The sequence below is a fragment of the Streptomyces sp. NPDC094032 genome (assembly GCF_040303965.1).
Taxonomy (GTDB): domain Bacteria; phylum Actinomycetota; class Actinomycetes; order Streptomycetales; family Streptomycetaceae; genus Streptomyces.
The window spans coordinates 1-57,106 of sequence record NZ_JBEOUE010000020.1 but is presented as its reverse complement, the minus strand read 5'-3'; the positions used below and the strand labels follow the sequence as shown (position 1 = coordinate 57,106).

The 57,106-nt window shown below is 74.2% G+C and carries 48 protein-coding genes (1 of these 48 cut by a window edge); 27 read left to right on the top strand and 21 right to left on the bottom strand.

Annotated elements, in window-relative coordinates:
* A protein-coding gene (locus ABTZ54_RS25480; protein WP_351667257.1) for an acyl-CoA dehydrogenase family protein crosses the window boundary here: on the top strand, positions 1–831 show its 3' portion. Its footprint begins 342 nt before the window's first position; 831 of the gene's 1,173 nt are visible here — the last part of the coding sequence; its start codon lies off the left edge, out of view; it ends in the stop codon at positions 829–831.
* Here ABTZ54_RS25480 and ABTZ54_RS25475 read toward each other — a convergent pair.
* Positions 794–1,015, bottom strand: coding sequence for a hypothetical protein (locus tag ABTZ54_RS25475; protein ID WP_351667255.1), 222 nt, complete (start codon positions 1,013–1,015; stop codon positions 794–796). The two genes, ABTZ54_RS25480 and ABTZ54_RS25475, sit on opposite strands and share 38 nt — an antisense overlap.
* 288 nt (positions 1,016–1,303) lie before the next feature.
* Here ABTZ54_RS25475 and ABTZ54_RS25470 point away from each other — a divergent pair, with 288 nt between their 5' ends.
* Together ABTZ54_RS25470 and ABTZ54_RS25465 are read left to right on the top strand one after the other, a co-directional pair.
* Positions 1,304–2,425: an Rv3169 family protein gene (locus tag ABTZ54_RS25470; RefSeq protein ID WP_351667253.1), complete on the top strand. Its 1,122-nt coding sequence runs from the start codon at positions 1,304–1,306 to the stop codon at positions 2,423–2,425.
* Between the two features lie 14 nt (positions 2,426–2,439).
* Positions 2,440–3,540, top strand: coding sequence for a phosphotransferase family protein (locus tag ABTZ54_RS25465; protein WP_351667251.1), 1,101 nt, complete (start codon positions 2,440–2,442; stop codon positions 3,538–3,540).
* Between the two features lie 3 nt (positions 3,541–3,543).
* Here the strand turns inward: ABTZ54_RS25465 and ABTZ54_RS25460 are convergent, their stop codons facing one another.
* Positions 3,544–3,924, bottom strand: coding sequence for a hypothetical protein (locus ABTZ54_RS25460; protein ID WP_351667249.1), 381 nt, complete (start codon positions 3,922–3,924; stop codon positions 3,544–3,546).
* A 223-nt stretch (positions 3,925–4,147) separates the two neighbouring features.
* On the opposite strand from ABTZ54_RS25460, the gene ABTZ54_RS25455 reads away from it, so the two are divergent.
* From ABTZ54_RS25455 to fxsA, 4 genes are all read left to right on the top strand, one after another.
* Positions 4,148–4,588, top strand: coding sequence for an Lrp/AsnC family transcriptional regulator (locus tag ABTZ54_RS25455; protein WP_351667247.1), 441 nt, complete (start codon positions 4,148–4,150; stop codon positions 4,586–4,588).
* A 49-nt stretch (positions 4,589–4,637) separates the two neighbouring features.
* Positions 4,638–6,248 (top strand): amidohydrolase, encoded by a 1,611-nt coding sequence (locus ABTZ54_RS25450; protein WP_351667245.1) that lies wholly within the window; start codon positions 4,638–4,640, stop codon positions 6,246–6,248.
* 402 nt (positions 6,249–6,650) lie between these two features.
* Complete coding sequence (locus tag ABTZ54_RS25445; protein ID WP_351667243.1) at positions 6,651–7,430, top strand: polyprenol monophosphomannose synthase; 780 nt, start codon at positions 6,651–6,653, stop codon at positions 7,428–7,430.
* A 47-nt stretch (positions 7,431–7,477) separates the two neighbouring features.
* Positions 7,478–8,071, top strand: a complete 594-nt coding sequence (gene fxsA, locus ABTZ54_RS25440) for an FxsA family membrane protein (protein ID WP_351667241.1) — start codon at positions 7,478–7,480, stop codon at positions 8,069–8,071.
* Positions 8,072–8,212: 141 nt separating this feature from the next.
* On the opposite strand, the gene ABTZ54_RS25435 is transcribed toward fxsA, so the two are convergent.
* From ABTZ54_RS25435 to yczE, 4 genes are all read right to left on the bottom strand, one after another.
* The gene (locus tag ABTZ54_RS25435; protein ID WP_015032218.1) at positions 8,213–8,587 is read right to left on the bottom strand and encodes an RNA polymerase-binding protein RbpA; all 375 of its coding nucleotides are present in this window, start codon (positions 8,585–8,587) and stop codon (positions 8,213–8,215) included.
* Between the two features lie 255 nt (positions 8,588–8,842).
* On the bottom strand, positions 8,843–10,171 hold the full coding sequence (locus tag ABTZ54_RS25430; protein ID WP_351667430.1) for an MFS transporter: 1,329 nt from the start codon (positions 10,169–10,171) through the stop codon (positions 8,843–8,845).
* Between the two features lie 154 nt (positions 10,172–10,325).
* Positions 10,326–11,090: a glycerophosphodiester phosphodiesterase family protein gene (locus ABTZ54_RS25425; RefSeq protein WP_351667239.1), complete on the bottom strand. Its 765-nt coding sequence runs from the start codon at positions 11,088–11,090 to the stop codon at positions 10,326–10,328.
* A gap of 17 nt (positions 11,091–11,107) precedes the next feature.
* Complete coding sequence (yczE, locus tag ABTZ54_RS25420; RefSeq protein ID WP_502997312.1) at positions 11,108–11,887, bottom strand: membrane protein YczE; 780 nt, start codon at positions 11,885–11,887, stop codon at positions 11,108–11,110.
* 30 nt (positions 11,888–11,917) lie between these two features.
* On the opposite strand from yczE, the gene ABTZ54_RS25415 reads away from it, so the two are divergent.
* Positions 11,918–13,417: an SCO1417 family PLP biosynthesis transcription factor gene (locus ABTZ54_RS25415; RefSeq protein ID WP_351667235.1), complete on the top strand. Its 1,500-nt coding sequence runs from the start codon at positions 11,918–11,920 to the stop codon at positions 13,415–13,417.
* Positions 13,418–13,506: 89 nt separating this feature from the next.
* Here the strand turns inward: ABTZ54_RS25415 and ABTZ54_RS25410 are convergent, their stop codons facing one another.
* Together ABTZ54_RS25410 and ABTZ54_RS25405 are read right to left on the bottom strand one after the other, a co-directional pair.
* Positions 13,507–15,153, bottom strand: a complete 1,647-nt coding sequence (locus tag ABTZ54_RS25410; protein ID WP_351667233.1) for a hypothetical protein — start codon at positions 15,151–15,153, stop codon at positions 13,507–13,509.
* Positions 15,154–15,190: 37 nt separating this feature from the next.
* Positions 15,191–15,385 carry a hypothetical protein gene (locus ABTZ54_RS25405; RefSeq protein WP_046907412.1) on the bottom strand — a complete coding sequence of 65 codons (195 nt, stop codon included), beginning with the start codon at positions 15,383–15,385 and terminating at the stop codon, positions 15,191–15,193.
* 294 nt (positions 15,386–15,679) lie between these two features.
* Between ABTZ54_RS25405 and ABTZ54_RS25400 the strand changes: the two genes are divergently transcribed.
* From ABTZ54_RS25400 to ABTZ54_RS25375, 6 genes are all read left to right on the top strand, one after another.
* Positions 15,680–16,078, top strand: a complete 399-nt coding sequence (locus ABTZ54_RS25400) for an ankyrin repeat domain-containing protein (RefSeq protein ID WP_351667230.1) — start codon at positions 15,680–15,682, stop codon at positions 16,076–16,078.
* Positions 16,079–16,321: 243 nt separating this feature from the next.
* Positions 16,322–17,743, top strand: coding sequence for a HEAT repeat domain-containing protein (locus tag ABTZ54_RS25395; protein ID WP_351667228.1), 1,422 nt, complete (start codon positions 16,322–16,324; stop codon positions 17,741–17,743).
* A gap of 139 nt (positions 17,744–17,882) precedes the next feature.
* A complete protein-coding gene (locus ABTZ54_RS25390) occupies positions 17,883–19,016 on the top strand; it encodes a glycosyltransferase family 4 protein (protein ID WP_351667226.1) in 1,134 nt (377 codons plus the stop codon).
* A 101-nt stretch (positions 19,017–19,117) separates the two neighbouring features.
* The gene (locus ABTZ54_RS25385; RefSeq protein WP_351667428.1) at positions 19,118–20,251 is read left to right on the top strand and encodes a glycosyltransferase; all 1,134 of its coding nucleotides are present in this window, start codon (positions 19,118–19,120) and stop codon (positions 20,249–20,251) included.
* Complete coding sequence (locus ABTZ54_RS25380) at positions 20,248–21,192, top strand: SGNH/GDSL hydrolase family protein (RefSeq protein WP_351667224.1); 945 nt, start codon at positions 20,248–20,250, stop codon at positions 21,190–21,192. Before ABTZ54_RS25385 ends, ABTZ54_RS25380 begins: the two co-directional genes overlap by 4 nt.
* Positions 21,193–21,196: 4 nt before the next feature.
* Positions 21,197–24,790 (top strand): hydantoinase B/oxoprolinase family protein, encoded by a 3,594-nt coding sequence (locus ABTZ54_RS25375; RefSeq protein WP_351667222.1) that lies wholly within the window; start codon positions 21,197–21,199, stop codon positions 24,788–24,790.
* Between the two features lie 9 nt (positions 24,791–24,799).
* On the opposite strand, the gene ABTZ54_RS25370 is transcribed toward ABTZ54_RS25375, so the two are convergent.
* The 5 genes from ABTZ54_RS25370 to ABTZ54_RS25350 are packed head-to-tail and all read right to left on the bottom strand — an operon-like array spanning position 24,800 to position 29,168.
* Complete coding sequence (locus ABTZ54_RS25370; RefSeq protein WP_351667220.1) at positions 24,800–25,663, bottom strand: 5-oxoprolinase subunit C family protein; 864 nt, start codon at positions 25,661–25,663, stop codon at positions 24,800–24,802.
* Positions 25,660–26,286 (bottom strand): 5-oxoprolinase subunit B family protein, encoded by a 627-nt coding sequence (locus ABTZ54_RS25365; RefSeq protein ID WP_351667218.1) that lies wholly within the window; start codon positions 26,284–26,286, stop codon positions 25,660–25,662. Before ABTZ54_RS25365 ends, ABTZ54_RS25370 begins: the two co-directional genes overlap by 4 nt.
* On the bottom strand, positions 26,283–27,047 hold the full coding sequence (locus ABTZ54_RS25360) for a LamB/YcsF family protein (protein WP_351667216.1): 765 nt from the start codon (positions 27,045–27,047) through the stop codon (positions 26,283–26,285). Before ABTZ54_RS25360 ends, ABTZ54_RS25365 begins: the two co-directional genes overlap by 4 nt.
* A 55-nt stretch (positions 27,048–27,102) precedes the next feature.
* Entirely contained in the window at positions 27,103–27,891 is a 789-nt protein-coding gene (locus ABTZ54_RS25355) for a putative hydro-lyase (protein WP_351667214.1), read from the bottom strand.
* Entirely contained in the window at positions 27,888–29,168 is a 1,281-nt protein-coding gene (locus tag ABTZ54_RS25350; protein ID WP_351667212.1) for an MFS transporter, read from the bottom strand. The genes ABTZ54_RS25355 and ABTZ54_RS25350 overlap by 4 nt, the downstream gene beginning before the upstream one ends.
* Before the next feature lie 196 nt (positions 29,169–29,364).
* Here ABTZ54_RS25350 and ABTZ54_RS25345 point away from each other — a divergent pair, with 196 nt between their 5' ends.
* The 5 genes from ABTZ54_RS25345 (at position 29,365) to ABTZ54_RS25325 (ending at position 37,825) form a co-directional block, all read left to right on the top strand.
* Positions 29,365–30,060, top strand: a complete 696-nt coding sequence (locus ABTZ54_RS25345) for a GntR family transcriptional regulator (protein ID WP_351667426.1) — start codon at positions 29,365–29,367, stop codon at positions 30,058–30,060.
* A 75-nt stretch (positions 30,061–30,135) separates the two neighbouring features.
* Positions 30,136–31,662, top strand: coding sequence for a hypothetical protein (locus ABTZ54_RS25340; protein ID WP_351667210.1), 1,527 nt, complete (start codon positions 30,136–30,138; stop codon positions 31,660–31,662).
* Positions 31,659–32,168, top strand: coding sequence for a hypothetical protein (locus ABTZ54_RS25335; RefSeq protein WP_351667208.1), 510 nt, complete (start codon positions 31,659–31,661; stop codon positions 32,166–32,168). The genes ABTZ54_RS25340 and ABTZ54_RS25335 overlap by 4 nt, the downstream gene beginning before the upstream one ends.
* The gene (locus ABTZ54_RS25330; RefSeq protein WP_351667206.1) at positions 32,165–33,064 is read left to right on the top strand and encodes a hypothetical protein; all 900 of its coding nucleotides are present in this window, start codon (positions 32,165–32,167) and stop codon (positions 33,062–33,064) included. Before ABTZ54_RS25335 ends, ABTZ54_RS25330 begins: the two co-directional genes overlap by 4 nt.
* An 84-nt stretch (positions 33,065–33,148) precedes the next feature.
* Positions 33,149–37,825: a hypothetical protein gene (locus ABTZ54_RS25325; RefSeq protein WP_351667205.1), complete on the top strand. Its 4,677-nt coding sequence runs from the start codon at positions 33,149–33,151 to the stop codon at positions 37,823–37,825.
* Between the two features lie 69 nt (positions 37,826–37,894).
* Here ABTZ54_RS25325 and ABTZ54_RS25320 read toward each other — a convergent pair whose 3' ends face one another.
* Positions 37,895–38,248 (bottom strand): hypothetical protein, encoded by a 354-nt coding sequence (locus ABTZ54_RS25320; RefSeq protein ID WP_351667204.1) that lies wholly within the window; start codon positions 38,246–38,248, stop codon positions 37,895–37,897.
* Positions 38,249–38,680: 432 nt separating this feature from the next.
* Here ABTZ54_RS25320 and ABTZ54_RS25315 point away from each other — a divergent pair, with 432 nt between their 5' ends.
* Genes ABTZ54_RS25315 through ABTZ54_RS25300 form a run of 4 tightly spaced genes read left to right on the top strand, consistent with a single transcriptional unit; the run spans position 38,681 to position 42,827 of the window.
* A complete protein-coding gene (locus ABTZ54_RS25315; RefSeq protein ID WP_351667203.1) occupies positions 38,681–41,383 on the top strand; it encodes a nitrate- and nitrite sensing domain-containing protein in 2,703 nt (900 codons plus the stop codon).
* Complete coding sequence (locus ABTZ54_RS25310) at positions 41,380–41,820, top strand: roadblock/LC7 domain-containing protein (protein WP_351667202.1); 441 nt, start codon at positions 41,380–41,382, stop codon at positions 41,818–41,820. Before ABTZ54_RS25315 ends, ABTZ54_RS25310 begins: the two co-directional genes overlap by 4 nt.
* A gap of 16 nt (positions 41,821–41,836) precedes the next feature.
* On the top strand, positions 41,837–42,244 hold the full coding sequence (locus ABTZ54_RS25305; protein WP_351667200.1) for a DUF742 domain-containing protein: 408 nt from the start codon (positions 41,837–41,839) through the stop codon (positions 42,242–42,244).
* Positions 42,225–42,827, top strand: a complete 603-nt coding sequence (locus ABTZ54_RS25300; protein ID WP_351667198.1) for a GTP-binding protein — start codon at positions 42,225–42,227, stop codon at positions 42,825–42,827. Before ABTZ54_RS25305 ends, ABTZ54_RS25300 begins: the two co-directional genes overlap by 20 nt.
* Before the next feature lie 171 nt (positions 42,828–42,998).
* Here the strand turns inward: ABTZ54_RS25300 and ABTZ54_RS25295 are convergent, their stop codons facing one another.
* The 3 genes from ABTZ54_RS25295 to ABTZ54_RS25285 form a co-directional block, all read right to left on the bottom strand.
* Positions 42,999–44,186, bottom strand: a complete 1,188-nt coding sequence (locus tag ABTZ54_RS25295) for a lipid-transfer protein (RefSeq protein ID WP_351667196.1) — start codon at positions 44,184–44,186, stop codon at positions 42,999–43,001.
* Positions 44,183–44,677 (bottom strand): Zn-ribbon domain-containing OB-fold protein, encoded by a 495-nt coding sequence (locus ABTZ54_RS25290; RefSeq protein ID WP_351667194.1) that lies wholly within the window; start codon positions 44,675–44,677, stop codon positions 44,183–44,185. Before ABTZ54_RS25290 ends, ABTZ54_RS25295 begins: the two co-directional genes overlap by 4 nt.
* A gap of 69 nt (positions 44,678–44,746) precedes the next feature.
* Positions 44,747–45,556, bottom strand: a complete 810-nt coding sequence (locus tag ABTZ54_RS25285; protein WP_351667424.1) for a M15 family metallopeptidase — start codon at positions 45,554–45,556, stop codon at positions 44,747–44,749.
* 67 nt (positions 45,557–45,623) lie between these two features.
* On the opposite strand from ABTZ54_RS25285, the gene ABTZ54_RS25280 reads away from it, so the two are divergent.
* Entirely contained in the window at positions 45,624–46,136 is a 513-nt protein-coding gene (locus ABTZ54_RS25280) for an NUDIX domain-containing protein (RefSeq protein ID WP_351667192.1), read from the top strand.
* A gap of 101 nt (positions 46,137–46,237) precedes the next feature.
* On the opposite strand, the gene ABTZ54_RS25275 is transcribed toward ABTZ54_RS25280, so the two are convergent.
* Positions 46,238–48,592: a glycoside hydrolase family 31 protein gene (locus ABTZ54_RS25275; RefSeq protein WP_351667190.1), complete on the bottom strand. Its 2,355-nt coding sequence runs from the start codon at positions 48,590–48,592 to the stop codon at positions 46,238–46,240.
* A 215-nt stretch (positions 48,593–48,807) separates the two neighbouring features.
* On the opposite strand from ABTZ54_RS25275, the gene ABTZ54_RS25270 reads away from it, so the two are divergent.
* Positions 48,808–50,781, top strand: coding sequence for an acetoacetate--CoA ligase (locus tag ABTZ54_RS25270; protein ID WP_351667188.1), 1,974 nt, complete (start codon positions 48,808–48,810; stop codon positions 50,779–50,781).
* A 43-nt stretch (positions 50,782–50,824) separates the two neighbouring features.
* Here the strand turns inward: ABTZ54_RS25270 and ABTZ54_RS25265 are convergent, their stop codons facing one another.
* Positions 50,825–52,144 (bottom strand): aminotransferase class I/II-fold pyridoxal phosphate-dependent enzyme, encoded by a 1,320-nt coding sequence (locus ABTZ54_RS25265; RefSeq protein WP_351667186.1) that lies wholly within the window; start codon positions 52,142–52,144, stop codon positions 50,825–50,827.
* Between the two features lie 47 nt (positions 52,145–52,191).
* Between ABTZ54_RS25265 and ABTZ54_RS25260 the strand changes: the two genes are divergently transcribed.
* Both ABTZ54_RS25260 and ABTZ54_RS25255 read left to right on the top strand, forming a co-directional pair.
* Entirely contained in the window at positions 52,192–53,472 is a 1,281-nt protein-coding gene (locus ABTZ54_RS25260) for an MFS transporter (protein WP_351667184.1), read from the top strand.
* A 22-nt stretch (positions 53,473–53,494) separates the two neighbouring features.
* The gene (locus tag ABTZ54_RS25255; RefSeq protein ID WP_351667182.1) at positions 53,495–54,382 is read left to right on the top strand and encodes a DUF8829 domain-containing protein; all 888 of its coding nucleotides are present in this window, start codon (positions 53,495–53,497) and stop codon (positions 54,380–54,382) included.
* Positions 54,383–54,456: 74 nt separating this feature from the next.
* Here the strand turns inward: ABTZ54_RS25255 and ptsP are convergent, their stop codons facing one another.
* Together ptsP and ABTZ54_RS25245 are read right to left on the bottom strand one after the other, a co-directional pair.
* Positions 54,457–56,127: a phosphoenolpyruvate--protein phosphotransferase gene (ptsP, locus tag ABTZ54_RS25250; RefSeq protein WP_351667180.1), complete on the bottom strand. Its 1,671-nt coding sequence runs from the start codon at positions 56,125–56,127 to the stop codon at positions 54,457–54,459.
* Between the two features lie 82 nt (positions 56,128–56,209).
* The gene (locus ABTZ54_RS25245; RefSeq protein WP_351667178.1) at positions 56,210–56,659 is read right to left on the bottom strand and encodes a PTS sugar transporter subunit IIA; all 450 of its coding nucleotides are present in this window, start codon (positions 56,657–56,659) and stop codon (positions 56,210–56,212) included.
* Between the last annotated feature and the right edge of the window lie 447 nt (positions 56,660–57,106).

Here is a 57,106-nt window from a genome sequence, read left to right as displayed (position 1 = left end):
CGCGCGGCCCATCTGCCCGCGATGCTCGGCGGGGGACTGCTCGGCGCCTACTGCCTCTCCGAACCCGCCTCCGGCTCGGACGCGGCCTCCCTGCGTACCCGGGCCGTCAGGGACGGGGAGGTTTGGGTGCTGGACGGCACCAAGGCGTGGATCACCCACGGAGGGGTCGCCGACTTCTACACCGTCCTGGCCAGGACCGGCGGGGAGGGGCCGAAGGGGATCACCGCCTTCCTGGTGCCGGGGGACGCGGCGGGGCTCAGCGCCGCCGCGCCCGAGCGGAAGATGGGGATGAAGGGCTCGCCCACCGCCCAGGTGCACCTCGACGGCGTCCGCGTCCCCGACGCCCGGCGCATCGGCGCGGAGGGGCAGGGCTTCACGATCGCGCTGGCCGCCCTCGACTCGGGGCGGCTCGGCATCGCGGCCTGCGCGGTGGGCGTGGCGCAGGCCGCCCTGGACGCGGCCGTGGCGTACGCCCGCGAGCGGCGCCAGTTCGGGCACCCGATCGCCGACTTCCAGGGGCTGCGCTTCCTGCTCGCGGACATGGCCACCCGGGTCGAGGCGGGCCGCGCCCTCTATCTGGAGGCGGCGCGGCTGCGCGACGAGGGCCGGCCGTTCTCGCAGCGGGCGGCGATGGCGAAGCTGTTCTGCTCGGACGCGGCGATGCGGGTCACGACGGACGCGGTGCAGGTGCTCGGCGGCTACGGCTACACCGCGGACTTCCCCGTCGAGCGCTTCATGCGGGAGGCGAAGGTGCTCCAGATCGTCGAGGGCACCAACCAGGTCCAGCGCATGGTCATCGCCCGTCACCTCGCCGGACCAGAGTCCCGCTGACGCGCACGGTGCGGTCCGCCCAGACCGGTCCCGCGGCGAGCCGGGTCCACTCCTGGTCGCGGTGGCCGGGCAGGGTCCTGCCGTGGCTGGCCCAGAGATTGAGCACCGCCTGGTAGATGGGCGGGTCCGCCGGGTGGGGCACGGGCGCGGGCTGCGGCGCGGGGGAGGGTACGGGAGCGGGCACGGGGGCCGGGTGGGGCGCCGGGACCCGGTGCGGAACCGATTCTTCAAAGTGCGGCTCGGACTGGCGGTGCCGACCGTATCCGCTGGGTGTCGTATACAGCGTGGTCATGCCGGGGACAACGTCGCGGCCGTACCGGCGGTCACCGCCGGGGCCTGTCGAGCGGGAGTTCGGGAGGTCCCCGGGGTGCGGGGCGTGGCTCGCGCCGGTGTCCCGGGGGTGCACGGCTCTGGCCCCCGGCGCCGTTTCTGACGTACCGTCAATTCCCGCTCGCCGCCCAGGAGGTAACACGTGTCAGACGACCGGCCCGTCCCGCTCGACGAGTACCCCGTGCACCAGGCGCCGCTCTCCATGAAGCACCACGTCAGCGGTGACCGGAACGTCTACGACCGGTGCATCTTCCACGTCTTCGACCACGAGGGCCGCGCCCTGCTCATCGCCGGCCTCGGCGTCTACCCCAACACCGGCGTCGTCGACGCCTACGCGACCCTGCGCACCGGCGACCGGCTGCACGCCGTCCGCGCCTCCGACGCCCTCGGCGACGACCGCATGGACCTCTCCGTCGGCCCCCTGCGCATCACCGTCGACGAGCCGCTCCACCGCCTCACCCTGCACTGCGCGCCCGACCCCGCCGACCCCGAGGGCCTCTCCTTCGACCTCACCTGGACCGGGGACTTCCCCGCCGTCTGGGAGCCCCACCACACCCAGCGCCGAGGCGACCGGCTCACCCTGGAGGGCCGCCGCTTCGTCCAGGCCGGCCACGCCACCGGCACCCTCCGCGCGGGCGGCGAGGAGTTCACCGTCACCGAGGGGGAGTGGACCGGCACCCGCGACCGCAGCTGGGGAGTGCGCCCGCTGCCCGGCGAGGAGCCCGGCCGCGCCGACGAGTTCCGCCCCGAGGGCTTCCACTGGCTCTGGATACCCATGCGCTTCGAAGATCGCTTCCTGATGGTCGTCGCCCAGGAGGACGCCGACGGCTACCGCACCCTGAACGAGGCCCTGCTGGTACGGAACGGACGGCGCGACACCCAGCTCGGCTGGCCCCGCACCGACATCACCTACCGCCCGGGGACCCGCGACCCCGAACGGGCCGTCGTCCACGTCACCGACCCGGCGGGCAAGCCCCTGGAGATCGGCGTCGAGATCCTCGCCTCCTCACCCCTCGCCGTCGGCGCCGGCTACCCGCCCGCCACCGACTGGCAGCACGGCAGCTGGCAGGGCCGCGACTGGACCGACCGGCGCGTCTACGACCTGTCCGACCCGGCCGCCCACCCCATGGCCGCCTACGGCGTCACCGACCACGCCGCCCGCTTCACCCTCGACGGCCGCACCGGCTACGGCATCTTCGAGCACGGCTCCTTCGGCCGCCACGACCCCAGCGGCTTCGCCGACTTCACCTCCACCGCCCCGTGAGCCCGAGGAGCCCCATGGCCACCGCGCCCCGCCCCCGCACCACCACCAGGGACCCCGAGGAGCTGGGCCGGCGGCTGGCCGCCTGGCTCGACGAACGGCTCCCCGGCGCCCGCGTCCACGGACTGGCCGTGCCCGGCTCCAACGGCATGTCCAGCGAGACCCTGCTCTTCGACCTCGACCACCCCGACGCCCCGGTCCGCGGCTGCGCCCTCCGGCTCGCCGCCGACCCCGCCGCGTACACGGTCTTCCCCGTCTACGACATGGCCCGCCAGCACCGGGTGATGCGCCTGGTCGGCGAGCACACCGACGTCCCCGTGCCCCGGGTGCTCTGGCTGGAGGAGGACCCCGGGCCGCTCGGCGCGCCCTTCTTCGTGATGGCCCGCGCCGAGGGCCGCGTCCCGCCGGACGTCATGCCCTACACGTACGAGGGGAACTGGCTGCACGCCGCCGACGACGCCGAACGGGAGCTCCTGGAGGCCGAGTCGGTCGCCGTCATCGCCCGGCTGCACGAGCAGTTCCCGGCGAAGGAGGCCGCGTTCCTGCTCCCGGACGGCGCCGGCAGCCCGCTGCGCCGCCACGTCGACGCCCAACGGGCCTACTACGCGTGGGTGGTCGAGGGCCTGGCCCCCTCACCGCTCATCGAGTCGGCCTTCGACTGGCTGGAGGCGCACTGGCCCGCCGACGAGGGTCCCGCCGTCCTCAACTGGGGCGACGCCCGCATCGGCAACATCGTCTACGACGGCTTCACGCCCGCCGCCGTCCTCGACTGGGAGATGGCGGCCTGCGCCCCGCGCGAGGTCGACCTCGGCTGGACGGTCTATCTGCACCGCTTCTTCCAGGACCTGACGGTGGGCTTCGGGCAGCCGGGGCTCCCCGGCTTCCTGCGCCGCGAGGACATCGAGCGGCGGTACGCGGAGCTCACCGGGCACACCCCGCGCGACATGGAGTTCCACACGCTCTACGCGGCGCTGCGGCACGCGATCGTGATGCTCAGGATCGCGTACCGGCAGGCGCACTTCGGAGAGGTGGACGTGCCGGCGGACGGCCGGGGCGCGGACAGCCTGATCCTGCACCACGCCACCCTCGCGGCGATGGTGGCGGGACGCTACTGGTGAGACTCAGGCGGCGCGGCGCAGCTGCGACGGCTTGATCGGGCGCGAGCCCGGACCGCCGACGTGCGAGAAGGGCTGCGTCCGCCAGTCGAGACCCTGGGGGAGCGTCAGGAGCAGGGCGGTGTCCTGCTCCTGCACCTCCAGCGTCTCGTCCGCGGGACGGGCGTCGGCGGCGGACAGACCCGTGCCGGAGCAGACCGTGAGCACGAAGGGGTTCCACGGCGTCGGGCACAGCGCGTGCTCCGGCAGTACGTCCTCGTCGGCGAGCAGCGCGATGGGCTGCACGCAGTCCGGGCAGATCACCCGGTACATCTCAAAGGTGTCGTACGTGTCGAGCTCGTCGGACGTGTCGACGGACGTGTCGACGGAATCAACAGGCTCCTGCATGGAGATCTCCCCCTCGGACGGGTCGGCCGGATCTGAGTGGCCTCGACCACAGCAACCAATTCCCATACGGTGCGCCGCATAACCGTGAGGTCACGAGCGAGCCCCGTCAAAACCTGTGGCGTTCGTCACATGCCCGTCGCAGGTGCCCCGTGGATGCCCAAAGTCAGGCATAAGGGCAGGCCCCGGCTGTGCCCCAGCCCCTTCGGGGCAATAGGGTCACCGCATGGAGGAGCTGGATCGTCAGATCGTCGAGTTGCTCGTCAAGGACGGGCGCATGAGCTACACCGACCTGGGCAAGGCCACGGGCCTGTCCACCTCGGCCGTACATCAGCGCGTCCGGCGCCTGGAGCAGCGCGGAGTCATCCGCGGCTATGCCGCCGTCGTCGACCCGGAGGCCGTCGGCCTGCCGCTCACCGCCTTCATCTCGGTGAAACCCTTCGACCCGAGCGCCCCCGACGACACCCCCGACCGGCTCGCCGACATCCCCGAGATCGAGGCCTGCCACAGCGTCGCGGGGGACGAGAACTACATCCTCAAGGTGCGCGTCGCCACCCCCCTGGAGCTTGAGCACCTGCTCAGCCGCATCCGCTCCCAGGCGCATGTCTCCAGCCGCACCACGGTCGTCCTCTCCACCCCGTACGAGTCCAGGCCCCCGCGCGTCTGACCCGAACCCGCTGGTAGGGAAGGCCTCCGCGACGGCCTAGCCTGGTCGCATGAGTGCGTACGAACACCGCACCGTGCTGCTGCGCGGTGGAGAAGTCCACAGCCCCGCCGACCCTTTCGCCACCGCCATGGTGGTGGAGCGCGGGCACATCGCCTGGGTGGGCTCGGAGGGCGCCGCCGACGCCTTCGCCTCCGGTGTGGACGAGGTGATGGACCTCGAAGGAGCGCTCGTCACCCCGGCGTTCGTCGACGCGCACGTGCACACCACGGCCACCGGTCTCGCCCTCACCGGCCTCGACCTGTCCGCCGCCGCCTCGCTCGCCGACGCGGCGGAGCGGATCCGCTCCTACGCCGCCGCCCGCCCGGCCGACCGCATCCTCATCGGGCACGGCTGGGACGCCGCCCGCTGGCCGGAGCGCCGCCCGCTCACCCGTACCGAGCTCGACGAGCTCACCGGCGGCCGCCCCCTGTACCTGACCCGGATCGACGTCCACTCGGCCGTCGTGACCACCGCCCTGCTCGACCTCGTGCCCGGCGTCCGCGAGCTGACCGGCTTCCATGACGGGCAGCCGCTCACCGGCGACGCCCACCACGCCGTCCGCGCCGCCGCCTACGCCGCGCTCTCCCCGCGGCAGCGCACCGAGGCCCAGCGCGCCGCCCGCGACCACGCGGCCTCCCTCGGCATCGGCACCCTGCACGAGTGCGGCGGCCCCGAGATCTCCTCCGAGGACGACTTCACCGGGCTGATGGACCTCGCCCGCAGCGAGCCGGGACCCCGGATCGTCGGCTACTGGGCGGACCTCGACATCGACCGGGCCCGCGCCCTCGGCGCCCTCGGCGCGGCCGGCGACCTGTTCGCCGACGGCTCCCTCGGCTCGCACACCGCCTGCCTCCACCAGCCCTACGCCGACCGGGCCGTCGCCGGGGTCGCCCATCTGGACGCGGCCGCCGTCGCCGCCCATGTGGTGGCCTGCACCGAGGCCGGTCTCCAGGCCGGTTTCCACGCCATCGGCGACGCCGCCGTCGACGCCGTCGTGGAGGGCGTCCGGGCCGCCTCCGAGAAGCTGGGCCTGGCCCGGATCCGGTCCGCCCGCCACCGCGTCGAGCACGCCGAGATGCTCACCCCCGAGTCCATCGCGGCCTTCGCCGAGCTGGGCCTGACCGCCTCCGTGCAGCCGGCCTTCGACGCGTACTGGGGCGGCGACGAGGGCATGTACGCCGACCGCCTCGGCGTGGAGCGGGCCCGCACCCTCAACCCGTACGCCGCCCTGCTGCGCGCGGGCGTGCCGCTCGCCTTCGGCTCGGACAGCCCGGTCACCCCGCTCGACCCGTGGGGGACCGTCCGCGCGGCCGCCTTCCACCGGACCCCCGAGCACCGGATCTCGGTCCGCGCCGCCTTCGCCGCGCACACCCGGGGCGGCTGGCGCGCGGTCGGCCGGGACGACGCGGGCACGCTGGTGCCGGGCGCCCCCGCCGACTACGCGATCTGGCGCACCGGCGAGCTGGTGGTCCAGGCGCCCGACGACCGGGTGGCCCGCTGGTCGACCGATCCGCGCTCCGGGACGCCCGGTCTGCCCGATCTGTCCCCGGGGCGCGATCTTCCCGTCTGTCTGCGGACCGTCGTGTTCGGTCAGACGGTGTTCGTACGACCGAACGAGTGACGTAGGGACATTTCGAGCCACTGCTCGAAATCGCCCGGGCTCGCCCTCGACCTGCGGATCTCTCTGGACCCTCTGCTTGAACGGTTCATCACCGCAGGTCAAACGGGTGTTGACAGCCGCCGGTCGGTGGCCGGTAGGTTCGGTACGTCCACCACGGACGTCCGACCGGTTTCAAACCTCCACGCAGGCACCGAACGCCTCCCGCGCCTCGGGGGCGAGGGAAGGTTTTTCCGGCGGAGGGTGCGACCCGGGTGGGGCCCCGGCGTTCAGTAGACAACGGCCTCGGTCGACCCGCAGCCAGCGGGTCCCGGGTCGGCCCGAAGGACGCCGGGCCCCGATCCCGCACCCGGTACGCGGGGCTCGCTATGGTGGAGGCTCGTGTATGTATCCGAAGGGGCAGTAGTGAACGACGGTGGCCAGAGGCGTTACGGCCCGCTCGGCAAGGCCTTGGTGATCATTCCGACCTACAACGAGGCGGAGAACATCAAGCCGATCGTCGCGCGGGTGCGGGAGGCCGTACCCGAGGCGTACATCCTCGTCGCCGACGACAACAGCCCCGACGGCACGGGCAAGTTCGCGGACGAGATCGCCGCCGAGGACGACCACGTCCACGTCCTGCACCGCAAGGGCAAGGAAGGGCTCGGCGCCGCCTACCTCGCGGGCTTCCGCTGGGGCATCGAGCACGGCTACGACGTCCTCGTCGAGATGGACGCCGACGGCTCCCACCAGCCCGAGGAACTGCCCCGGCTGCTCACCGCCCTCAAGGGCGCGGACCTGGTGCTCGGCTCCCGCTGGGTGCCCGGCGGCCGGATCGTGAACTGGCCGAAGTCCCGCGAGTTCATCTCCCGCGGCGGCAGCCTCTACTCCCGCGTCATGCTCGACGTGCCGATCCGCGACGTCACCGGCGGCTACCGGGCCTTCCGCAAGGAGACCCTGGAGGGCCTCGGCCTCGACGACGTGGCCTCGGCCGGCTACTGCTTCCAGGTCGACCTCGCCCGCCGGGCGGTCGCCGCCGGCTACCACGTGGTGGAGGTCCCCATCACCTTCGTCGAGCGCGAGGTCGGCGACTCGAAGATGAGCCGCGACATCCTCGTCGAGGCGCTGTGGCGGGTCACCGGCTGGGGTCTGAGCGCCCGCGCGCAGAAGGTCGGCAGGCTGCTCGGCCGCAAGACCGCGAGCTGATCTTTCCTTTACGACGTTCCTGCCGGCCGCCAGGCACACTGGGGAGCATGACGACCGGCGCAACGCCTCCCCTCGCCCCCAAGCGCTCCCGCGCGCGTACGTTCCTCCCGCTGGCCTTCGCCGCCTGGCTGGTCCTGGAGATCTGGCTCCTGACGGTGGTCGCGAACGCGGCGGGCGGGCTCACCGTCCTGCTGCTGCTCATCGGTGGCGCCGTGCTCGGCGGCACCGTCATCAAGCGGGCCGGGCGGCGCGCCTTCGCCAACCTCACGGGGACCTTCCAGAAGGCCCAGGAGGCGGCCCGCGCGGGCGTGGCGCCCACCGAGGCCGACCGGATCGGCACCGAGGACCGCAACGGCTTCCTGATGCTCGGCGGACTCCTCCTGATCATCCCCGGGCTGATCTCGGACGTGGCCGGACTCCTGCTGCTGATCCCGCCGGTGCGCTCGGCGCTCGGGCGGTACGCGGAGAAGGCCGTGGAGCGCCGGATGAGCGCCGCTCCCCAGGGAAGCCTCCAGGGCGCCTTCCAGCAGGCCCGCATCCACCGCCCGGACGGAAAGGTCGTCCAGGGCGAGGTCATCCGCGAGGACGCGCCCCAGGGGCCGCGAGAGCCCCACGCGCCCCGGCCGCCGCTGATGCCCTGAGCCCGAGCGCGTCGCTGATGCCCTGAGCCCGTGCGCGTACGGACAAAGCCCGTGCGTGCGCGCACGGAAACGCCGAGGGGCCCGGTACACGAATCGTGTACCGGGCCCCTCGGCGTTTCTCTCAGGCCGTGCGGCCGTCCGTCAGGCGGACTTCCGGCTGTCGCGCGGATGCACGGCGATGTTCATGGCGCCGGAACGAAGGACCGCCAGCCGCTCGGCCAGCACCTCCTCCAGCTCCTCGCGGGTACGCCGCTCCATGAGCATGTCCCAGTGCGTACGCGCCGGCTTGCCCTTCTTTTCCTCGGGACCGTCCCCGTCCACCAGGAGAGCCTGGATTCCGCAGACCTTGCATTCCCACTCCGGCGGAATTTCCGCCTCGACCGAGAAGGGCATCTCAAAACGATGCCCCTTCTCGCATGCGTACTCCACCGCCTGGCGCGGGGCCAGATCGATGCCGCGGTCGGTCTCGTAGCTGGTCACCACGAGGCGCGTGCCGCGAAGAGCTCGCTCACTCATGAATCGTGCCTCCCGGGCTTGTCGCCCACAGGACAGGTGTCGCTGTCGTCGTCATCCGGTCAACGTCCGGTCGGCGGTAAAGATTCCCGTTACGGGTCATGCGTCGCCCGTCGTGCCGCCCCTTGTTTTACCCACCAGTGCCCGTTTTGTCACATCTGGCAGGAGATATCACTCAACGTCTTCACCAAGTCAGCACGCAGTAACGGTCCGCCTGGCAGGCCAAAGGCGTACACTAGCGGCCTTTCGCTTCCGCGTCTAAATCCGGTCCGGTACGGGGTTTCCCGCGGCGGCCACGGCCTGCCGCACCGGGACCCTCGCCAGGAGCACGAACCCGACCGCGAAGAAGATCACCAGGGAGATGATGGCATCCCGGTAGCTCCCGGTCAGCTGATACGCGAGACCGAACACCAACGGCCCCAGCCAGCTGAGCCCGCGGTCGCTCATCTCGTACGCCGAGAAGTACTCCGCCTCCTTGCCGCGCGGCACCAGGTGCGAGAACAGCGAGCGCGACAGCGCCTGGCTGCCGCCCAGGACCAGCCCGATCGCCGCCGCCAGGCAGTAGAAGAAGACGGGCGCGTCGGCGGGCAGGAAGTATCCCGCCGCCAGGATCGCCGTCCACACCGCCAGGGATCCGAGGATCGTCCGCTTCGCCCCGTACGACCGCGCCATCCGGCCCATGCCGAGCGCGCCCGCGACGGCCAGCACCTGCACCAGCAGCACCGCCGTGATCAGCGTCGTCTGGTCCAGGCCCAGCTCCTCCGAGCCGAACACCGAGGCCTGTGAGATCACCGTCTGCACGCCGTCGTTGTAGATGAGGTAGGCGAGCAGGAAGGAGAGCGTCAGTGGATGGCGGCGCATGTCCCGCAGGGTGGCCCTCAGCTGCTTCCAGCCACTGCCGACGGCTCCCGCGCCCGCGTGGGCGGCCGGATCCGTGCGCCGGTCCCGCAGCCGCCGCAGCGGCACGAGGGTGAAGGCGCCCCACCAGAGCCCGGCCGAGGCGAGGCAGATCCTCACCGCGGCCCCCTCCGACAGGCCGAAGGACTCGTGGCCCGAGTACACGACCAGGTTCAGCACGAGCACCAGCGCGCCCGAGGTGTAGCCGAACGCCCAGCCGCGCGAGGAGACCGTGTCCCGCTCCTCGGGCTCGGAGATCTGCGGCAGGAAGGCGTTGTACAGCACCATCGACACCGACAGCGAGGCGTTCGCCACGATCAGCAGGAACGCCCCGAGCAGATAGCGGTCGCCGTCCAGGAAGAACATCCCCGTCGTCGCCGTCGCCCCCACGTACGCCGAGGCGGCGAGCAGCGGCTTCTTCCGCCCCGTGCGGTCCGCCGCAGCGCCCACCAGCGGCATCGCGAGCACCGCGACGACGATCGAGGCGGACACGGCGTACGCGAAGAGGGAACCGGCCCGCACGGGTATGCCCAGCGGGTGCACGAACCCCTCCGGGTCCGCCGCCGCCTTGGCGACCGAGGTCAGGTACGGCCCCAGGAACACGGTCAGCACGCTCGTCGAGTAGACCGAGCAGGCGAAGTCGTAGAAGTACCAGCCGCGCTGCTCGCGCTTGCGCTCGGCCGCGCTCACCGGGCCGTCCGGGCCGTTCGGACCCTCCGGACCCCCCGCACCCTCCGGACCGCCGGGCCCGGCGGCGTGACCGCCCGTCCGGCCGGTGTTGTCGACGTCGGTCAAGGCCGCGCCCCCTCGTTCGTCCCCGTGTGCCCCGTGGTGGTACGCGCGCTCAGACCCACAGTCCGCGGTCCGTCAGGACCCCGCGCAGCGTCTCCAGATGATCGGTCATGATGCCATCCACGCCAAGGTCCAGGAGGGCGTGCATCCGGTCCGCCTCGTTCACCGTCCACACGTGCACCTGGATCCCCCGGGCGTGCGCCTCGCGCACGAAACGGCGGTCCACCACGGGGACGCCGGCCTGCCGCTCCGGCACCTGGGCCGCGACCACGCCCGCGCGCAGCGCCGCCGGGATGCCCAGCGACCGCAGCCGCAGCCCGAGGACGCCCTTCACGCCGAACGAGGTGGCCAGCCGGGGGCCGGCGAGGCGCTGGGCCCGAGCGACCCGGCTCTCGGTGAAGGAGCCGACGCAAACACGGTCCCAGGCGTCGGTCCTGGCGATCAGGTCCACCAGCGGCCCGAGGGCGGCCTCGGCCTTCAGGTCCACGTTCCAGCGGGCCTCGGGGAACTCCTCCAGGAGCTCCTCGAAGAGGGGCAGCGGCTCCTTGCCCGCCACCCGGGCCTCCCGGACCGCCGCCCACGGCAGGTCCCTGATCCGGCCGCCGGTGTCGGTCACCCGGTCCAGGGTCGCGTCGTGGAAGGCGACCAGGACGCCGTCCGCCGTGGTGTGGACGTCGGTCTCGAAGTAGCGGTATCCGGCCGCGGTCGCGCGCCGGAACGCCTCCGCGGTGTTCTCCAGGCCGTCCGCCGTGCCGCCGCGGTGGGCGAAGGGGAGAGGGGCCGGGTGGTCGAGGTAGGGGTGGCGTACGCGAGTCACCGCCGCAGTATGGCCTGTCAGGGTGTCGGCGTGGCGACGGGAGCGGGGCCGGCGGCCTGCGCGGGGGACCCCGAGCCCGGAATGGACCCGGCGTCCGCCTCGGGGATCGCGAACCGCCGCAGGAAGAACTGGGCCAGCGGGCCGATGCTCAGGGCGTAGAGGACCGTGCCGACGCCGACCGAGCCGCCGAGGACGAAGCCGGTGGCGACGACGGCGACCTCGATCGCCGTGCGGACCAGCCGGATCGACCGCCCGGTCAGCCGGTGCAGGCCCGTCATCAGGCCGTCGCGCGGGCCGGGGCCGAGCCGCGCGGCGATGTAGAGGCCGGTCGCCACGCCGTTGAGCACGATGCCGAGCACCATCATCGCGATCCCGGCGGGCAGGCCGTCCATGTCGGGCACCAGGGCGAGCGTGCCGTCCATGGCGAGGCCGACGGCGAAGACGTTGGAGACGGTGCCGAGCCCCGGCCGCTGCCGGATGGGGATCCACAGCAGCAGGACGATCGCCCCGACACCGATGGACACGACCCCGATCGTCAGACCGGTCTTCTCGGCGAGGCCCTGGTGGAGCACGCCCCAGGGCTCCAGGCCGAGCCCGGCGCGCACGAGCAGCGCCGCGCTGATCCCGTACAGCGCGAGGCCGACGTACAGCTGGACGAGTCGGCGGGTCAGATGCCGGCCGCGAAGGCCGGCGGCGCCGATGGGGTTGGACACAGGACTGCCCCCTGAGTGGTGACCTGGGTGGTCGTGGTGGACTGACTCATGACACTCTGTGGCGGGGGAACACCGGCCAACCATGGCCAATTCGCGGAAGGTGGACTGATTTCCATGGCCCAGTGGACTTCAGCGGTGGGGCCCGCTCAGCTCGCCCGGCAGCTCCAGGCCCAGCAGGCCAGGCCCGCCGTGCCCGGCGCCCGCAAGCCGCCCGCCTACCGCGCCCTCGCCGACGGCATCCGCCTCCTCGTCCTGGAGGGCCGGGTCCCGGTCGCCGCCCGGCTGCCCGCCGAGCGGGAACTCGCCCTCGCCCTCACCGTCAGCCGCACCACCGTCGCCGCCGCCTACGAGGCGCTGCGCACCGAGGGCTTCCTGGAGTCCCGGCGCGGCGCCGGAAGCTGGACGGCGGTCCCGGCCGGCAACCCGCTCCCGGCCCGCGGGCTCGAACCGCTGCCCCCGGAGTCGCTCGGCTCCATGATCGACCTGGGCTGCGCGGCGCTGCCCGCCCCCGAGCCCTGGCTCACCCGGGGCATCCAGGGCGCCCTCGAGGAACTGCCGCCGTACGCGCACACCCACGGCGACTACCCGGCCGGGCTGCCCGCGCTGCGCCAGATGCTCGCCGACCGGTACACCGAGCGGGGCATCCCGACCATGCCCGAGCAGATCATGGTCACCACCGGCGCGATGGGCGCCATCGACGCCATCTGCCATCTCTTCGCCGGGCGCGGCGAGCGGATCGCCGTGGAGTCCCCCTCGTACGCCAACATCCTCCAGCTGATGCGGGAGGCGGGCGCCCGGCTCGTTCCGGTCGCCATGGCGGAGGGGCTCGCCGGCTGGGACCTGGGCCGCTGGCGCCAGGTGCTGCGGGACGCGGCGCCCCGCCTCGCGTACGTGGTGGCCGACTTCCACAACCCCACCGGGGCCCTCGCGGACGAGGATCAGCGCCGCCAGCTGGTGGAGGCGGCCCGTTCGGCCGGCACGGTCCTCGTGGTCGACGAGACGATGACCGAGCTCTTCCTGGACGAGGACGTGACGATGCCGCGCCGGGTCTGCGCCTTCGACCCGTCCGGCGCCACCGTCCTGACCGTCGGCTCGGCGAGCAAGGCGTTCTGGGCGGGCATGCGGATCGGCTGGGTGCGGGCCGCGCCCGACGTGATCCGCTCCCTGGTCGCCGCCCGCGCCTACGCGGACCTCGGCACCCCCGTCCTGGAGCAGCTCGGCGTCAACTGGCTGATGCGCACCGGCGGCTGGGAGGAGGCCGTCGCCCTGCGCAGGGCCCAGGCCCGGGACAACCGCGACGCCCTGGTGACGGCGGTGCGCAGGGAGCTGCCGGACTGGGAGTTCGAGGTGCCGCGCGGCGGCCTGACCCTGTGGGTGCGCACCGGCGGCCTGTCGGGCTCGCGCCTCGCAGAGGTCGGCGAGCGGGTCGGCGTCCGGGTGCCGTCCGGGCCGCGCTTCGGGGTGGACGGCGCCTTCGAGGGGTACGTCCGGCTCCCCTTCACGGTCGGCGGCCCGGTCGCCGACGAGGCCGCCGCACGGCTGGCCGCCGCGGCCCGCCTGGTGGAGTCGGGCGCCGGGGCGGGCGTCGAGGCGCCGAGGTCCTTCGTGGCGTAGGCCGTACCCGTATTCGGGCACAAAAGAAGAGGGCGGCCGCACCTTCGCCGGTGCGGCCGCCCTCTTCTTTTGCGTACGGGATACGGGGCTCAGCCCTCCGCGGGCACCGGGGCCGGGAAGGCCGTGGTGGTGCCGGGGCTCTTGCGGAGCGTCGGCGCCGTGTCGGCGTCGAGGTCGAGGTCGGGGTCCGGGGCCGAACCCGGGGCCGCCTCGATCGTCGCCGTCGTGGCCGTCTGCCGGTCCGGCAGCAGCTCCAGGACGGCCTGGCGGTGCGCCTCGCTGGTCGCGTCGTCGAAGGGGTCGGGGGTGGCCGGCACCTGGAGGCGCAGCACCGGCGCCGTACCGAGGCGGGCGTAGCCGCGGCCCGGCGGCACGTCGGGGACCGGAGTCGTGTGCGGCAGGGTGCCGAGGACGGCGGCGATCTGCTCCGGGGCGGCCGGGCCGAGCACGACCCGGGCCCTGGTGTGGCTCCGTACCGGCTCGCCGAGCCCGTCCAGGCTGTCGAACTGCTCGGCCACGACGACGGTGACCTGCGCGGCCCGTCCGTGCCGCAGCGGCACCTGGAGCAGGTCCTGCGGGTCGGGGCGGCCGTCGGCGGCGGCCAGGTGGCCCAGCACGCTCGGCCGGTCGAGCAGGATCCACAGCGGGCGCCGGGTGTCCTCGGGCGCCGGATGGCCCGCCTGCCGGGCCCGGTTCGCGGCGATGAGCCGCCGCTCGGTCTCGTGCGCGGCCCATTCCAGGCTCGCCAGGGCGCCCGAGAGCCCGCACTCGACGGCGAGCACCCCGGCCCGGCCGACGAGACAGGCGAACTCTCCGGTGCCGCCGCCCTCGATGACGAGCACGTCGCCGTGGGGGAGCGCCTGGAGCGCGATCGAGCGCAGCAGGGAGGTGGTGCCGCTGCCGGGCTGCCCGACGGCCAGCAGATGCGGCTCGGTGGAGCGGGGGCCGGTGCGCCAGACGACGGCGGGCGCGTCCTCGGTCCCGTCGGCGCCCCGCACCGGCACGGTGCGCTGCACGGCGTCGGCGTCGGTGAAGCCGAGCACGGTCTCGCCGGGCACGGTGACGAAGTGCTGGGCGGCGATGGTGGTGGGGAGGGCGTCGAGCACGTGCATGGTCAACCGGTTGCCCTCCTCGTCCCACGCGAAGAGGTACTCGCGGCCGCGCCCCGACTTGGCGTGCAGCAGCTGCTCGATACGGGCGCGGGCGGCGGGCTCCCCGTCGGTGAAGTACGGGGGGTAGGCGATGCGCAGCCGGGTCAGCCGGCCGTCCTCGTCGAAGGCGTAGTCCGTGAAGGGGCCGCTCCAGTCCCCGCCGTGCGCGAAGAGCGGCTCGGGGTCCTCGGGGAGCGAGAGATACGGCACCAGGGCCTCGTAGAGGCCTTTGAGCCGGGCGACCTCGGCGTCGTCGGGCCCGGTCTTGACGACCGGGCGCTCACGTCCCTGCCAGGCGGCCGCGCCCATCACCCCGACGAGGGCGAGCAGCGGGCCGTACGGCATGAAGGCGACGACCAGGACGAAGGCCGCGACCAGGAACAGCGTGGGACCGCGCCGCTCCTTGGGGGTCGCGGCCCACTTGGCGCGCGCGGTCGCGGCCAGCTTCCGCAGACCACGCGAGATGGTGATCAGCGGATGGAGCACATCGGTGGCGCTGTCGGCGGCCGTGCGCGCGATCTCTCGGCTACGAGCGATCTGGGCGCTGCCGCTGCTCAGAATGCGGGGGAGTGGTCGCCGGGCCACGTCGTACTCCTGGAGTGGTGGGAGGGGCTGAGGGGCGTCAGAACTTGATCCCGCCCAGAAGGCTGGCGAGGCTCTGTCCGCCCGCGGTGATGCTCGGGGCGATGGCGGTGCCCGCGAGGTAGAACCCGAAGAGGGCGCTGACCAGGGCGTGCGAGGCCTTCATGCCGTCCTTCTTGAAGAACAGGAAGCAGATGATGCCGAGCAGGACGACGCCTGAAATGGACAGGATCATGAGGTGTTCTCCTGGTTGAGGGGACAGTCACCATCAGTCCTTCCAGGTTCACAGCAAGTATCTATGTGACTAAAGGTGCATATGGGTGAATTGCTGGCGTTTTCACTTGACCGGCGTAGAACCGGACCCTCTTCGGGTGGCGAAAAGCCGGGATCGCGCTAAAAGGGGGCGCGTTGCGAGTGATCTTTGCCTCGATCGCGCACGGTCATGTCCTCGACCGGGCAGTACCCTGTCGATTCACTCGTACGGCCTCACTTGCCGTGCGCAGGTCAAGCACGAGAGGTAGGCGTCACCATGAGCGAGAGCCCGACCCCGGACCCCGAGGTCGTCGAGCTGGCCTCCAAGGTCTTCGACCTGGCCCGCACCGGTGACGCGGCGGCCCTCGCCGCCTACGTCGACGCGGGGGTCCCGGCGAACCTCACCAACGACCGGGGCGACTCGCTCGTCATGCTCGCCGCGTACCACGGGCACGCCGACGCGGTCACCGCCCTCCTGGAGCGCGGTGCCGACGCCGACCGCGCCAACGACCGCGGCCAGACCCCGCTCGCCGGTGCCGTCTTCAAGGGCGAGGACGCCGTCGTGCGCGCGCTCCTGGCCGGCGGGGCGAATCCGGAAGCCGGCGCTCCGTCCGCCGTGGACACCGCGCGGATGTTCGGCAAGGCCGAACTCCTGGAGCTCTTCGGAGCGCGGTGAACACCGGTTGAACCCCAGGTGAGAGCAGCGTCGTAAATGTGGTCGCGGTGGCGAAATGGGTGGGTCATCATGACGTCGGGCCCGCAGGGGGCCACCGGACGAGAGGCAGAGGAAGATGGTCACTGGCAAGCGCAGGACGACGGGCGGCCCGACATGTTGCCGCACGGCCTAGGCGAACAGCCTGACCCGGTTCATCCCGGATTCCCCCCGGTCGTGTCGACAGCTTGATGTGAGGCGTCTTCCATGTTCGATCCAGTCATAGCGCCGAGCGGCACCCTGCTCGGCCTGTTGCAGAGGGGCCGCGGCGACGGCACCCTGCACGCGCTCGCCGCGCCACGTGCCGAGGCCCTCGCGGCCCTCAACGGCTGTGTTCTCGACGACCCCCGCCACGACTGGCAGGTCGAGAACCGCTCCCTCTACTACGCCCGTCTCTACCTGGACCTCCACGGAGGTCTGGAGGAGATCGAGGCGCACCTCTTCGGCGCCGAGGACCACCTCGACACCGAGGAGGCCAGGACCGGGCTCGCGCTCGCCGTCCTCGGGCACCTCGCCTCCTACGGACGCCGTGACGCCCTGATGCTCCTGCGGCGCTACGCCGCCACCGGGACCAACTGGGCCTGGGCCCTGGACGAGCTCGCGCTCCGCGACGACGACACCGGCCTGCGCTCGCTCGCGCTGCCCGTGCTCGCCCGCTTCCCGGCCGACGCCGAGGGCGAGGCCGAGCTCGCGGCTGCCGTCCGCGACGCCTTCGAACCGCGGCCCTGGCGGCTGTGGGCCGAGGACCCGCGCGCCTCCGTCGGCGCCCGGATCAGGGCCGCCGGCGAACAGGGCTCCTTCGACCGCTGGCAGCGCCAGCTCAGCCCCACCGGGCCCCGGCCCGGCTGGAGCGTCCAGGCCGTCCTCGACTGGGCCCAGGAGGGCCTGCGACGCGGCGTCGAGCTGCACGGGCCCGCCGCCCGCTGCCTGGTCGCCGTCGCCGGGCCCGAGGACCGCGAGCTGATCCTCACCACCGCCCGCTGCGGCCCCGACGGAGCCCGCTGCGCCGCACTGCACTACCTGGCCGAGGCCCAGGACCCCGCCGTCCTCGACCTCGTCGAACTCGCCGCGGGCGAGGCCTCCCGCACCGTCGCCGACGCGGCCGTCGCCGCCTTCGAGCGGATGTGCGGCGAAGCCGCCGTGGACCGGGCCCGCGGCTGGATCCACCGCCCCGACGCGCTCGGCGCGGCCGCGGCCGGCATGCTCGCCTTCCGCGGCGGCACCCAGGACTCCCCCCTCGTCCTCGGCGCCCTCCGCGAGACCGTGCGTGCCCAGGGCCCCGACGCGGCCGCCCTCTACCCCCTCGTCGACGGCGCAGGGCGCCTCGGCATCGGGTGCGCGGCCCCCGTGCTGCGCCACATCTACCGCGAGACGGCCTCCTCCCAGCTGCGCGGCCGCATCGCCCGCGCCCTGGCCGCCACCGATCCCACCTTCGCCAACGGCTTCGCCGTCGAATGCCTGTGGGACTGCGAGGAGACCACCCGCGAGCTCGCCGCCCTCCACGCGGAGACGGGTGACGTACGCGTCGCCGAACGCCTGCGCCGGCTCGCCGCCGACCCCGCCGAAGAGGCCGAGGTGCAGACGGCCGTGCGCAACCGGATAGGGCCGGATCTCGACCTCCAGGTCTGAGCGCCGTACACCCGGGGGTGGCCGAAAGCGGCCACCCCCGTCGCTCTTGAGGGCGCCCGGGGCAAACGCTCATGGGACGTTCCCCGCCCGTCCAGATCCACTTTGACGGGGACACGCCGAGCGCGACGACAACACCCGTATGCGTGTCGTCATCGTCACCGAGTCCTTCCCGCCCGACGTCAACGGTGTGGCGCACTGCGCCCAGCAGACCGCGCTCCATCTGGTCCGCCGCGGCCACACCCCCCTGGTCGTCGCCCCCGCCCCGCCCGGCGCCCTCGCGGCCACCGGCCCGGACGAGGGCGCGCCCTGCCCCGTCGTCCGGGTGCCGTCCCTGCCGCTGCCCGGCTACCCCCAGGTGCGGGTCGCCCTGCCCAGCCGCCGGGTCGCCGCCGCCCTCGCCGCCCACCGGGCCGAGATCGTCCACCTGGCAGGCCCCTTCGTCCTCGGCGCGCGCGGCATGTCGGCCGCCGCGCGGCTCGGACTGCCCGCCGTCGCCGTCTACCAGACCGACCTCGCCGGATACGCCCGTACGTACGTGGGCGTGGGCGAGTCCGTCGCCTGGCGCCGGCTCCGCGCGGTGCACGGCGCGGCCGACCGCACCCTGGCGCCGTCCACCGCCGCCGTACGGGACCTGGAGGCGCACGGCATCGGCCGGATCCGGCTGTGGCGGCGCGGGGTCGACACCGTGCGCTTCCGGCCCGGGCTCCGCGACGAGTCGCTGCGGCGCTCGCTGGCGCCCGGCGGCGAGACGCTCGTCGGTTACGTCGGGCGCCTCGCCCCCGAGAAGCGCGTCGACCTCCTCGCCGGGGTCTGCGCGCTGCCCGGCGTCCGGGTCGTGGTCGTCGGCGACGGGCCCAGCGAACCGGCGCTGCGGGCCGCCCTGCCCGGCGCCGTCTTCCTCGGCCGCCGCACCGGCGCCGACCTGGCCCGGATCTTCGCCTCGCTCGACGTGTTCGCGCACACCGGCCCGTACGAGACCTTCTGCCAGACCGTCCAGGAGGCCATGGCCTCCGGCGTCCCGGTCGTCGCCCCCGCCGCCGGCGGCCCCCTCGACCTCGTCGACCACCGCCGCACCGGCTTCCTCGTACCACCCGACGACCCCGCCGCCCTGAGCGAGGCCGTCGCCGCCCTCGTCGCCGCCCCGGCCCTGCGCGCCGTGTACGGCAGAGCCGGGCGGGCCGCCGTCGAGCGGCGCACCTGGGAGGCGATCGGCGACGAGCTGATCGGCCACTACCGCGAGGTGCTGCGCGAGCGGACGGCGGTGGCGGCGTGAGGGGGGTGGGTGACGCGGGGAGTGCGCGGACGCAGGTTGACGCCGGGAGCCTCCCGGGCACCCGGGAGGGAGGCGTCGGGGCGCTCGCCCCGGGGCGGCCGCTGCGGATCGTGCGGCTCGCCAACTTCGTCACCCCGACCTCCGGCGGGCTGCGCACCGCCCTCGACCGGCTGGGTCGCGGCTATCTGGCCGCGGGGCACGAACCCGTCCTGGTCGTCCCCGGCGCCGTGGCGGGCGACGAGGAGACCGACCAGGGCCGGGTCATCACCCTGCCGGGACCCGTGCTCCCCGGCACCGGCGGCTACCGGGTGCTCGCCGACCGGCGCCGCCTGCGCCGCGTCCTCGACGGGCTCGCCCCCGACCGCCTGGAGGTCTCCGACCGGACCACCCTGCGCTGGACGGGGGAGTGGGCCCGCCGGGCCAGGGTGCCGTCCGTCATGGTCTCCCACGAGACGGCCGACGGGGTCCTGCGCACCTGGGGCCTCCCCGAGACGGCCGCCACCCGCGCCGCCGACCGGCTCAACCGCCGCACCGCCTGGGCCTACTCCCGGATCGTGTGCACCACGGAGTGGGCCGAGCGAGAGTTCGTACGGATCGGGGCCCGCAACGTCGTCCGCGCCCCGCTCGGCGTCGACCTCGACCGCTGCCGTCCCGGGCGGCGGAGCAGCGCCCTGCGGGCCCGGTACGCGGCGGGCGAGCGGGTGCTGCTCGTGCTGTGCTCCCGGCTCTCCGTCGAGAAGCGGCCCGGCACGGCCCTGGACGCCCTCGCCGTACTCCGTGCCCAGGGGGTACGGGCCGTCCTCGTCGTCGCGGGCGACGGACCCCTGCGGGGCGCCCTGGAGCGCCGCGCCCGGGAACAGCGCCTGCCGGTCCGCTTCCTCGGCCACGTCGCCGACCGCGAGGCCCTCGCCGACCTCCAGGCCACGGCGGACGTGTGCCTGGCCCCCGGGCCCGCCGAGACCTTCGGGCTCTCCGCCCTGGAGGCCCTCGCCTGCGGCACCCCCGTCGTCTGCAGCGCCTCCTCCGCCCTCCCCGAAGTCGTCGCCGACGCGGGCGCCTGCGCCGCCGACGAGCCCGCCGCCTTCGCCCGCGCGGTGCGCACCGTCCTCGCCCTCCCCGAGGGGCCACGGCGGGCGACGGCCCGCGCCCGCGCGGAGCTCTTCTCCTGGGACCGCGCGACCACCGCCTTCCTGGCCGCCCACGACGCCCCTGCCCGGCGGGGGACCCCGAGATGACCGGGCCCGCGGGCACCGGCGACGGGACCGATCCCCGCGCGGGCACCGCCCCGCCGTCCGGCACCGCGCGGGGGCCGGTCCGCTTCGTCGTCCTCGGGGACTCCCTCAGCGAGGGCGTCGGCGACCGCGTGGGCGGGCGCTGGCGCGGCTGGGCCGCGCTGCTCGCCGAGGCGCTGCGGGCCGACGACGCGGCGACCGCGTTCACGAACCTGGCGGAGAGCGGGGCGCAGAGCCGCGAGGTGGCCGAGCGGCAGCTGCCCGCGGCGCTCGCCCTGGAGCCGCGGCTCGCCTCCGTCGTCGTCGGCGTCAACGACACGCTGCGCCGCACCTTCGACATCGAGCGCCTCGCCCGCCGCCTCGACCACGTCTGCGCCGAGCTCACCGCCGCCGGGGCCGTCCTGCTCACCGCCTGCCTGCCGGACCCCGGGCTCATGCTCGGCCTCCCCGCGCCGCTCGCCCGCCCGCTGGCCCGGCGCCAGCGGTCCGTGAACGCCGTCGTCCACGCGCTCTCCGCCCGCTACGACGCCGTCCACCTGCACCTGGACGCACCCGCCTGGACCGAGGACCGGGCGCTGTGGAGCGCCGACCGGCTGCACCCCGGGGAGCGCGGCCACCGCGCCATCGCCGCCGCCTTCCACCGGCTCCTGCGCGAGCGGGGCCTCGCCGACGGCCCGCCCCCGTCGCCCGAGCCGGAGCAGCCGCTGCCCGGCCGCGCGGACGCCGCGCTCTGGCTCGCCACCGCCGGGACCGCCTGGGTCCTGCGCCGCTGCCACGACCTGCTGCCGCAGTTGCTCCTGCTCGCCGCCGCCGAACTGCGCCACTCCGCCACCGGGACCCGGGCCCGGCTGGACGCGCGCGCCGAGCACGCCCTGGAGGCTGCCCTGGGCGCCCACCGGGCGACGCCGTCGGGCGCCCTGGGAGCGGTCGCCCCGCCACAATGAGGTCATGACCGGAAGCTGGGAGTTCTGGATCGACCGGGGCGGCACCTTCACCGATGTCGTGGGACGGCGCCCGGACGGCCGGATCGTCACCCGCAAGCTGCTCTCGCACGACCCGGCCCGCACCCAGGACGCCGCCGTCGCGGGCATCCGGCTCCTCCTCGGCCTCGCGCCGGGGGAGCCCGTCCCGGCCGACCGGATCGACGTCGTCAAGATGGGCACCACGGTCGCCACCAACGCCCTCCTGGAGCGGCGCGGCGAGCCCACCGTCCTGCTGATCACGGCCGGCTTCCGCGACGCCCTGCGCATCGCCTACCAGAACCGCCCCCGCCTCTTCGACCGCCACATCGTGCTGCCCGAGGCGGTCTACGCGCGGGTCGTCGAGGTCCCCGAGCGGGTCGACGCCCGGGGCGGGGTCGTCCGCCCGCTCGACGAGGAAGCCGTCCGCGCGGAGCTCGCCGCCGCCCATGGCGACGGACTGCGCGCCGCCGCCGTCGTCCTGCTCCACGGCTACCGGTACACCGCCCACGAGGCCCGGGTCGGCGCCCTCGCGCGGGAGGCGGGGTTCACCCAGGTCAGCTGCTCCCACGAGGTCAGTCCGCTCATCCGGCTCGTCCCCCGGGGGGACACCACCGTCGTCGACGCCTACCTGTCGCCGATCCTGCGCCGGTACGTCGACGAGGTCGCCCGCGAACTCGCCGGGATCCGCCTGATGTTCATGCAGTCCAACGGAGGGCTGCGGGAGGCCGCTCATTTCCGGGGCAAGGACGCCGTCCTGTCCGGCCCGGCAGGCGGCGTCGTCGGCATGGCCCGCACCTCGGCACAGGCCGGACTCCACCGGGTCATCGGCTTCGACATGGGCGGCACCTCCACCGACGTGTCGCACTACGCGGGGGAGTTCGAGCGCGAACTCGGCACCCAGGTGGCGGGCGTCCGGATGCGCGCCCCGATGATGAGCATCCACACCGTCGCCGCGGGCGGCGGCTCCGTCCTCCACTACGACGGGCGCCGCTACCGCGTCGGACCCGACTCGGCGGGCGCCGTCCCGGGACCCGCCTGCTACCGGCGCGGCGGCCCGCTGACCGTGACCGACGCCAACGTGATGCTCGGCCGGATCCAGCCGGACCACTTCCCGGCCGTGTTCGGCGAGAACGGCGACCAGCCGCTCGACGCCGCCCTCGTCCGTGAACGGTTCACGGCCCTCGCCGCCGAGGTGGGCGGCGGCCGCACCCCCGAACAGGTGGCCGCGGGCTTCCTGGAGATCGCCGTCCTCAACATGGCCAACGCCGTCAAGAAGATCTCCGTCCAGCGCGGCCACGACGTCACCCGCTACGCCCTCACCTGCTTCGGCGGCGCCGGCGGCCAGCACGCCTGCGCCGTCGCCGACGCGCTCGGCGTCGACACCGTCCTCGTCCCGCCCCTGGCCGGCGTCCTGTCCGCGTACGGCATCGGCCTCGCCGACTCCACCGCCCTGCGCGAGCAGTCCGTCGAGGCCGCGCTCGACGCCCCGGGCACGTTTGAACGCGTCACCGCGCTCTGCGCCGAGCTCGCCGACCGCACGCGCGCCGAACTGCGCGCCGACGGACTTCCCGACGCAGCGATCACCACCCGCGCGCGCGTCCTGCTGCGGTACGAGGGCACCGACGCCGCCCTCCCTGTGCCCCTGGCACCCAGGGAATCGATGAAAACCGAGTTCACAGCCGCCCATCGGGCGCGCTACGGCTTCACCATGGACACCCCGCTCGTCGCCGAAGCCGTCTCGGTGGAAGCCGTCGGCACCGCCGGACCCCACGGCCCCGTCGTCGTCCCCGAGGGGGCGCGGCGAGGGCGGCTCGCCCCGCGCGCCACGGTCACCACCCACAGCGCGGGAGAGCCCGTCCCCACCCCGCTCCACCGCCGCGAGGACCTGCGCCCCGGCGACACCGTCACCGGCCCCGCGATCCTCGCCGAGGCCGACGCCACCACCGTCGTCGACACGGGCTGGCGCGCCACCGCCGCCGACGGCGGACACCTCCTCCTGCGGCGCGTCACCCCGCGCCCCGCGCGGGTGGCCGTCGGCACCGACGTCGACCCCGTCCTCCTGGAGGTGTTCAACAACCACTTCATGGCCATCGCCGAGCAGATGGGCGTGCGCCTGGAGAACACCGCCCACTCCGTCAACATCAAGGAACGGCTCGACTTCTCCTGCGCCCTCTTCGACCCCGAGGGCAACCTCATCGCCAACGCCCCGCACATCCCGGTGCACCTCGGCTCCATGGGCGAGTCCATCAAAGAGGTCCTGCGCCGCAACCGGGACTCCCTGCGCCCCGGCGACGTGTACGCGATTAACGACCCCTACCACGGCGGCACCCACCTGCCGGACGTCACCGTCGTCACCCCCGTCTTCGACGACACCGGCACCGCCCTGCGCTTCCTCGTCGCCTCCCGAGGCCACCACGCCGAGATCGGCGGCATCACGCCCGGCTCCATGCCCGCCTTCAGCCGCACCGTCGAGGAGGAGGGCGTCCTCTTCGACAACTGGCTGCTCGTACGCGACGGGAGACTGCGCGAGGCCGAGACCCGCGCCCTGCTCACCGGCGCCCGGTACCCGTCCCGCGACCCCGACACCAACCTCGCCGACCTGCGCGCCCAGATCGCCGCCAACGAGAAGGGCATCGAGGAACTGCGCAGGACGGTGGACGAGTTCGGCCTCGACGTCGTCCACGCCTACATGCGGCACGTCCGCGCCAACGCCGAGGAGTCCGTCCGCCGGATCGTCGCCGGGCTGCGCGACGGAAGCTGCCGCTACGAGACCGACGCGGGCGCCGTCGTCCAGGTCGCGGTCCGCGTCGACCGCGAACGCCGAAGCGCCGTCCTCGACTTCACCGGCACCTCGCCCCAGCTGCCCGGCAACGCCAACGCCCCCACCTCCGTGGTCATGGCGGCCGTCCTCTACGTCTTCCGCACCCTCGTCGACGACGACATCCCGCTCAACAGCGGCTGCCTGGAGCCGCTCGACGTGCGTGTCCCGCCCGGCTCCATGCTCGCCCCCGTCCACCCCGCCGCCACCGTCGCCGGGAACGTCGAGACCTCCCAGGCCGTCACCGGCGCCCTCTACGCCGCCCTCGGCGTCCAGGCGGAGGGCTCCGGGACCATGAACAACGTCACCTTCGGCAACGACCACGTCCAGTACTACGAGACCGTGGCCAGCGGATCCGGCGCCGGCGAGGGCTTCGACGGGACCGCCGCCGTCCAGACCCACATGACCAACTCCCGGCTCACCGACCCCGAGATCCTGGAATGGCGCCACCCGGTCCGGGTCGACGCCTTCGCCGTCCGCGCGGGCAGCGGCGGCCGGGGCCGCTGGGTCGGCGGCGACGGCGTGGAGCGCCGCATCCGCTTCCTGGAGCCCATGACCGTCGCCCTGCTCACCGGGCACCGGCGCGTCCCGCCCTACGGCATGGCGGGCGGCGGGCCCGGCGCCCTCGGCGCGGACACCGTCGAACGGGCCGACGGCACCGTGGAGCGCCTCGACGGCGTCGACACCACCGAGGTCGGGCCCGGTGACGTCCTCGTCGTCCGCACCCCCGGAGGCGGCGGCTACGGCCCGCCGCCCCTGTGAACAGGGTTTTCAGCGATACGGCACGAAACGCACCGGCGTCCCCGGCACGGCCTGCGCCGCCGCCGCCAGATCCGCCTCCCGGACCACGCCGACCACCGGGTAGCCCCCCGTCGTCGGATGGTCGGCCAGGAACACCACCGGCCGCCCGTCCGGCGGCACCTGCACCGCGCCCAGGGACATGCCCTCGCTGGGCAGCTCCCGCGCGACCGCCCGCTCCAGGGCGGGCCCCTCCGTCCGCAGCCCGATCCGGTTGCTCGCCGAGGACACCCGCCACACACCCGTCGCGAGCGTCCGCAGCGCGCCGGGCGTGAACCAGTCGTCACGCGGACCCGGCCGGACCCGCAGGACGAGTTCGTCCGGCGGGCCCGGCCAGGGAGGAGCGTCGACCGACCCCCGTACGGCCGCCTCCGCTCCCAGCGGCAGCACGTCCCCGTCCGACAGCGGCGCCGGGCCGAGACCCGACAGCAGGTCGGTGGAGCGGCTGCCGAGCACCGGTTCGACGCCGATCCCGCCGCCGAACCCCACGTACGAGCGCAGCCCGCGCACGGCCGCCCCCACCTCCAGGAGCCGCCCGGGGCCCACCCGTACCGCCGTGCCCCAGGCGACGGGACGCCCGTCCACGGCCACCGGGCACGGCGCCCCGCCCACCGCCACCGTCACCGCGCCGCGCGGCCGCACCGCGCACCCGGTGACCGTGGTCTCCAGCACGGCCGCGTCCTCCGGATTGCCGAGCAGCCGGTTGACGAGCCGCGCCGCGCCCGGGTCGAGCGCCCCCGAACGCGGCACGCCCAGATGCGCGTACCCCGCCCGCCCCAGGTCCTGCACCGTGGTCAGCGCCCCGGCCCGTACGACGGCCACGGCACGATCGCTCATCGGCCCGCCACCGTGAAACGCACCCGGGTGCCGGGGGAGAGCAGCGCCGCCGGCTCGCGCGCCGTGTCCCACAGCACCGCGTCGGTGCGGCCGATCAGCTGCCAGCCACCCGGCGAGGCACGCGGGTACACCCCCGTGTACGGCCCCGCGAGACCCACCGAACCGGCCGGGACGGCGGTCCGCGGAGTGGCCCGGCGCGGCACCTCGTACCGTGGCCCCAGCCCCGTCAGATAGCCGAAGCCCGGCGCGAACCCGCAGAACGCGACCCGGAAGACGGTCTCCGCGTGGATCCGCACCGCCGCCTCCACCGACACCCCCCACAGGGCGGCCACCTCGGCCAGGTCCGGCCCGTCGTAGCGCACCGGCACCGTCACGGCGGTCCCCTCGGGCACGCACCGCGCGGGCACGTCCCAGGAGCGCAGCTCGGCCGCGAGCCGGTCCGGCGCCGTCACCCCTTCGAGGAGCACGGTCCGCGCCGCCGGGACGATCTCCCGTACGGAGGGCAGCGCGCCCGCCTCCCGCCGCCGCAGCAGCTCGGCGTGGAAGGCCTCGGTCGCCTCCCCGCTCACCAGCTCGACGAGCAGCCCCCGGTCACCGACCCGGTACACCTTGCGCGCCCTCATACGAAGGCCTCCACCCGGACGCCCGAGGCCTCAAGACGGGCGCGCACCAGCCGGGCGAGTCCGACCGCGCCGGGCGTGTCGCCATGCAGGCACAGCGAACGCGCCCGGACGGCGACCGACGCCCCGCAGTGCGCGGTGACGACCCCGAACCGGGCCATGGACACCGCCCGTTCGACGACCTCGCCCGGGTCGGACACCACGGCGCCCTCCTGCCCCCGTGGCAGCAGGGTGCCGTCCGCCCGGTACGCGCGGTCGCCGAAGGCCTCGCCGACGACGGGCAGCCCGGCCTTCTCCGCGGCCTCGTGCAGCCGCGAGCCGGGCAGTCCGAGCACCGGCAGCCCCGCCGAGGCGAGCCGGACCCCCTCGACGACCGCCGCCGCCTGCTCCTCGTCATGGACGACCCGGTTGTAGAGCGCGCCGTGCGGCTTGACGTACGCCACGCGGGAGCCCGCCGCCCGCGCGAACACCTCCAGGGCGCCGATCTGGTAGGCGACCTCGGCCGCCAGCTCGGCCGACGGCACGTCCATGGAGCGCCGGCCGAAGCCCGCGAGGTCCCGGTAGGAGACCTGCGCCCCGATCCGCACCCCTCCGGCCGCCGCCAGCTCGCAGACGCGCCGCATCGTCGCCGCGTCCCCGGCATGGAAGCCGCAGGCGACATTGGCGCTGGTGACCACCGAAAGCAGCTGCTCGTCGTCGGTCAGCGCCCAGCGGCCGAAGCCCTCGCCGAGGTCGGCGTTGAGGTCGATCGAGACCCGGGTCATGGTGGGTTTCCTTCCTGTCGTGCGCAGAAGAGCGGGGAAACGGGCGCGCCCCCGTTCACACCCCGACGCGGTACTCCGCGTCCCGTACGTCGGTCACGAGCATCCGGCCCGGCGCGTGGGTGATCACGAACGGCGGACGCGAGGCCATGACCGCCGCCTGCGGGGTGACCCCGCAGGCCCAGAAGACCGGCACGTCCCCCGGTTCGGCGACCACCGGGTCCCCGAAGTCGGGCCGGGCCAGGTCCCGGATGCCGAGCCCGGCCGGGTCGCCCTCGTGCACCGGGGCACCGTGGACGGCGGGCAGCAGCCCGCTGATCCGGCGCGCGGTGGGCACCAGGGCGGCCGGCACCGGGCGCATCGACACGACCATCGGCCCGTGCAGCCGCCCGGCGGGCCGGCACGCGCGGTCGGTGACGTACATCGACACGTTCCGGCCCTGCTCGACATGGCGCAGCGGCACCCCCGCCTCGGCCAGCGCGCCCTCGAAGGTGAAGCTGCACCCGATGAGGAACGACACCAGGTCGCCGCGCCAGTAGGGAGTGACGTCGACGGGCTCGTCCACGAGCCGCCCGTGCTCCCACACCCGGTAGCGCGGGATGTCGGTGCGCAGATCGGCGTCCGGGGCGAGCGAGGTGCGCCAGGAGCCGGGGTCGGTGACGTCCAGGACCGGGCAGGGCCGCGGATTGCGGGTGCAGAAGAGCAGCACGTCGTACGCCCAGTCCGCGGGCACCGAGACGAGGTTGGCCTGGGCGTGGCCGGGCGCCCAGCCCGAGGTGGGGCCGGTGGACCCGGCCCGGGCCCGCTCCCGGGCGGCACGCGGGCCGGTGACGGTGTCGCGGTTCATACGAGCTCCCTCCCCTTGGTCTCCGGCAGGCCGAGCAGGGCCAGCACCGCCAGGCCGTAGCCCACCGCGCCGAAGACGAGCGCACCGCCCACGCCCCAGCTCTCGGCGAGGAAGCCGACCATGGCGGGGAACACCGCGCCGACCGCGCGCCCGGTGTTGTACGTGAAGCCCTGCCCGGTGCCGCGCACGGCGGTCGGGTACAGCTCGGCGAGGAAGGAGCCGAAGCCGCTGAAGATGGCCGACATGCAGAAGCCGAGCGGGAAACCGAGCACCAGGAGGAGCGTGTTCGCCCCGTCGGGGATGCCCGTGTAGGCGAGGACGGCCAGCGCGGACAGCACCGCGAAGAGCGCGATGTTCTTCTTCCGGCCGAGCCGGTCCGTCAGGTAGCCGCCGGTCAGATAGCCGATGAAGGCGCCGGAGATGAGGAAGGCCAGATAGCCGCCGGTGCCGACGACGGTGAGCCCCCGCTCGGTCTTCAGGAACGTCGGCACCCAGGTGGCGAGCGTGTAGTAGCCGCCCTGGACACCCGTCGAGAGGAGCACGGCGAAGAGGGTGGTGCGGAGCAGCGGGCGCTTGAAGACGGCGGTGAAGGAGCCCCGGTCGGCGCTCGCGCGGCGCGCCTCGGCCGCCTGCGGCGCGTCCTCGACGTGCCGGCGTACGTAGACGACCAGGAGGGCGGGCAGGGCGCCGGTCCAGAACATCACGCGCCAGGCGGTGTCGGCGTCGACGAAGCGGAAGACCAGCGTGTAGACGATCACGGCGAGCGCCCAGCCGGCCGCCCACGCGCTCTGGACGCCGCCGAGGGTCCGGCCCCGGTGCCGCGCGGAGGCGTACTCGGCGACCAGGATGGCGCCGACCGCCCACTCGCCGCCGAACCCGAGGCCCTGGAGGGCGCGGAAGACCATCAGCGTCTCGTAGTTGGGCGCGAAGCCGCACAGGACGGTGAAGAGCGCGTACGTGATCACCGTGACCAGGAGCGCCTTCACCCGCCCGATCCGGTCGGCCAGGACGCCGGCCAGCGCGCCGCCGACGGCGGAGACCACGAGCGTGACCGTGGTGAGCAGGCCGGTCTGGCCCTTGTCCAGGCCGAAGTAGGCGGCGATGGCCACCATCGACAGGGGCAGGGTGAAGAAGTCGTACGAATCGAGGGCGTAGCCGCCGAAGGCGCCGCCGAACGCGCGTCTGCCGCGCGGCCCGAGCGCGCGCAGCCAGGCGAACGCGCCGGTGTCGTCGGGGTGTTCGCCCTGAGGGGTCTGCCGGGTCTGGGTCGTGCTCATCTGCACCTCGCAGAAAGGGGAGGAGAGTGCGGGAGAGACGTGCTGACGAACCGTGCTGACGTACTGTGCGGTGTCGTTCAATGTAGGGATCGTTCAACGATCCGACAAGAGTCGTGTCACCGGCGTCTCGCGTCCTTGTCCCCGGCGCAGGTCCTGCGATTGACTCGGCCGCGAACGACGGAGGGAACGGAACGTGATGGACTCGATCGGCGAGCTGGTGGACGACCGCGCGCTGCTGGGGCGCACGAGCACAGCGGAGCGGGTGGCCGACATCCTGCGCACCCGGATCGCCGAGGGCTTCTTCCCGCCCGGCACCCGCCTCTCCGAGGACGGCATCGGCGGCGCCCTCGGTGTGTCCCGCAACACACTGCGCGAGGCGTTCCGGCTGCTCACCCACGAACGGCTGCTCGTCCACCGGCTCAACCGGGGCGTCTTCGTCCGGGTCCTCGCCGTGGACGACGTCGCCGACATCTACAGCACCCGCCGGCTCGTCGAGTGCGCCGTCGTCCACGCCCTGGGAGAGCCCCCGTTCGCCGTCGACGGCCTCGCCGACGCCGTCGCCGAGGGCGAACGGGCCGCCCGCGCGGGGGACTGGACGGGCGTCTCCACGGCGAACATCCACTTCCACCGCGAACTCGTCGCCCTCGCGGGCAGCGCCCGCACCGACGAGCTGATGCGCGGCGTCCTCGCCGAACTCCGCCTCGCCTTCCACGTCGTGGCCGACCCGCGCGGACTCCACGAGCCATATCTCCTGCGAAACCGGGAGATTCTGGACGCCCTGCGGGCCGGTGAGCGGGACCGGGCCGAACAGCTCCTCGCCCGCTACCTCGACGACTCCCGCACCCGGATCACCGACGTGTACGCGAAGGCGGTCGACGACCCGGAGCCGTGAGCGGCCGGTCCCGCGGGCCGGGTCGTATAAGCGCCGTTTCGACCGTTGTCAGTGCGAGGACCTACTCTGTGCACCGTGACTTCGCCTGCCTCGACGGACCTCGCTCCGCCCCAGCTCAGCGCGGGGCCGCGCCCCGCGCAGGGCCCGGCCGCCGACGAAGGGCTCGCGCGGCGGCTCCGCGCGCTCGCGTGCACCGCCCCGCTGCACGACCTCGACGTGCGCAAGGCGAACCTGGCGGGCGAGTACTCGGTCTACGCGATGGCCGAGGTCGCCCTCGCCGCGATCGACCTCGTCACGCTCAACATGGACTTCGACACCGGCGCCGACCACGACCAGGTCGTCGCCCGGCTGCTGCCCCGCGTCGCCGCCCAGGCCCCCGAGCGCCCCGCCGCCGAGCACGAGCGGGTGGCCCGCTGGGTCCTGGAGAACCTGATCAACGTCGGCAGCGTCGACCGAGGCTTCCGCGCGGTGTACGGCACCTTCGGCGCCGACGGCGTCTACACCCGCCGCGACTACGACTTCAAGCTCATCCAGGAGGTCCCCGGCTACGGCGGCGGCGTCTCCCTGCGCACCACCGACGAGGCCGTCAACGTCCTCGTCGGCGCCCTCGACACCGACGTCACCAGCGCCCAGATCGCCGCCGAGGTGAAGCTGGAGGTCCTCATCAGCCGGGGCCGCCTCGCCGACGCCCAGCTCGCCGCCGAGCAGGCGCGCTACCGGACCGTCCAGTACGCCGAGACCCTCCGCAGGACCCTGGAGGCCACGCGGCGCAACGTCCGCGCGGTCGACTGGCTCATCACCGTGCCCGACATGATCGCCGAAGCGCTCGACCACGTCGCCGACCGCTACCGCCACGAGAACGCGATCCTCACCAACATCCGCAAGGCCCGCGACGAGGCCGAGGACCAGGAGCACAAGCGCCGCGCCGCCGAGCTCGTCGACATCGTCAAGGACTGCATCCGGCGCCACACCCAGCTCCAGTCCCGCCTCCTGGAGGCCGGACCGCTCTTCCGCGCGGAGCAGGACCGCCAGGCCTTCGCCGCGCCCACCGCCTACACGGGCCTCGACCTGTACGGGCAGCTGGTCGCCCCCCTGCTCCCGCTCCCCGTCGAGCAGGCGGGCCGGGTCACCGACGCCTTCTTCGCCCACGGCACCGGGCTGCGCACGCCCGTCTCCGTCCGCGTCGCCGACCTCGTCGACCTGCTGCTCACCCCGCCCGTGGAGCGCCAGCACCTCGGCGCGGAGATGCCCGAGCCGGACCTGATCGCCACCCCCGACGACAGCCGCTTCAGCGAGGAGCAGCTGGCGAGCGCCATGGAGCTCCTCGACCTGGAGCACGACGCCCCGCGCCGCCTCTCCGGCCTCCTCGCCGACGCCCGGCTCCGTGACGACGACCTGCCGTACCTGGTCGCCCTCCTCGCCATCCACGCCGCGAGCCCCCCGGTCGGCACCGCGTACCGCCAGGGCGAGGAGCGCCTGCTGTTCGCCGTCGACGACGGCACCCCGCTCGACGACCCCGGGTTCGGCGGCGCCGACCTCATCGTCGGCACGGCCCTCCTGGACGCCGCCGGCATGGCAGCGGACCGCACGGAGGCCACGTGACCGCGCGCCCCGAGGACCCGACCCCGGTCGACGGCCTCGACACGCCCGCGCCCCCGGCCGCCGACCGCGCCCCGGGCCCCCGCGTCGCCGCCGTGCCCCTCGCACGCCCCGCCGCCGGCAGGCCGCCGACCGACGCGCCGTCGGACGGCCCCCGCGTGCGCCCGGTCCCCGCCGCAGCGACGACACCCGACCCCGTACGCCGCCCTTCCGTGCGCGCGGTACCGCTCCCACGCGAGCCCCACCCGGACACCGACCCCACCTCCACGCTCGACACCGGGCCACCGGCCACGCCCGCGCGCGGATCGGGCACCGAGAGATCGGCTACGCCCCCGGCACGGCCCCGCACCGAGCCGCCGGGAGCACCCGCGCCCGTCGCCGTCACCCCCGTACGCCTGCCCCTGCCCGGCCCCACCCCGACACCCGGGCAGACCCCGGTGGAGCCGCCCGTCCCGTCCGGGCACCCCGCCCCCACGCACCCCCGCCGTACCGAGGAGCCCCAGCCGTGAGCGAACACCACGTCGAGTACGCCGACGCGTGGAGCGAGCCGGAGGCCCCGCAGACCGCCGTCGTCGCGGCCACGGCCGTCACCCCGGCGGACGCCGCCGACGCGGCGCGGCTCGTCTCCTTCGGGCTGCAGCCCAAGCTGCTGCCCGCGCGTGACGCCGAGTACGCCGAGCTGCTGCGGCGCTACCGCGAGGTCCCCGCGTTCGCGCGTCTCGCCGACGCCGTCGCCACCGGCCTCGGCCTGGTCGTCCTGGAGGTCTCCCCGCGCGCGGGGATGGCCGTCACCGCGGGCGAGGACTCCGTCTTCGCCGTCCGCATGGGCGACTACGCCCGCCGCGCCTCCACCGACTCGGCCGACCGCTTCCTGCACGGCCTCGCGCACCTCGCCGTCGCCACGATGGCCTTCCCCCGCCCCGAGGACCTCGCCGACGACGGCTACATCGGCCGCCTCACCGTCAACGGCGTCGACGCCTTCGTACGCCAGGCCTGCCGCCGCCTCGAAGAGCGCGCCGAACAGGACGGCGAGAACACCGACCCCGCCACCGACGCCCCCGGCCTGGAGGCCGCCTGGCGGATCTACGCCCGGCGCAGCGCCACCGGCGCCACCAAGGACGCCCGCCGCCTCGCGGGCTCCACCACCGGCATCGTCGGCAAGGCCGTCGCCTTCCTCACCGACTCCGGCTTCCTCCAGCGGACCGGCGACGAGTCCGGCGGCTCCTACCGCACCACCGCCCGCTACCAGCTCCAGGTCCGCGACATGGCCGGCAGCGCCGCCATGGCCGAGCTGCTCGACCTCGGCGTCGTCCCCGTCAGCGACGGCTCCGCGACCCTCCTGCCGCCGCCCGAGGGCGACGACCTGGAGCTCGCCGCCGACGCCGGCCTGCCCTTCCACGCCTGACCGACACCGCGTGACCGCCCTCGCGTGACCGCCCCCCGCACGTAACCGCCCATCCCGCGTACGAGAAGCACGAGAGTCCGCCGCATGTACGAGCTGTCCCGGGTCCGCCTCTACTCCATCGGCCCGGCCGGTGCCCGCTACGCCGACACCGTCCTGGACCTGCGCGGAGTCGGCGCGCCCGTGCCGCACCCCGCCCCCACCCAGGCGGAGTTCTTCGAGGAGGAGCCGGTCGGCCCGCCGCGCCGCCCCGCCCCCGCGGGCGTGCTCTTCCTGGAGAACGGCGGCGGCAAGTCCGTCCTCCTCAAGCTGATCTTCTCGGTCATGCTCCCCGGCCACCGCAACACCCTCGGCGGCGCGAGCTCCGGCGTGCTGCGCAAGTTCCTCCTCGCCGACGACTGCGGACACGTCGCCCTGGAGTGGCAGCACACCCTCACCGGCGAGCTGGTCGTCGTCGGCAAGGCCAGCGAGTGGCGCGGCCGTCAGGTCTCCAACGACCCGCGCAAGTTCGCCGAGGCCTGGTACTCCTTCCGCCCCGGCCCCGGGCTCAGCCTCGACAACCTCCCGGTCGCCGAGGCCACCTCCGTGCGCCCGCCCGTCGAAGGCGCCTCCGGCGCCTCCGGACGCCGCCGCACCATGAAGGGCTTCCGCGACGCGATCACCGAGGCGGGCAAGGCGTATCCGCACCTGGAGGTCTACTGGGAGGAGATCCACGACCGCTGGAACGAGCACCTGGGCGAGCTCGGCCTCGACCCCGAACTCTTCCGCTACCAGCGCGAGATGAACGCCGACGAGGGCGAGGCCGCCGGCCTCTTCGCGGTCAAGAAGGACTCCGACTTCACCGACCTCCTGCTCCGCGCCGTCACCGACACCCGCGACACCGACGGCCTCGCCGACCTCGTCGGCGGCTTCGGCAACAAGCTGGGCCGCCGCGCCGAACTCACCGCCGAGCGCGACTTCACCGCAGGCTCCGTCGACCTGCTCACCCGCATCGTCGAGGCCGCCGGGACCCGCTCCCGCGCGCGCGACGTGCACGCCGGGGCCGAGCGCCGCACCCGCACCCTGGCCCGCAGGCTCTCCGCCCGCGCCGCCCAGGAGCGCGGCCGGGTCGCCGAGCTCGCCCAGCAGGTCACCTCCGCCGCCCACGCCGTCTCGGAGGCCGAGGACGCCCGCGGCCGCAGCTCCCTCATCGCCGCCGAACTCGCCTACCGGCACGCCTCGCTGGCCCTGACCGCCGCCGAGAAGGGCGCCGCGTCCCAGCGCCGCGAGCTCACCGACGCCCGCACCCTGCACTCCGCCTGGCAGGCCGCCGAGTCCGTGCTCCGGCACCGGGCCGCGAGCGACCGCTCCACCCGCGTCGCCGCCGCCATCCGCGAGGCCGAGCGCGACGCCGCCCCGGCGCTCGCCGCCCGCGCCAAGGCCGCCGCCGACCTCGTCCGCGCCCTCGCCTCGGCCGCCGAGCAGGGCGAGCGGCAGGCGGCCGAGGAGGAGGAGCGTTCCGCCGCCCTCCAGGAGGCCGGCGAGACCGCCCACCGCGACGCCACCGCCGCCGCCACCGAGGCCCAGCGCGCCCGCAGCGAGGCCGGACACCTGCGCCAGCGCCTCGCCGAGGTCGAGCAGGAGACCGCCGAGGCCGTCCGCGCGGGCTGGCTCGACGACACCGCCCCCGACGCCGACCCGGCCCGTGCCGCCCTCGCGGCGAGCGACGCCGAGAAGACCACGGTCGCCGCCTGGGACACGGCCCGGGACGCCGCGCGCACCGCCGCCGAGCGCGCCCGCGAGACCGCCGCCGCCGACTCCCGGGCCGAACTCGCCGCCGCCCGCGCCTCCGACGCGGCCGAAGCCGCCGAGAACGCCTACGACGCCGAGCGCCGCGCCGCCGAGTCCCTGGCCGCCGACCCGCGCCTGGCCGAACTCCTCTCCCTGCCGAGCACGGGCCAGAGCAGCGGCCAGACCACCGGCTCCCCGCTCCCCGGCCAGCGCGCGGGCGACGGCCCCGGCCCCGACGCGCCCGTTCCCGCCACCGACGGCGGCCCGCTCTCCGTCACCGACTTCGACCGGTACGCCGACGAGCTGCGCGCCCTGCTCGACCGGTCCATCTCCTCCGCCGAGCGCCAGCTCTTCGACCTGCGCACGGCCGCCGCCGACGACAACCGCATCCTCGGCGCCCTCGGCGACGGCGGCCTGCTGCCGCCGGGCCCCGACGTCCTCGCCACCGTCGAGTTCCTCGGCGAGCACGGCATCCCCGCCCTGCCCGGCTGGCGCTACCTCGCCCAGGCCGTCGACCCCGCCGACCACGCCGCCGTCCTCGCCGCCCGCCCCGAGCTGGTCGACGGCGTCGTGATCACCGACCCCGTCTCGTACGGTCGCGCCCGCGAGGTCCTGAGCGGCGCCGCCCTGCTGCCCCGCTCCACCGTCGCCGTCGGCACCGCCGCCGCCCTGCTGGCCCCCGTACCGGCACCCGCGTCCGGTCAGGACACGGACGTCTTCCTCGTACCGCCGAACCCGGCCATGCACGACGAGCACGCCGCCGACGAGGAGCGCCAGGCGCTGCGCAGCCGCGCCACCGCCCGCGACGAGGAGATCCGCTCGCTGGCCGCCCGGCTCACCGGCGACCGCGCGCTCGCCGCCCGGATCGGCTCCTGGCGCGCCGACTGCCCGCCCGGCATGCTCGCCGAGCTGGCCGCCGTCGCCGCGGCCGCCCGCACCGCCGCCGAGACCGCGGCCGCCGCCCTGGCCGAGGCCCGTACGGTACGCGCGGAGGCCGACGAGGCCGCCGCCGAGGCCGCCCGGGTGCGCGACGAGCGCCAGGAGGCCGCGCAGCGCGCCCGCCGCGCCGCCGACGCGCTCGCGGGCCTCGCCTACCGGCTGCGCGAGCGCTCCGCCTGGCAGGCCAAGCTGCGCGAACTCGCCGACGACGCCACCGAGTCCGAGGCCCGCGCCCAGACCTGCCTGGAGCGCGCCCGCGCCGCCGACGAGGACCGCCGCGCCGCCCAGCGCGCCGCCGACGACGCCCACCGCACCGCCCGCGCCCTGCGCGCCGAGCGCGCCGAGATCGCCGGTGCCCCCGAGACCCTCCCGGAGGAGGCCGCCGACGCGCCCCGCGTCGCGCTCCCCACCCTCCGCGAGGCGTACCGGGCCGCCTCCCAGGTGTACGAGAAGGTCGGCGTCGGCGCCGACCTGCGCGCCGAGCAGGCCCGCGCCGAGAGCGACGAGTCCGCCGCCCTCGCCGAGCTCGACCGGCTCACCAACAAGGTCCGGGTCCGCGCCGAACAGCTCCTGGAGTCCACCGACGGCGCCGACGGCCCGTCCCGCCAGGCCGCCGCCGCCCGCGCGGAGGCCCTGGTCCAGAAGCTGGAGTCGCGCGCCTCCGAGGCGAGCGAGAAGCTGGGCCGGCTGCGCGGCGAGGCCGAGCGCCTCGCCCCCGAGGACGGCGAGGCGCACACCGAGCTGCCCGAGGAGCTGCTCCCGGCCGACGCGGAGCACGCCCAGACCCTGCTCCGTACCGCCACCACCGAACTGGCCGCCCGCACCGACGCCCTGGAGGCGGCCCGCGCCGCCCACACCGGCTTCCTCCAGGCCCACCGGGCCGCCGAGGACGCCGCCGGCGGCTTCGACGAGACGGCGGCGCTCCTGCGCGACCTGCTGCGCGACCACGCGGAGGAGGAGCAGGAGGAGCCCGAGCCGTATCCGGGCCCGCTGGCCGAGGCCCGCGACGCGGCGGCGGAGGCCCGCCGTTCGCTGCGCGCCTGCGCCGCCGACCTCTCGGCCGCCGACGCCGCCGTCCGCGAGGCCGGTGACATCCTCGTACGGCATGCCAACGCGACCCGCTTCGAGCAGGTACGCACCCCGGCCCGGCAGCAGATCCGGGAACTGCCCGCCGCCGCGCTGCCGGAGCACGCCGCGAAGTGGGCCGAGGCGTTCGCGCCCCGGCTGCGGGTGCTGACCGACGAGCTGGAGCAGCTGGAGCGCAACCGCGACTCGATCGTGGACCGGCTGCGCGGCCTCGTCGAGTCCTCGCTGGCCACCCTGCGGTCGGCCCAGCGGCTCTCCCGGCTGCCCGAGGGCCTGGGGGAGTGGTCCGGGCAGGAGTTCCTGCGGATCCGCTTCGAGGAGCCCGACCAGGCCACGCTCACCGAGCGCCTCGGCGAGGTCGTCGACGAGGCGACCCGGGCCGCCGTCCGGAAGAACTCCGACCTGCGCAGGGACGGCATGTCCCTGCTGCTGCGCGGTGTCCAGGCGGCCCTGGAGCCGAAGGGGATCGCCGTGGAGATCCTCAAGCCGGACGCGGTGCTGCGCGCCGAGCGCGTCCCCGTCGGCCAGATGGGAGACGTCTTCTCCGGCGGCCAGCTGCTCACCGCCGCCATCGCCCTCTACTGCACGATGGCCGCGCTGCGCTCCAACGACCGGGGCCGCGACAAGCACCGCCACGCGGGCACGCTCTTCCTCGACAACCCGATCGGCCGCGCCAACGCCACGTACCTGCTTGAGCTCCAGCGGGCCGTGTCGGACGCGCTCGGCGTGCAGCTGCTGTACACGACGGGCCTGTTCGACACGACCGCGCTCGCCGAGTTCCCGCTGGTCATCCGGCTGCGCAACGACGCGGACCTGCGCGCGGGCCTGAAGTACATCAGCGTGGAGGAGCACCTGCGCCCGGGGCTGCCGCAGCCGAGCGCGGAGGGCGAGGCGATCCACGGCGAGATCACCGCGACCCGCATGTTCCGCCGTACGCCCGACACCTCCGTGGCGGCCACGGCGGAGTAGGCCCCCGGCCCGACGCCGAACGGCCCGGCCCCCTGGAAAAGGGGGCCGGGCCGCTCTGCGTCGTCTCGCTCAGGCCGCCTCCGACAGCCGTTCCGCCGGCTGCTCGCCGCCGCGTCGCGCCCGTGCCGTACTGCTCGGCCTGGACACGACCCCGTTGCGCTGCCGCCAGACCTGCCGCGTGATCCACACGTCGAGCACGCTCCAGGTCGCCGCGACCGTGCTGATCACCGCGGTGACGGTCACCGGGAAGGCCAGCCAGGATCCGGTGACCGAGCAGAAGAAGGCGACCATCCCCTGAATCAGCGTCACCGAGGTCAGCATCACCGCGCGGACGGCGGCCGCCCGCACCGGATCGGGCATCCGGCCGCGCCCCTTCTCGTCCTCCACCCACAACTGCCGAACCGGCCGCGCCTCGTGTTCCATAGCGCTGTCACTCCCCACCACCGACGTCTTCAGGGTGGCTGCCCGTCTTGAGCCGCTTTACGCGGACACAACCCCCCTGGTACAGGATGACGCACGAGGGAGGGTAAAGGTTTCGCCGGGGTCCCCCTCCGGCCACCGACCTCAGGACCGGAACGAGTAATTCCAGCCATCTGTCAGGGCCGGGAATATGGCGTCCTGTCAGGTGTCCTGCGCCACACTCCCGGAACCCAACTCCCCGAATACCGGGACATCTCATGATCAACACTCACTCGACAGGCTGAAAATCGCCCGGACGCGTCTTCGAGATGGCTGTGATGCAGTAGTAGGCTCGCGCCGCCGTTTGTTGAAACTGAAGGTTGACGCCGCGTGTTGACGCCGGGCGTGACGACGTGAGTGACCTCCGTGGCCGCGGAGGCCGAGGTGGGGGAGGCCATGCGCTTTCGCGGGAAGTCCATCCGCAGGAAGATCGTGGCGTTGCTCCTGGTGCCGCTCGTCTCCCTCACCGGACTGTGGGGTTTCTCCACGGTCCTCACGGGCCGTGAGGCCCGCCAGCTCCTCGACGTCGGCTACATCGTCGACAAGGTCGGCTACCCGCTGGAGGACACCGTCCGGGTCATCCAGAAGGAACGCCGCCAGTCCCTCGTCTACCTCGCCGACCCCCGCGCCTCCGACGCGCTGACCAAGCTGCGCGAGCAACGCGAGGCCACCGACCGGCAGATCACCCTCATCCGCCGCAACGCCTCCGACTCCGGCGTCCGCTCCCAGATGAACCCGGTCACCGCCCAGCGCCTCACCTCGGTCCTCGACGCCCTGGACGGCCTCTCCTCGCTGCGCCGCTCCGTCGAGAACCGCGACGTCGGCCGCCTCCAGGCCCTCGACTTCTACAACCGGCTCGTCGACCCCTGCTACAGCTTCCTCCTCACCCTCCACGCCCTGGAGAACGTGGAGATGGACAAGCAGGGCCGCGCCCTCGTCGGTGTCGTACGGGCCCGCGAGGCCCTCTCCCGCGAGGACGCCCTGGTCGTCTCCGCCCTCATAGCCGAGCGGGTCACCGCCCAGGAGATCCGCGCGATCTCCGACCTGGTCGCGGCCCGCGCACTCTTCTACGAGGCCAACCTCGAACTGCTGCCGGGCTCCGAGCGCGAACGCTTCGAGAAGTACTGGCGCAGCCCCGACACCGCCCCGCTGCGCAAGGCGGAGGAGGCGGTCATCACCGCCGGTCCCACCGACCACCCCCGCGCCGTCACCGCCGAGGCCTGGCAGGACCACGCCACCCCCGTCCTCGACGACCTCGCCCGCGACAACACCGCCGCCGGCGACCGCTACCAGGACCGCGTCCAGCCCGCCGCCTACAGCGTGCTCCTCAAGGCGGGCGTCGCCGGCGTCCTCGGCTTCGTCGCCCTGCTCGTCTCCGTCGTCGTCTCCGTCCGCGTCGGCCGCGAACTCATCCGCGACCTGCGCCGGCTCCGCAAGGAGGCCCAGGAGGTCTCCGGCGTGCGCCTGCCCAGCGTTATGCGCCGCCTCGCCGCGGGCGAGCACGTCGACGTCGAGACCGAGGTGCCCCACCTGCGGTACGACGACGACGAGGTCGGCCAGGTCGGCCAGGCCCTCAACACCCTCCAGCGCGCCGCCGTCGAGGCCGCCGTCAAGCAGGCCGACATGCGCCGCGGGGTCTCCGAGGTCTTCGTCAACCTCGCCCGCCGCAACCAGGTCCTGCTCCACCGCCAGCTCACCCTCCTCGACACCATGGAGCGCCGCACCGAGGACACCGAGGAGCTCGCCGACCTCTTCCGGCTCGACCACATGACCACGCGCATGCGCCGCCACGCCGAGGGCCTGGTGATCCTCTCCGGCGCCGCCCCCTCCCGGCAGTGGCGCAAGCCCGTCCAGCTCATGGACGTCGTCCGCGCCGCCGTCGCCGAGGTCGAGGACTACGAGCGCATCGAGGTCCGCCGGCTGCCCCGGCTCGGCGTCGGCGGCCCCGCCGTCGCCGACCTCACCCACCTCATCGCGGAACTCCTGGAGAACGCCACGGTGTTCTCGCCCCCGCACACCGCCGTGCAGGTGCTCGGCGAGCGGGTCGCCAACGGCTTCACCCTGGAGATCCACGACCGGGGCCTCGGCATGAACCCCGACGCCCTCCTCGACGCCAACCTGCGCCTGGCCGAGACCCCCGACTTCGAACTCTCCGACACCGACCGGCTCGGCCTCTTCGTCGTCAGCCGGCTCGCCCAGCGCCAGAACGTGCGCGTGTCGCTCCAGCCCTCCCCGTACGGGGGGACCACCGCGGTCGTCTTCATCCCGGCCGCGCTCCTCACCGACGCCCCCGAGACGCAGGGCTCGGGCTTCCGCCTCGACCGCAAGAGCACCGAGGGCGCCACGACCGGCGAGGGGCTGCCCGTCCGCCGCCCGGTCCTCACCAAGGTGCCCGACCCCGCCCTCGAACCGGCCGCCGCGCCGCTCGACGGCCCGGTCGAACTGGAGGCCCCGCTCGGCGCCGACGGCTTCGACGACCTGCTCGGCGGCGCGGGAGACCTCCTCGACTCCGACAGCGAGCGCGGCGGCCTGTTCCGGGCCCGCGAGCACCGCCGCCGGGGCGACCAGCACCAGCAGGCCCGCGACCAGGCGGACCAGACCGGCGGCCGTACCGGCGGCACCCGCGCGGACGACGATGCGCCCGCCGACCCCGTGCGGCTGCCCCGCCGCCGCCAGCCGACCCTCGTCGTCGACCGAGGCCGCCGCCTGGACGAGCCGGGCCGCGCACACCCCGCCCCGAGCGCCCCCGTGGACGGTGACACGATGGAGCTGGCCCGCGTGCCGCACCCGACGCCCGTCCCGCCGCAGGGCACCGGGCCCACGCTCGTCCCCGTACCGCAGGAAGGGCCCGCTCCGTTCGGCGGGCTGCCCCGCCGGGTCCGGCAGGCCAGCCTCGCGCCCCAGCTGCGCGAGGACGGCGGGCGCGCCGAGGAGCAGCCGGCCGCGACGGCATCCGCCGCCGACGCCGACTCCTTCGAGCGCGACGCCGAGGAGGTGCGCAGCCGCATGGCCTCCATGCAGCGCGGCTGGCAGCGCGGACGACGCCACAACGCCGAAACGACAGCACCAGGAACGACACCCGAGGGGGACGGTCGATGACCGCACCGAACGCCGCAGCAACCCACAGCTCCGCCCCTGGCAACGGGGAGCTGAACTGGCTCCTCGACGAACTCGTCCAGCGCGTCGGCTCGATCCGCAAGGCCCTGGTGCTCTCCAGCGACGGCCTGCCCACCGGCGCCTCGCAGGACCTCTCCCGCGAGGACGGCGAGCACCTCGCCGCCGTCGCCTCCGGCTTCCACAGCCTCGCCAAGGGCGTCGGCCGCCACTTCGAGGCGGGCAGGGTCCGGCAGACCGTCGTCGAGCTGGAGGACGCCTTCCTCTTCGTCACCGCCGCGGGCGACGGCAGCTGCCTCGCCGTGCTCGCCGACGCCGACTCGGACGTCGGCCAGGTCGCGTACGAGATGACCCTGATGGTCAAGCGGGTCGGCGTGCACCTGGCCACGGCGCCCCGTACCGGGCTGCCCAACGGAGGATGAGGTGGAGGGGGACGGCATGAGTGACGCAGAGCAGTCCCACGAGGACGCGCCCGGCCACTGGTTCGACGACGAGGCGGGCCCCGTGGTCCGCCCGTACGCCATGACCCGTGGCCGGACGAGCGCCGCCACCCGCCACCGCCTCGACCTGATCGCGGTGGTGGTGCCCGAACCGGCCGCCGACGACCCCGGCCGCGACCAGACGCTGTCCCCCGAGCACGTGGAGATCGTCGAACGCTGCTCCGAGCAGCCGCAGTCGATCGCCGAGCTCGCCGCCGGACTCGACCTCCCCGTAGGGGTGGTACGGGTCCTCGTCGGCGATCTCGTCGACGACGAGCTCGTCCATGTGACCCGCCCCGTTCCGCCGGCCGAGCTGCCGGACGTGAGCATTCTTCGCGAGGTGATCAATGGCCTTCGGGCGCTCTAGCCGCAAGCCGCCGCCGGTCGAGCCGGTCACGCTGAAGATTCTCGTCGCGGGCGGCTTCGGGGTCGGCAAGACCACGCTGGTCGGCGCGGTCAGCGAGATACGGCCGCTGCGGACCGAGGAGATCCTCAGCGAGGCCGGCCGGCCCGTCGACGACCTCCACGGCGTCGAGTCCAAGTCGACCACCACGGTCGCGATGGACTTCGGCCGGATCACGCTGCGCGAGGACCTGGTCCTCTACCTGTTCGGCACGCCAGGACAGGACCGCTTCTGGTTCCTGTGGGACGAGCTGGCGCAGGGCGCGCTCGGCGCGGTCGTCCTCGCCGACACCCGCCGCCTGGAGGACAGCTTCGCCGCGATCGACTACTTCGAGCGGCGCGGCATCCCCTTCACGGTCGCCGTCAACTGCTTCGAGGGCTCCCGCCGCTTCGCGGCCGAGAACGTCCGGGGCGCGCTCGACCTCGACCCCGAGGTCGACCTGCTGATGTGCGACGCCCGCGACCGGGAGTCCGTGAAGAACGTCCTCGTCGCCGTCGTCGAACACGCCCTGGTCCTGGCGGACCGGGGCCCGACCCCGGTCGGCTAGGGCGTGTCTGACAATTCCCGCCGGGTCCGGCCCGTCCGGCACGCACGCTCGGCGCACGGCCGAAACGCCCAAGTAGCTCCGCTACGAGGGCGCCCCGGCCGCACACCGATCGCACGCACCGGACGACCCGGCCTGATCCGGCGCGAATTGTCAGACACGCCCTAGGGCGGCTCAGCGGACCGCGACCACCGCCGACCCGTGCCCGAACAGGCCCTGGTTGGCGGTGATCCCGGCCCGCGCCCCCGGCACCTGCCGGGCGCCGGCCGTGCCCCGCAGTTGCCAGGTCAGCTCGCAGACCTGGGCGATGGCCTGCGCCGGCACCGCCTCCCCGAAGGAGGCGAGGCCGCCGCTGGTGTTGACCGGGACGCGCCCGCCGAGCGCGGTCACCCCGTCCCGCAGCAGCTTGGCGCCCTCGCCCGCCCCGCACAGCCCGATGTCCTCGTACCACTCCAGCTCCAGCGCCGTGGACAGGTCGTAGACCTCCGCGAGCGACAGGTCCTCGGGGCCGATCCCCGCCTCCTCGTACGCCGCCTTGGCGATCGACGCGCGGAAGGAGTGCGGAGCGGGGGCGACCACGGCGGCCGAGTCGGTCGCGATGTCGGGCAGGTCGAGGACCGCCTTCGGATACGTCGGGGTGACCGTCGACACCGCGCGGATCCGGACCGGATCCGGGTGCCCGTGCCGCCGGGCGAACTCCATGCTCGAAAGCACGAGCGCCGCGCCCCCGTCCGAGGTGGCGCAGATGTCGAGCAGCCGCAGCGGATCGGCGACCACCGCCGAGGCGGCCACCTCCGCCGCGGTCACCGGGGTGCGGTAGCGGGCCAGCGGATTGAGCGCGCCCGCCGCCGCGTTCTTCACCTTGACCTGGGCGAAATCCTCGGGCGTGTCCCCGTACAGGGCCATCCGGCGCCGGGCGTAGAGCGCGAAGTACGCCGGGTTGGTCGCGCCGAGCACCCGGAACCGCAGCCAGTCCGGGTCGTCCGGCCGCTCCCCGCCCGCCGGGGCGAAGAAGCCCTTGGGCGCCGAGTCCGCGCCCACCACGAGGACCACGTCCGCGAGCCCGCCCAGGATCTGCGACCGGGCCGTGTTGACGGCCTGGGCCCCCGAGGCGCAGGCCGCGTAGACGCTGGTCACCCGCGCCCCCTGCCAGCCGAGCGCCTGGGCGAAGGTGGCCCCCGCCACGTAACCCGGGTACCCGCAGCGCATGGTGTTGGCCCCGACGACGGAGCCGACGTCCCGCCACTCCAGGCCCGCGTCGGCGAGCGCGGCGCGGGCGGCGGACGTCCCGTAGCCGACGAAGGAGCGTCCCCACTTGCCCCACGGGTGCATACCGGCGCCGAGCACGGCGATGTCGTTCACGCCTTCCCCTCCCCGTCCCCGGTGCTGCCCTCCGCGGCGACCGGCCGCCAGTGCCAAGTGGTCCAGACGTGCTCGTCGTCCTCGTTGAGGATGCCCGGCACGAGCTCCATCTCGTCCCCGATCGCGAGATCGGCCGTGCGTACGCCCGGCACCGCCTGGCCCAGGACCACCATGGCCTCGGCCGCGAGCTCCACCGCGACGAGGGTGTACGGCTCCCAGGGCGCGTCCGGGTCGGAGACGTACGGGGCCGGCGGCCGGTAGCGGCCGTCGGTGAACGACCAGATCCGGCCCCGCCGGGAGAGCGGCGTCTCGGCCAGCTCGCCCCCGCCGGGGCAGCCGGGATTGCGGCAGGCGTCGTCCTCCCGGGGGAAGAACACCGAAGCGCAGGCCGTGCAGCGGGTCCCGAGCAGCCGGAACCCCCCGTCCTGGCCGTGGCCCTCGGCGCCCTCGGTGAACCAGCCGGCCACCACCGGCCTGCGCGTCCGTGCCATGTACGGGCCCCTCCCGCTATCTGACGATGCGTCAGAAGTGTGGCACGGGCCGCCCGGCGACGGAAGACGTCAGTGCCCCGCCACCGACCTCCGCGCCACCGGGAAGTCGAAGAAGGTGGACGGGAACGGCTCCGGCTTGAAGGTGTAGTGCCACCACTCCTCCGGCAGGTTCACGAATCCCTGCTCGGCCAGCGCGCCCCTGAGCAGGTCCCGGTTGGCGCGCTGGACGCCCGTGATCCGGGGGTCGTCCGTGTGAGACAAGGTGTCGAAGCAGTCGAAGCCCGTCCCCATATCGACAGAATTGTCCGGGAACCGTTCCGCCTGCGGCCGGAAGCACTCCACCTGCGGCTCGCCCGGCACGTACGGCCGGGTCGGCACGGCCGGCAGCCGCACGATCGTCAGGTCCACCGTCGAGCCCCTGCTGTGCCCGGACTTCTCGGCGATGTAACCGTCCTCGAACAGCCGTGACTTGTCGACCAGCGGATAGAACTCCTTCTTCATCCGCTCGTCGGCCAGGTCCTTCGCCCAGCGCACGAAGTGGTCCACGGCCCGCTGCGGCCGGTAGCAGTCGTACACCTTCAGCGTGTAGCCGCGCGCGAGCAGCCGGACCTGCGCGCGGTGCAGCGCCTCGGCGGCCGGCCGGGTCAGGACGCACACCGGCTGCCGGTAGCCGTCGATGCGCTCGCCCACGAAATCGTGCGCCGTCGTGTAGCGCATCTCCTGGACGATCGTCGGATCCACCCGGTCGAGCGCCACGAACTCCTTCGGCGCCTTGGGCTCCGGCACGGCACCGGCCGGGGGTACGCCCGCGCCGGCGGCGAGCAGACCGGCGGCGGCCAGCACACCGAGGGCACGGAAAGCGGAGGCGAGTCCTGTCAGTCGTGTCATGGCAAGCGTCTACCAGTAACGGCCGCGCCGGGAAAGGGAGATCGCATACGGTCGGCCCGTGACCGACTCCTCCGCGCACTCCCACTGCTCCACCTGCGGCGCCCGCTACCCGGCCGGGGCCGCCTGGCCCCGCACCTGCGCCGCCTGTGGCGCCACCGCCTACCGCAACCCCCTGCCCGTCGCCATCGCCCTCCTCCCCGTGACCGGCCCCGACGGCACCGGGCTGGTCGTCATCACCCGCACCATCGAGCCGCAGGCGGGGAAGGTCGCCCTGCCCGGCGGATTCGTCGACTTCGGCGAGGACTGGCGCGACGCCGTCGTCCGCGAACTGCGCGAGGAGACCGGCATCCACGCCGCCGCCACGGACGTCCGCCTCGCCGACGCCCTCAGCTCCCCGGCCGGCCACCTCCTCGTCCTCGGCCTCCTCCCACCCCGCCCGGCCACCGCACTCCCGCCGTCGACCCCGACGGACGAGACGACCGGCCACCACGTGATCCACAGCCCCGAGGAGCTCGCCTTTCCGCTTCATACGGAGGCGGTACGGAGGTACTTCGGGGGGTTGTACGGGTAGGGCGGCGCTTCTTTAGGGGGCTGTACGGGTAGGGCGGCGCTTCCTTAGAGGGCGCGTTACGGCCAAGGCCAGTCGAGGGCCTGTCCGGGGGCAGGCGGGACCTACCCCTCCACCCCCCGCACCCGCACCCGCAGCCCCGCCTCCTCCGGTCCCCGCTCCGTCACCCGCTCCACCACGACCCGCCCGTCCACCAGCCGCGACTGGTAGCGCTCGACCTCCGCCGCCTCCCAGCCGTCGCCGGCGTCCCGGACGACCAGGCCGCCGCCCGTGCGGCCCGCGGCGGGCGCCCACACCTCCAGGGAGAGCTCGCCGGCCTCGTCCCGCACCGGAATCACCGCGCCCGCGCGGGCGAGCACCGGCACCCGGGACAGCGGCGCGTCGAGCAGGACCTGCCCCGGACCGTCGTACGCCCGCCCCGTCGCCGTGTCGTACCAGCGCCCGCGCGGGAGCCGGACGGCACGCCGGTCCGCGCCCCCCGACAGCACCGGGGCGACCAGGAGGGAGTCGCCGAGCAGGAAGGCGTCCTCGCAGTCCCGCAGGGCCCGGTCCTCCGGGGTGCCCCACCACACCGGACGCACGTACGGCGCACCCGTCAGGCGCGCGAGCCGGGACAGGGTCACGAAGTACGGCCGCAGCCGCTCCCGTTCGGCGAGCGCCGCCCGCGCGTGCTCCAGGACCTCAGGACCGAACTCCCACGGCTCGCGCCGCCCCGCGTCGATCGCCGCATGGGTACGGAACAGCGGCAGCCACGCCCCCAGCTGGTACCACCGCAGGAACAGCTCCGGCGACGGACTCCCGTCGAAACCGCCCACGTCGGGCCCCGAGTACGGCACCCCGCACAGCCCGAGGCCCAGCACCAGCGCCAGCGAGGCCCGCAGCCCCGGCCACCCCGACGACACGTCGCCCGACCAGGTCCCGCCGTACCGCTGCATCCCCGCCCACCCCGAGCGCGAGAACAGGAACGGCCGCTCCTCGGGCCGCAGCCGCCGCAACCCCTCGTACCCCGCCCGGGCCATCGTGAGCCCGTACACGTTGTGCGCCTCGCGATGGTCCCCGCCCGCGCCGTCCAGCGCGTGCCGGGCCGAGCGGGGCAGCGTCCGGTCGCCGAACGGGGCGAACGACACCGGCTCGTTCATGTCGTGCCACACCCCCGAGAAGCCCTGCCGCAGCCGCTCCTCGTACAGACCGCCCCACCACTCCCGCGCCCGAGGATCGGTGAAGTCCGGATAGGCGCACTCGCCGGGCCAGACCACCCCGCGCACCTCCGCGCCCCGGTCGTCCCGCACGAACGCCCCCGCCGCCCGCCCCGCGTCGTACACCGCGTCCCCCGGCTCCGCCTTCACCGCCGGATCCACGATCGACACCAGCCGCACCCCGCGCTCCCGCAGCTCCCGCGCGAGCCCCGGCAGGTCGGGGAACCGCTCCCGGTCCACCGTGAACACCCGGTGCCCGTCGTAGTGGTCGATGTCCAGGTGCAGCACGGACAGCGGCAGCCCCCGGTCCCGGTAGCCGTCCACCACCCGCCGCACCTCGCGCTCGCTGCCGAAGCCCCAGCGGGCGTGCTGCGGCCCGAGCGCCCAGGACGGCGGCAGCGCGGGCGCCCCGGTCAGCGCGGCCCAGCCGTGCAGCACCCGCGCGGGCGTCCCGACCACCACCCAGCACCGCAGCGGCCCGCCGTCCATCCGGACCTCGCTCGTCCCCGGACGGTCGTGGCCCGACCCGGCGCCCTCCTCGCCCTCCGCGAGCAGCACCCGGCCGTCCCAGGAGTTGTCGAGGAACGCCAGATGCGTCCCGGCGTCCGCCACGACGAGCTGCACCGGCATCGTGATGTAGAGCGGATCGTCACCGGGGGAGAAGCTCCCGTTCGGATCCGTGTTCCACAGCCGGTACGAGCCGTCCCGCAGCCGCGGCCCCGCCGCCCGCCCGCCGAGGCCGAAGAACCGCGCGTCCGCGGGCACCTCGCTGCGCTGCACCCAGCGGGCCCGGCCGCCCCCCACCGGCTCCCACCAGCGCGGCGGCAGCTCCCGGCGCAGCACCACCCCGCCCGGGGTGCGCACCTCCACCGCACCGTGCCGGGAGACCGCCACGGTCACCCGCTCCGACACCACCCGCCAGCCGCCCTCCGTGTCCGGCTCCAGGACGGCCCGCGGATCGGGCTCGGGCGGCTCGCCCGCCAGCGCGTACGAGGGCAGCGGACCGGCCCCGTCCCAGCCCCAGAAGACGGTGCCGCCCGCCGACACGGAGACCCGCAGCTCGGAGCGGGCGAAGCGGACGATCCCCCCGCCCGGCAGCGGCTCCACCTCACCCATCGGACCCGGCACCCGGGCCCGCTCCGCCCCCCTCGGCGGGAGCGCCCGCGCGTCGGTACGGCGCTGCCGCCACGCCGCCCGCGCCGCCCGCAGTCCCCGCACCGAACCCAGCACCTTCACCGAGCGCACCAGCTCACGACCGTCCATGGCGCTCACCCTGCCATCCGGAACACCGCGCGCGAGCTGCGTTCAACTGCCGTTCACCCGTGGTGGGAGCACATATTCAGGTACCCGACCATGGGCGGGGAACCCTGGTGCGATCGGCCCTCGCATGGCATCGTCCCTGTCAGCCGCGTCACGCGCACACCCCGGCACGTGCGCGCGACACACGCAGACCCCGCGTACAGCCAGGGAGCCACAGCATGACATCAGCGCAGACCGAGCCGCTTTGGCAGCCTGACGAGGACCGCGTCGCCGCGGCCGCCGTCACCCGCTTCCAAGCCTGGGCGGCGGAGCGCCACGGAGCGCCCGCCGACGGCGGCTACCCGGCCCTGCACCGCTGGTCCGTCGAGGAGCTGGAGACCTTCTGGGCCGCCGTCGCCGAGTGGTTCGACCTCCGCTTCTCGACCCCGTACGAGCGCGTCCTCGGCAGCCGTGACATGCCCGGCGCCGACTGGTTCCCGGGCGCCACCCTCAACTACGCCGAGCACGCGCTGCGGGCCGCCGAGGAGCGCCCCCATGACACCGCGCTGCTTCATGTGGACGAGACACATGACCCGAAGCCGGTCACCTGGGCCGAACTCCGCCGCCAGGTCGGCTCGCTCGCCGCGGAGCTGCGCCGCCTCGGCGTCCGGCCCGGCGACCGGGTCAGCGGCTACCTGCCCAACATCCCCGAGGCCGTCGTCGCCCTGCTCGCGACCGCCGCCGTCGGCGCCGTCTGGACCTCGTGCGCCCCCGACTTCGGCGCCCGCAGCGTCCTGGACCGCTTCCAGCAGGTCGAGCCCGTCGTCCTGTTCACCGTCGACGGCTACCGCTACGGCGGCAAGGAGCACGACCGCCGCGAGACCGTGAGCGAGCTGCGCGCCGAACTGCCCACGCTCCGCGCGGTCGTCCACATCCCGCTGCTCGGCACCCCCGCCCCCGAGGGCGCCCTGGACTGGGCCGGGCTCACCGCCGCCGACACCGAGCCCGAGTTCGAGCAGGTCCCGTTCTCCCACCCCCTGTGGGTGCTCTACTCCTCGGGCACCACCGGCCTGCCCAAGGCGATCGTGCAGTCCCAGGGCGGCATCCTCGTCGAGCACGTCAAGCAGCTGGGGCTGCACTGCGACCTCGGCCCCGAGGACGTGTTCTTCTGGTACACCTCCACCGGCTGGATGATGTGGAACTTCCTCGTCTCCGGCCTCCTCACCGGCACCACCGTCGTCCTTTACGACGGCAGCCCCGGCTTCCCGGACACCGCCGCCCAGTGGCGCATCGCCGAGCGCACCGGCGCCACCCTGTACGGCACCTCCGCCGCGTACGTGATGGCCTGCGCGAAGGCCGACGTCCACCCGGGCCGCGACTTCGACCTGTCCCGTGTGAAGTGCGTGGCCACCACGGGCTCCCCGCTGCCCCCGGACGGCTTCCGCTGGCTCCACGACGAGGTCTGCGAAGACCTGTGGATCGCCTCCGTCAGCGGCGGCACCGACGTCTGCTCCTGCTTCGCGGGCGCCGTGCCCACCCTCCCGGTCCACATCGGCGAGCTCCAGGCCGCCGGCCTGGGCACCGACCTTCAGTCCTGGGACCCGTCCGGCAAGCCGCTCGTCGGCGAGGTCGGCGAACTCGTCGTCGCCAACCCCATGCCGTCGATGCCGATCCGCTTCTGGAACGACCCCGACGGCAGCCGCTACCGCGACAGTTACTTCGAGATGTTCCCCGGGGTGTGGCGCCACGGCGACTGGATCACCATCACCGACCACGGCTCGGTCGTCATCCACGGGCGCTCCGACTCGACCCTGAACCGCCAGGGCGTCCGGATGGGGAGCGCCGATATCTACGAGGCCGTCGAACGCCTCCCGGAGATCCGCGAGTCCCTCGTCATCGGCCTGGAGGAGCCGGACGGCGGCTACTGGATGCCGCTCTTCGTCCATCTCGCCGAGGGCGCCACGCTCGACGAGGAGCTGATCGGCCGGATCAAGAGCACGATCCGCAGCGAACTCTCCCCGCGCCACGTCCCCGACGAGATCATCGAGGTCCCGGGCGTCCCGCACACCCTCACCGGCAAGCGGATCGAGGTCCCCGTCAAGCGCCTCCTCCAGGGCACCCCGATGGAGCGCGCCGTCAACGCGGGCTCGGTCGACAACCTGGAACTGCTGCGCTTCTACGAGGAGCTGGCCCGCACCCGCACCGGCGAGTAGGGCACGACGAGGGCCCCGCGCACCCGCGCGGGGCCCTTCGCGTTCATCCTCCGTACGTGGCCTGCGCGTCGCCGAGCACCGCGGCGAAGTCCGCGGCGAGCCGCCGCGCGTCGGCCGGGAGCAGCGTCGAGGTCGTGATGCGCACGGCCGTGGGCGCCGCGATGCGGAACCGGGCGCCGGCCGCCACCCACCAGCCCAGCGTCCGCAGCCCGTTCACCACCGCCGACTCGTCCCGCACCGGCACCCACACGTTCAGCCCGCTCTCCCCTGAGGAGCGGATGCCATGGGAGGCGAGCGCCGCCGTCAGGGCCCGCCGCCGTTCCGTGTACGCGGCCTCGCCCGCGCTCACCAGCCGCGTCACCGCCGGGTCGGCAAGCAGCCCGACGACCGTCTCCTGAAGGACGTGGCTGACCCAGCCGGACGTCATCACCATCCGCCCGTCGTGCCGGGCGAGCGTCAGCTCGTCACCCGCGACGGCGGCCCACCGCAGGTCGACCCCCAGCCGCTTGGAGACGGTCCGCACCTGCGCCCACCGCTCCGGACCCGCGGCGCTCAGCGTGGGTGCGGGCGGCCCCGCGAACTCCACGTTGTAGTCGTCCTCGATCACCAGGACCTCGGGGAACTCCCGCAACAGCGCCATGAGCCGGTCCCGCCGGGCGAGGGAGAAGGACGCCCCGGTCGGGCACTGGGCGCGCGGGGTGCACACCACCGCCCGTACCCCGGCGCGCAGCGCCGTCCGCAGGGACTCCGGCTCGATGCCCTCGGCGTCCACGGTCACCGGCACCATGCGCAGCCCCAGGGCGGGCACGAGGTCGAGCAGATGGTGGAAACCGGGATCCTCCACCGCGACCGCGTCCCCGGGCCGTAGCTCGACGGAGAGCAGCCGGGCAATGCAGTCCAGCGCCCCATGGGCGAAGGTCAGCTGCTCGGCCGGCACACCGTCGCGGGCGAACCAGGCGCGGGTCGGCTCCTCCAGTGCCGCGATCCTCGGCGCGGCGCGGTGCGAGCCGTATGTCGGGCGCACCTCGGCCGGGGGCCGGAGCACCGGCAGGAAGGCGGGATCGGGCAGGCCGGAGGCCAGGTCCACCAGCCCCTTCGGCACCTGCGGCGGCCGCCGGGACGCGACGGAGGGCGCCTCCGCGACGACCGTGCCGCCGCGACCGCGGGTGACCACCAGGCCCCTCTGCCGCAGTTCCTTGTACGCGGTCGCGACCGTGCCGGGGCTGACCCCCAGCTCGTCGGCGAGCCGCCGGACGGGAGGGAGCGCGTCGCCCGGCGCGAGGGTGCCCTCGGCCACCCCGCGCTCGACGGACGCGGCAATCCCCTTGGACGTCGTCCCATGGATCGAATATTGTGTTGCCACGTACTGGATTATGTATCAATACATAACTCGCGTCAAGGGGGAACCGAGTGAACCGCACGACCTGGCACCGCACCGCACTCGACCGCGTACCCGGAGGCCGCGACGGCCGCCGGATGCTGCTGGTCAGCATCATCGACAAGACCGGAACCGGCCTCTGGGCGGGCTGCACCGCGCTCTACTTCACCTACGTCTCCGGCCTCGGCCTCGGCCAGGTGGGCCTCCTCATGACCGTCGCCGGCGGCGTCGGCATCGCCGGCGCCCCCCTCGCGGGCCGCCTCGCCGACCGCTTCCCCCTCGTCCGCGTCATCGCCGCCGCCCAGCTCATGCGCGGCGCGGCCCTCCTCGCCCTCCTCACCACCGACAACTTCCTCCTCCTCACCCTCTACTCCGCCCTCGGCGCCCTGCCCGACCGCGCCGGCAGCGTCCTCATCAAGCTCTACGCGGCCCGCGTCGCGGGACCCGACCGCGTCCGCTACCAGGCCATCCAGCGCACCACCGTCAACATCGGCTGGTCCATCGGCGGACTCGGCGCCGCCGCCGCCCTCGCCACCGGCAGCCCCCGCGCCTACGGAGTCCTCCTCGTCGGCAACGTCCTCACCTACCTGGTGATCGCCCTCCTCACCCTGCGCTGCGCCGAACCCCCCGCCCCCTCCCGCACCGTCGCCACCTCGGCCGACGCCCCGAAGCACCGGCCCGCCGGCCCCTGGCGCGACCGCACCTTCCTGGCCTACACCGCCACCGACGCGGCCCTCTTCCTCGACGACACGATCCTCCAGGTGGCCGTCCCCCTCTGGATCGTCCACGCCACCACCGCCCCCGTCGGACTCGCGCCGCTGCTCATGGTCCTCAACACCGTCCTCGTCGTCCTCTTCCAGGTGCCCCTCTCCCGATTCGGCGCGACCACCCCGGCGGCCCGACGCCTCCTCGTCCCCCTCTCCGGCCTCTTCGTCGTCGGCACCCTCGCCCTCGCCGCCTCCGCCGCCGGCGGACCCGCCCTCGCCATCACGGCCCTCGTCGTGGCGGTCGTCGCCCTGACCTTCGCCGAGATCCTCCACGCGACCGCCTCCTGGGAACTCTCCGTCGCCCTCGCCCCCGCCGAAGCCCAGGGCGCCTACCTCGGCGTCCACGGACTCGCCCAGTCCACCCAGCGCTTCGCCGGACCCCTGCTCGTCACCGGCGTCATGGCGGCGGGCCCCCTCGCCTGGCCCCTCCTCGGCCTCGCCCTGGTCGGCGCGGGCGCGGCCCAGCACCGGGTCACCCGCGACCGCGTCACGACCCCGGCCCAGCCGTCACTGTCAGTGCCCGCAGTTACGGTGAGTGAGCACTGATCGACAGAGCTCAGGGGGAGACATGACCCACCACCGCACCACGGAGACCCTGCGCCGCGCCCTGCGCGGCGAAGTCCCCAGCACCGTCGCCCTCCTCGCCGACGAGGAGGACTTCACCACCATGCGCCAGTACGAGACCTTCGCCTTCGACGACCACACCCACTACCTCGCCCACGTCGAGGACCTCCTGCGCACCCTCGCCGCCGAAGGCGGACACACCACCCTCGCCCTCTTCGACCCCGAGGAGTTCGCCGACTACTGCGCCGACACCGGCCTCGACCCCGACCACCCCACGAGCCGCAGCCGCTACACCGCCGAACGGGCGGCGCCCGGCGCCCGCCTCACCTACACGGGGCAACCGCTCGCCGCCCTCGTCCCCGTCCTCGTCGACACGGCCGTCCGCCGCGCCACCTGGGAGTACGCGACGATGCTCCTCACCGACGCCGGCACCTGCGCCGACTGCGGCAAGGACATCGGCCACGCCTCCTTCGAGCGCGCCTCCCGCCTCCTCGTACGCCTCCTCGACACGGCAGGACCCGGCACCCACCACCTCGTCTGCAGCGTCCCCGCGGGAGACGAGCAGCTCATCGCCGTCCTCCACACCACCCGCGACACCACCGGCCCCGCCCGCCTCGACAGCTCCGAAGGCGCGGAGTTCGTCACCGTCCTCGCCACCGGCATCGCCCTCGGCACCCCCGGCGGACTCGTCCTGCGCACCCACACCCCCGACGCCCCCGCCCGCCTCCACGGCTGGCGCCTCCACCAGGGCCGCCTCCACCCCCTCACCGAGGCCGAGGTCTTCGACGCCTACTGCACCGACGCCCGCACGGGCGAACCCATCTCACCGGAACCCGACGTCGACTACCGCGCCGGATTCCCCCTCGCCGACGACGACCCCCACCCCCACTGATACGAGAAGGGGCTCCCCGCCACCAGAGTGACGGGAAGCCCCTTCGACGACGGCCCGCGACGGCGGGCCGGGGATCACTCCCCGGACAGCACCGCCTGCGCGGCGATCCGCGCGTCGTGCGCCGTGTCCGCGGCACGCGCCGCGGCGGCCGCGCGCTCGCACTGCGCGAGCGTGTACTTCGCCAGCGTCGCCCGCACATACGGGATCGACGCCGCACCCATCGACAGGGAGGTCACACCGAGCCCCGCCAGCACACAGGCCAGCAGCGGATCCGACGCGGCCTCACCACAGACTCCACAGCTCTTGCCCTCGGCCTTGGCCGCCTCGGCGGACAGCGCCACCAGGTCGAGCAGCGCCGGCTGCCACGGGTCCTGCAGCCGGGAGACCGCACCGACCTGACGGTCGGCGGCGAAGGTGTACTGCGCCAGGTCGTTCGTGCCCAGCGACAGGAACTCGACCTCCTGCAGGATCGAGCGAGCCCGCAGCGCGGCGGAGGGGATCTCCACCATCGCACCGAACTTCGCCCGCAGCCCCGCCTCACGGCACGCGTCGGCGAACGCCTTCGCATCCGTACGGTCGGCCACCATCGGCGCCATGACCTCCAGGTACACCGGCAGACCCTCGGCGGCCTTCGCCAGCGCCGTCAGCTGGGTCCGGAGCACGTCCGGGTGGTCGAGCAGCGAACGCAGACCCCGCACACCCAGCGCCGGGTTCGGCTCGTCCGCCGGAGTCAGGAACTCCAGCGGCTTGTCCGCACCCGCGTCCAGCACACGCACGACCACACGGCCCTCGGGGAACGCCTCGAGCACCTTGCGGTACGCCTCGATCTGCTTCTCCTCCGACGGCGCGTGCTTGCTGTCGTCGAGGAAGAGGAACTCCGTACGGAACAGACCGACGCCCTCGGCACCGGCCTCCACCGCCGCGGGCACGTCGGCGGGACCGCCCACGTTCGCCAGCAGCGGCACCTTGTGCCCGTCCGACGTGGCACCAGGACCACTGGAGGCGGACAGCGCGGCCTTGCGCGCCTCGGCGGCCTTGGTCAGCTCCGCCTTCTTCTCCTCGCTCGGGTCCACGAAGATCTCACCGGTGGAACCGTCCACCGCGACGACCGTGCCCTCGGCCAGATCACCCGCACCCGGCAGCGCGACCACGGCCGGCACACCCAGCGCACGCGCGAGGATCGCGCTGTGGCTGGTCGGCCCGCCCTCCTCGGTCACGAAACCGAGGACGAGGGCCGGGTCGAGCAATGCCGTGTCGGCGGGGGCAAGATCCCGCGCGATCAGCACATACGGCTCGTCGCTGTCCGGCACACCGGGCATCGGTACGCCGAGCAGGCGGGCCACGATCCGGTTCCGCACGTCGTCCAGGTCGGCCACCCGACCGGCCATGTACTCACCGGCGCCCGCGAGGAGCTCCCGGTAGTGCGAGAACGCGTCGTAGATACCGCGCTCGGCCGTGCTGCCGACCACGATCCGGCGGTCGACGTCGGCGATGAGCTCCGGGTCCTGGGCGATCATCGCCTGGGCCTCCAGCACCGCCTGGGCCTCGCCGCCCGCCAGATTGCCGCGTGCAATCAGGTCGGCAGCAACAGCCTCCACGGCCTGGCGGGCGCGCCCCTGTTCGCGCTCCGCCTCGTCGGCCGGAATCTGCTTGGCCGGCGGCTCGAGAACCGCCGTGCCCATGTGCCTGACCTCGCCGATCGCCACTCCGTGGCTGACACCGACGCCTCGCAGCGTTGTCTCCATCTCACCCGTCTCCGATAGAGCGGCGGCCAGGGCCGCCGCGTTGAATGTCGTACGCGGACTCGTCACAGGGACGAGGCGGCGGTCAGTTCCAGCCGAAGAGCGCGTCGCCGGCCTTCACGTCCTGGTCGTCGACGACGGAGGAGAGGGAGTCCGCGGTGGCCTCCAGGGCCACGATGGGACAGATGGGGGACTTGCCGGCGGCCTCGACCGCGGCCGGGTCCCAGCGGACGATGTCCTGACCGCGGGTCACGGTGTCGCCCTTGTTCACGAGGAGCTCGAAGCCCTCGCCATTGAGCTGAACGGTGTCGATCCCGAGGTGGGTGAGGACGCCGTGGCCCTCGGAGTCGACGACGACGAACGCGTGCGGGTGGAGAGAGACGACGACACCGTCGACGGGCGAGACGGCCGCGGACGGCTCACGCACGGGGTCGATGGCGGTGCCGGGACCGACCATCGCACCGGAGAAGACGGGGTCGGGTACTGCGGCGAGACCGATGGCGCGTCCAGCAAGTGGCGACGTCACGGATGTCATGGGAAGCCTCCCAGGGGCGGAGATTGTGTGGCGCCGTCACTACCTGTCCTGGACGGCGTACTGTTCAGAAGCGTAAGTCATAAGAAGTCCCAGTTCCGCACGAGACGTACCAGTTGGGCGGACCTAGGGACTACCGGAAACGATTTGCCTCTAGTCACGACGGGATGTACTGTCGTACTCCTGCCTGACCCCAACGCGGCTTTGAGTCGTGGGTCGGCAGCACCTATCAAGCCAGATCCTAACCCCAGTGGTCTACACCTCTGCGTGCTCGCAGACGGAGTGGTCGGGGGGAGCGAAAAAGCCTGGTAGTGTTTGACCCCGCCGGAAGGGCCGAAAAGCGAAAGCGAAATTCGGACCGGAAAGCACCGAGGAAATCGGATCGGAAAGATCTGATAGAGTCGGAAACGCAAGAACGAAGGAAGCGCCCGGAGGAAAGCCCGAGAGGGT

Bases quoted from the DNA above. Each gene is read 5' to 3' on its own strand.
- ABTZ54_RS25395 (WP_351667228.1), top strand. From the start codon at position 16,322: ATGTTCGATCCAGTCATAGCGCCGAGCGGCACCCTGCTCGGCCTGTTG.
- ABTZ54_RS25270 (WP_351667188.1), top strand. From the start codon at position 48,808: ATGACATCAGCGCAGACCGAGCCGCTTTGGCAGCCTGACGAGGACCGC.
- ABTZ54_RS25460 (WP_351667249.1), bottom strand. From the start codon at position 3,924: ATGCAGGAGCCTGTTGATTCCGTCGACACGTCCGTCGACACGTCCGAC.
- ABTZ54_RS25375 (WP_351667222.1), top strand. From the start codon at position 21,197: ATGACCGGAAGCTGGGAGTTCTGGATCGACCGGGGCGGCACCTTCACC.
- ABTZ54_RS25350 (WP_351667212.1), bottom strand. From the start codon at position 29,168: ATGAGCACGACCCAGACCCGGCAGACCCCTCAGGGCGAACACCCCGAC.
- ABTZ54_RS25450 (WP_351667245.1), top strand. From the start codon at position 4,638: ATGAGTGCGTACGAACACCGCACCGTGCTGCTGCGCGGTGGAGAAGTC.
- ABTZ54_RS25310 (WP_351667202.1), top strand. From the start codon at position 41,380: ATGACCGCACCGAACGCCGCAGCAACCCACAGCTCCGCCCCTGGCAAC.
- ABTZ54_RS25415 (WP_351667235.1), top strand. From the start codon at position 11,918: ATGGCCCAGTGGACTTCAGCGGTGGGGCCCGCTCAGCTCGCCCGGCAG.
- ABTZ54_RS25360 (WP_351667216.1), bottom strand. From the start codon at position 27,047: ATGACCCGGGTCTCGATCGACCTCAACGCCGACCTCGGCGAGGGCTTC.
- yczE (WP_502997312.1), bottom strand. From the start codon at position 11,887: ATGGTTGGCCGGTGTTCCCCCGCCACAGAGTGTCATGAGTCAGTCCAC.
- ABTZ54_RS25325 (WP_351667205.1), top strand. From the start codon at position 33,149: ATGTACGAGCTGTCCCGGGTCCGCCTCTACTCCATCGGCCCGGCCGGT.
- ABTZ54_RS25275 (WP_351667190.1), bottom strand. From the start codon at position 48,592: ATGGACGGTCGTGAGCTGGTGCGCTCGGTGAAGGTGCTGGGTTCGGTG.
- ABTZ54_RS25315 (WP_351667203.1), top strand. From the start codon at position 38,681: ATGCGCTTTCGCGGGAAGTCCATCCGCAGGAAGATCGTGGCGTTGCTC.
- ABTZ54_RS25465 (WP_351667251.1), top strand. From the start codon at position 2,440: ATGGCCACCGCGCCCCGCCCCCGCACCACCACCAGGGACCCCGAGGAG.
- fxsA (WP_351667241.1), top strand. From the start codon at position 7,478: ATGACGACCGGCGCAACGCCTCCCCTCGCCCCCAAGCGCTCCCGCGCG.
- ABTZ54_RS25355 (WP_351667214.1), bottom strand. From the start codon at position 27,891: ATGAACCGCGACACCGTCACCGGCCCGCGTGCCGCCCGGGAGCGGGCC.
- ABTZ54_RS25305 (WP_351667200.1), top strand. From the start codon at position 41,837: ATGAGTGACGCAGAGCAGTCCCACGAGGACGCGCCCGGCCACTGGTTC.
- ABTZ54_RS25390 (WP_351667226.1), top strand. From the start codon at position 17,883: ATGCGTGTCGTCATCGTCACCGAGTCCTTCCCGCCCGACGTCAACGGT.
- ABTZ54_RS25345 (WP_351667426.1), top strand. From the start codon at position 29,365: ATGGACTCGATCGGCGAGCTGGTGGACGACCGCGCGCTGCTGGGGCGC.
- ptsP (WP_351667180.1), bottom strand. From the start codon at position 56,127: ATGGAGACAACGCTGCGAGGCGTCGGTGTCAGCCACGGAGTGGCGATC.
- ABTZ54_RS25365 (WP_351667218.1), bottom strand. From the start codon at position 26,286: ATGAGGGCGCGCAAGGTGTACCGGGTCGGTGACCGGGGGCTGCTCGTC.
- ABTZ54_RS25320 (WP_351667204.1), bottom strand. From the start codon at position 38,248: ATGGAACACGAGGCGCGGCCGGTTCGGCAGTTGTGGGTGGAGGACGAG.
- ABTZ54_RS25455 (WP_351667247.1), top strand. From the start codon at position 4,148: ATGGAGGAGCTGGATCGTCAGATCGTCGAGTTGCTCGTCAAGGACGGG.
- ABTZ54_RS25380 (WP_351667224.1), top strand. From the start codon at position 20,248: ATGACCGGGCCCGCGGGCACCGGCGACGGGACCGATCCCCGCGCGGGC.
- ABTZ54_RS25245 (WP_351667178.1), bottom strand. From the start codon at position 56,659: ATGACATCCGTGACGTCGCCACTTGCTGGACGCGCCATCGGTCTCGCC.
- ABTZ54_RS25300 (WP_351667198.1), top strand. From the start codon at position 42,225: ATGGCCTTCGGGCGCTCTAGCCGCAAGCCGCCGCCGGTCGAGCCGGTC.
- ABTZ54_RS25255 (WP_351667182.1), top strand. From the start codon at position 53,495: ATGACCCACCACCGCACCACGGAGACCCTGCGCCGCGCCCTGCGCGGC.
- ABTZ54_RS25405 (WP_046907412.1), bottom strand. From the start codon at position 15,385: ATGATCCTGTCCATTTCAGGCGTCGTCCTGCTCGGCATCATCTGCTTC.
- ABTZ54_RS25290 (WP_351667194.1), bottom strand. From the start codon at position 44,677: ATGGCACGGACGCGCAGGCCGGTGGTGGCCGGCTGGTTCACCGAGGGC.
- ABTZ54_RS25435 (WP_015032218.1), bottom strand. From the start codon at position 8,587: ATGAGTGAGCGAGCTCTTCGCGGCACGCGCCTCGTGGTGACCAGCTAC.
- ABTZ54_RS25400 (WP_351667230.1), top strand. From the start codon at position 15,680: ATGAGCGAGAGCCCGACCCCGGACCCCGAGGTCGTCGAGCTGGCCTCC.
- ABTZ54_RS25370 (WP_351667220.1), bottom strand. From the start codon at position 25,663: ATGAGCGATCGTGCCGTGGCCGTCGTACGGGCCGGGGCGCTGACCACG.